Origin of the sequence: Stenotrophomonas hibiscicola ATCC 19867, from assembly GCF_000382065.1 — a bacterium.
GTDB lineage: Bacteria > Pseudomonadota > Gammaproteobacteria > Xanthomonadales > Xanthomonadaceae > Stenotrophomonas > Stenotrophomonas hibiscicola.
This window is the reverse complement of record NZ_KB907501.1, coordinates 341,957-396,801: the sequence shown is the minus strand read 5'-3', so window position 1 is coordinate 396,801 and position 54,845 is coordinate 341,957. Positions and strand designations below refer to the sequence as shown.

The following is a 54,845-nucleotide window of genomic DNA, read 5'->3' as shown; positions in this document are numbered from 1 at the left end:
TGGTGCTGGGCGAACCGCAGATCCTCGGCCAGGTGAAGGACGCCTGGTCGACCGCGCGCGACCATGGCCTGCTCGGCCAGCGCCTGGACCGTCTGTTCCAGCAGACCTTCTCGGTGGCCAAGCGTGCGCGCACCGATACCCAGGTCGGTGCCAACCCGGTATCGGTGGCGTCGGCCGCGGTGCGCCTGGCGCAGAACGCGTTCGCCCGGCTGGACGACTCCACCGTGCTGCTGGTTGGTGCCGGCGAGACCATCGAACTGGCTGCACGGCACCTGAGTGAAGGCAAGGTACGGCGGCTGCTGATCGCCAACCGCACCCTGGCCCACGCGCAGGAACTGGCCAGCCGCCATGGCGGCGTGGCCCTGCCGCTGACCGAACTGGACCGCCACCTGGGCGAGGCCGACGTGGTGTTCTCGGCCACCGCCGCGCGCGAGCCGGTGATCCATCGCGAGATGGTGGCCAAGGCCCTGCGTGCACGCCGGCACAAGCCGATGCTGCTGTTCGACCTGGCCGTGCCGCGCGACATCGAAGCCGAGGTCGGCACGCTCAACGACGCCTTCCTCTACACCGTCGATGACCTGGAACGCGCGGTGGAAGACAACCGTCGTGGCCGCCGCGAGGCCGCTGCCGAGGCCGAGGCGATCATCGACCTGCAGGTATCGCGCTTCATCGAGACCCAGCAGGCCAGCGCCCACCAGGCACCACTGCGGCAGCTGCGCGCGTTCGGCGAAGCCACCCGTGCCGAGCTGCTGGAGCGCGCGCGCCAGCAGCTGGCCAACGGCAAGCCCGCCGACGAAGTGCTGGAACTGCTGGCCCACGGCCTGACCAACCGCCTGCTGCACCCGCCGACCGCCGCACTGCGCGCCGCCGCGCTGAGTGGCGATGCCGACCTGACCCGCGCCGCCGAGCGCCTGTTCCCGGCCACGCCGGGTTACCGCCACCCACCCGTGAGACCCGATGACGCCGACCCTGCGCCGTAAGCTGGAAGCGCTGGCCGAGCGCCGCGAAGAACTGGAACGCCTGCTCGCCGAACCCGATGTGGTCGCCGACAACACCCGTTTCCGCGACCTTTCGCGCGAATTCGCCCAACTTGAACCGGTTGCCACTGCACTGGCCGATGAAGCCCGTGCCAAGGCCGACCTGGCCGCCGCCGAAGGCATGCGCGCCGATCCCGATCTGCGCGAGCTGGCCGACGAGGAGATCGCCGCCGCGCAGGCGCGCCTGCAGGCGCTGGAGCAGGAGCTCGCATTGCTACTGGTGCCACGCGACCCGCGCGACGAAGGCAACCTGTTCCTGGAAGTGCGCGCCGGCACTGGCGGCGACGAAGCCGCGATCTTCGCCGGCGACCTGTTCCGCATGTACGCCCGCTATGCCGAGCGCCAGGGCTGGAAGGTCGAGATCGAATCGGACAGCCCGGGCGAGCACGGCGGCTACAAGGAGGTGGTGGCACGCGTGGTCGGCCGGGGAGCGTTCTCGCGGCTGAAGTTCGAATCGGGCACGCACCGCGTGCAGCGCGTGCCGGCCACCGAATCGCAGGGCCGCATCCACACCTCGGCGGCCACCGTGGCAATCATTCCGGAGGCCGACGAAGTCGATGACATCGTCATCAACCCCGCCGACCTGAAGGTGGATACGTTCCGCTCGTCCGGCGCCGGTGGCCAGCACGTCAACAAGACCGAGTCGGCGATCCGCATCACCCACCTGCCGACCGGCGTAGTGGTGGAATGCCAGACCGAACGCAGCCAGCACGCCAATCGCGACAAGGCGATGAAGCGCCTGAAGGCGCAGCTGCTCGATGCCGAACGCCAGCGCCAGGACGCGGCGCAGGCCGAATCGCGGCGCCTGCAGGTCGGCAGCGGCGACCGCAGCCAGCGCATCCGCACGTACAACTTCCCGCAGGGCCGGATCACCGACCACCGCGTGGAAGGCCTGACCCTGTACGACCTGCCCAACATCCTGGCCGGCGACCTCGACCCGCTGCTGCAGCGACTCAGCCACGAACACCAGGTCGACGCCCTGGCGCAGTTGTCGGCGGACTGATCACGATGACGGCCTGGCAGCAGCGACAGCACCTGCAGCAGGCGATCGCGCGCCAGCCCGGCGACTTCGTGGCCTGGGTGATGCTGGCCGACCTGGAACTGGAAGCCGGCGACATCGCTGCCGGCGAGCAGGCCGCACGACGCGCACTGCAACTGCGCCCCAACCACCCCGAAGCGCTGGCGCGGCTGGGCCGCGTGGCCTGGATGGCCGGCGCACATGGCGATGCAGCGAAGCTGCTGGGCCAGGCTTCGGCACTGGCCCCGCAGCACCCGGGCATCGCGTTGTGGCTGGGCCATGCGCTGGAAGATGCCGATGATGCCGAAGGGGCGGCGACGGCCTATCGCCGCGCGCATGCGCTGATGCCGGGCGAACCCTATATCGCCGCCCAGCGCCTGGCCTGGCAGCGCCGCCTGTGCGACTGGCAGGACGTGGACGCACTGGCCACACAAGTGCGTGGCGCACTGGCCAGCGGCCAAGGTGTGGTCGAACCGTTCGCGTTCCTCAGCGAGGATGCCACCGCAGCCGAACAGCTGGCCTGCGCGCGCGCGCGCGCCGCGGTGATTGCTTCGGGAGTGCGTCCCCTTCCCGCCACGAAGGTGCGCGGGCGCGGCCCCTTGCGGGTCGGCTTCCTGTCCAATGGCTTTGGCGCCCATCCCACCGGGCTGCTGACCGTGGCCCTGTTCGAGCAGTTGCGTCATGACCCGGCAGTGCAACTGCATCTGTTCGCGTTGAATCGTGATGACGGCAGCCGCATCCGCCAGCGGCTGCAGGCAGCGGCACAGCTGCATGATGTGGCTGGCCTGCGACATGCCGATACCGCCGCACGCATCCGCGCACAGGGCATCGACCTGCTGTTCGACCTGCGCGGATGGGGCGGCGGCGGCACGCCGGAGGTACTGGCGATGCGCCCTGCCCCGCTGCAGTTGAACTGGCTGGCTTACCCCGGCACGTCCGGGGCGCCGTGGATGGATGCCGTGATCGGCGACAGCTTCGTTTTGCCAGTTTCACTGGAGCCGCACTACAGCGAACGGGTGCTGCGCCTGCCGCGTGCCTTCCAGCCCTCGGACAACACCCGCATGCTGGAGCCGGCACCGTCCCGCGCCGAGTGCGGGTTGCCCGGAAACGGCGTCGTGTTCTGCTGCTTCAACAACAGCTACAAGCTCAACCCGCGCAGCATGGGCCGCGCCTTCGCAGTGCTGCAGGCGGTGCCCGGCAGCGTGCTGTGGCTGCTGTCCGGCCCCGGCCATGCCGACGCCCGCCTGCGCAGCGCCGCACAGGCCGCTGGCCTGGACCCAACGCGGCTGGTGTTCATGGCCAAACTGCCGCATCCGCAGTATCTGGCCCGCTATCAGCTGGCCGACCTGTTCCTCGACACGCATCCGTACAACGCCCACACCACCGCGTCCGACGCGCTGTGGGCCGGCTGCCCGGTGCTGACCTGCCCCGGCGACACGTTCGCCGCGCGCGTGGCCGGCAGCCTCAACCACCATCTGGGACTGGCGCGGATGAATGTCGCCGACGATGCGGCGTTCATCACCACCGCCAGCGCGCTGGGCAATGACCCGGCGGCGCTGGCCGCGTTGCGCGCTGAACTGGCACAGGCGCGCGAGCGCAGCGGGCTGTTCGACATGGGCGGGTTTGCCCGCGATCTGTCAGCGTTGGTGCAGCAACTGGCACGTGAGAACGGCTGGACGGGCGCAGCAGGGTAAGCGCGACCAGGTAGCGTCGACATCGCCTGGGCAGCCCTTGCGCTACGCTCGTGCTTCCTCCCCGCGGGTGTGACGATGGCCAAGCTCAAGCGCAAGGACTACGACGAACTGCTGCTGCCTTTGCAGCTGGAACTGACCGCCATGGCGCGCTGGGTGCAGCACAGCGGGCAACGCCTGCTGGTGCTGTTTGAAGGGCGCGACACGGCGGGCAAGGGCGGCGCGATCCAGGCCATCAGCCAGCACCTCAACCCGCGCCAGTGCCGCGTGGTGGCACTCCCCAAGCCCACCGACCGCGAAGCCACGCAGTGGTACTTCCAGCGCTACGCCTCGCACTTGCCCGCCGCCGGCGAGATCGTGCTGATGGACCGCAGCTGGTACAACCGCGCAGGCGTCGAACGGGTCATGGGCTACTGCAGCGAGACCGAGTACCAGCAGTTCCTGCGCCAGGCGCCGGTGTTCGAACAGCTGCTGGTGGATGACGGCATCCTGCTGTTCAAGTACTGGCTGTGCGTGGACCAGGAGCAGCAGGAGAAGCGCTTCGCCGAGCGCCACCTCGATCCGCTGAAGGGCTGGAAGCTGTCCCCGGTGGACCTGAAATCGCGCAGCAAGTACAGCGCCTATACCGAAGCCCGCGAGGCGATGCTGCGCGCGACGCATCGCGAGGCGGCGCCGTGGACGCTGGTGGATTTCAACGACCAGCGGCTGGGCCGGCTGACGCTGGTGCGCAACCTGCTGGACCGGTTGCCCGATACGCGGGTGGATGCACCGTTGCCCGAGCTGCCGAAGCTGAAGGGCAAGCTGCATCGCGAGCACTACGATGTGCTGAAGCCGATCGAGGACTTCCCGGTCGAGGAATAGGGTGGGTCGGCAGGGCCTGCGGCCCTGCACCTGCTCAAGCAACGGCAACAGCAACAGCCAGAGCGGGATTTCCGTGGAATGGCGGGGCGGTGTCGGAGTGCGGGGACGCCGCAAGTACGTCCTTGTAGGCTTGGCAGCCGCATCCATGCGGCTGACACCCCGCACTCCGGCACCGCCCCACCTCTGACAGATTCCGGCGATCTGGTAGATCCACGCCATGCGTGGATGAATCTCCATTGAAATCGAATATTTCGACAATTGAACGAAGAGCACCCACGCATGGCGTGGATCTACGTGTCGACCAGGGTCGACATCCACCAAGAGCAGGGCATGCATTCCGACAGCTCGCGGAGAACTGTCGAAGGCGGGGTGGGTCCGGTGGCGGGGGCGTGAGCCGCATGGATGCGGCGACCGAGCTTACATGGACGTACTTGCAGCGCCCCCGGCCACCGGACCCACCCCGCCTACCCACAGGAAACCCCGCTTGGGCTGTTGCTGTTGCTTCGGCTGTTGCTGTTGCTGTTGCTGCCGGCCAGCGGCCAGCACTACCGCGGGTGCAGGGCCGCAGGCCCTGCCGCCCAACCCCATTACCTGGCAGCCGCGATCTGCTTTTCGATGTCGGCGGCGGTCACCGGGCCAAGGAACGTGTGCGCCAGCTTGCCCTGCGGATCCAGCAGGTGCGTCAACGGCAAGCCGCGTGGCGTGGCGAAGTCCGCCGGCGGATCGAACGGGTCCACGATCACGATCGGATAGGTCACCGGATGCTTGGTCAGGAACGACTGCATCTCCGGCACCTCGATGTCTTCATAGGCCAGGCCGACCACTTCGATGTTGCTGCGCATCGCATGCAGCGCCGACAGCTCGGGCATCTCCTTGCGGCACGGGGCACACCAGGTCGCCCAGAAGTTCACCACCACCCACTTGCCGCGATGCGCGGCCAGGTCGTAGTCGCTGCCGTCCACCGCCTTCATCTTCAGCGTCGGGAACTCGGCGGTGGTACGTTCGGCCGGGGTCTCCTCCACCGCTGCGGGGGTGGCCGGGGTCGGTGCCTGTGCCGGTGGCTGGCTGCTGGCGGGGGTGGGCTCCTGGGCCGGCTTGCAGGCCGACAGCGCCAGCAACAGTGCCAGCGGCAGCAGCAACGGGGTCTTGCGGGTCATGGCATGTCTCCGGAATCGGTGTAGATATCGCTGACCTTGCGCTTCAGGCGTTCACGCAGGGGCAGTCGCAGATCGTCCAGCGCCGCCAATGCGGCACGTCCCAGGCTGTCATCACGATACGGCAGGTGCTGCTCGGCCACCGGGATGCGCAGCTGGGTGCATTCGTAAAGATCGGCCAGGCTGACTTGGTCCAGATCGCGCGACAGCAGCCACTCGCCGCGCTCATCGCGACGCAGCAGGTCGATGTCCTGCAGATTGCAGATCAGGTCCTGCAGCAGTGAATCGGTCAGCATCGGCTCCAGCCGCAGGATCTCGTCATCGGCCAGGCCCTTGCCCTTCGCCCGTGCATGCTGGAAGCGGCCGAGCAGGCGAAGCAGTCCATAGAACTCATACCCCTGCGGCAGGCGCAGTTCCACCGGCTGGTAGCGGAAGGCCGCCATCGACGAAGACAATGATGCGCCGAGCAGCACCGCCACCCAGCACAGGTAGATCCACAGCAGCAGGATCGGCACGAAGGCCACCGTGCCATACAGCTTCTGGTAGGACTGGAAGCTGCCCAGATAGGCCCCGATTCCCCACTTCACCAGCTCCAGGATCACCGCCGCCAGAATCGCGCCGGGTATCGCGTGCCGCCACTTCACGGTGTGGTGCGGCACCACCCGGAACATCAGCGTGATGCAGACGAACTCGATCAGGATCGGCGCCAGCCGCAGGGCCAGTTCGGCCAGCCAACGGCCCTCCTGGGTACCGAACAACGGCAACGCGAACACCCGCGCCGACACCGCCAGCGACGCAGCGGCGAGCATCGCGCCCAGGGTCAGCACGGTCCAGTAGACCAGGAAGCGGGTCAGCTTGGGCCGGGTGGAGCCAACCCGCCAGATCTGGTTGAAGGTCTCTTCCACGCTGTTGAGGGTGATCAGCAGCGATACCACCAGCGCGATGAAGCCGGCGGCGGTGAGCTGGCCGGCGCTGGCCGAGAACTGCCGCAGGTAGCCCTCGGCCGCGCGCGCGGCGTTGGGCACGAAGTTGGAGAAGACGTAGTCGCTGAGCTGGTCGCTCCAGCGGTCGAAAACGGGGAAGGCCGAGAGCACGCCGAACACCACGATGGCCAGCGGCACCAGCGCGAACACCGTGGTGTAGGCCAGCGCCGCCGCTGCCTGGAACAGGCGGTCGTCGAGGAAGCGATGCCACAGGAAGCGGCCGAAACTGATGGCCCGTGCGCGATCCCGCGCGCGCTCCATCCACAGGTTGAGCGTATCCAAAGGTTCCATCGGCGAAAGGGTACCCGATGCGGAATGCTGGCAGGATAGCCATACTGGTGGCCACACGACGAGGAGAAGCGGGCACGATGGGCGAGATTCTGGTGCTGTACTACAGCCGGGGCGGTTCGGTGGCACGGCTGGCGCGCCAGATCGCGCGGGGCGTCGGCGAAGTGCCTGGCATGAACGCGCGCCTGCGCACGGTGCCGCCGGTGGCTGCGGTGACCCAGACCGCACAGCCGCCGGTGCCCGACGATGGCGCCCCCTACGTGAGCGTGCAGGACCTGGCCGAATGCCAGGGCCTGCTGCTCGGCAGCCCGACCCGCTTCGGCAACATGGCCGCGCCGGTGAAGCATTTCCTCGACGGGCTCGGCGCCGAATGGGTCAACGGCACCCTGTCGGGCAAGCCGGCCGGGGTGTTCACCTCGACTGCTTCGATGCATGGCGGCCAGGAATCGACCCTGCTGTCGATGCAGGTACCACTGCTGCACCATGGCTGCGTGATCGTCGGCATCCCGTTCACCGAGCCGGCGCTGAGCCACACCACCAGTGGCGGCACGCCGTATGGCGCCAGCCACGTGGCCGGTGCCGCCGACGACCCGCAGCCGACCGACGATGAAGCCGTGCTTGCGCGCGCGCTTGGCCGCCGGGTGGCCGACATCGCGCAGCGTTTGGCCCGATGAGCACCGGGCAGCGCACGGTCCTGCTGCTGGCCCTGATGGGGCTGGCTGCGCTGTTCGCCGGCTGGTTCATCAATGACAAGCACTGGCTGGCCACCCAGCTGGTGTTTACCGCGCCACCGCTCGCGCTGGCCATTGCGCTGCGCCTGGGCTGGCGCAGGACGGGTTTCTGGGCCTCGGTGCTGGCCCTGGGCTGGTTCAGCCACGGCGTGATGAGCGCCTGGAGCCACCCGCAGACGCGCTGGCTGGCGCTGATCGAAATCACACTGGCCCTGCTGGTGATCTTCAGCGCCAGCCTGCCAGGGCTGCGCGCCCGCTTCGGCAAGCGACGCTGACGCTGCGCCCGCCGGGCCGTATCATCTGTGCTCCCGGCCCCGCGCCGCTGCACCTGTCCTGGTTTCGCGCATGCACATGATGGAAGAGCTCCTGGTCGTCACCACCGGTGGCACGATCGACAAGATCTACTTCGACGACAAGTCGGACTACCAGATCGGCGATCCGCAGATCGGCATGATCCTGCGCGAGCTGGGCGTGACGTTCCGCTTCAACGTGATTCCGATCCTGCGCAAGGATTCGCTGCACATCAACGATGAGGACCGCGAGCTGATCCGCGCCACCATCGCCGCGCAGCCGACCCGGCACGTGCTGGTGACCCACGGCACCGACTCGATGGTGCAGACCGGCAAGGTGCTGGCGACGATCCCGGACAAGACCATCGTGATGACCGGTGCACTGAGCCCGGCACGCTTCCGCGGCTCGGATGCGGAGTTCAACATCGGCTGTGCGATCGGTGCGGTGCAGTCGCTGCCGAGCGGCGTGTACATCGCGATGAACGGGCGGATCTTCGACCCGCAGCACGTGCGCAAGAACGTGGCCGCGAACCGCTTCGAATCGGTCTGAGGAACAGCGTGCCGACCAAGGTCGGCACCCACCATGGCGCGGCGGCACGTACCACCGCCGGCCCCATGCAAGAACGCCCCGGCCTGGGCCGGGGCGTGCCCATGGAGAGGGACTTGGGCTCAGTACTGGGCGTTGAGGGTCACGCCCGAGAAAGTGCTGTACGCCTTCACCCGCACATACCAGGTACCGGCGGCCGGACTGTTCACCGTGCAGGTCTCGCTGTTGCCGCTCAGGTACGGACGGCAGGTGTACACCGTGTCGGTCGGCGCGCTGCCCTGGCGGATGTAGAGGTCGGCGTCACCGGTGCCGCCGCTGATCGCCACGCGCAGCTGGCTGCTGCCGGCCGGGACATTGACGGTGTAGCTGAGCGATGAACCACTGCTGGCCGACAGGCCGGTGACCGGCACATTGTTCTGCAGGACGTTGCCGCCCGGATTCGGAGTGCCGCCCCCGTTGATGGCCGCGGACACCGCAGCGTTGGCGTCGATGATGCCGGCACCGCAGCCACCCGAGCATGACCCCGGCAGCGGGCGTGCGGTGCTCTTGATGATGCTCTCGACCTGCGCCGGGCTAAGCGGGCTTGGCGCGACCGATTGCATCAGCGCAACCACGCCGGCCACATGCGGCGCCGCCATCGAGGTGCCGTTGTACGACGCGTAGCTGGCGCTGCCCGGCGTGGTGGTGCCGGTGTTGAGCGTGGACAGGATGCTCTGGCCCGGTGCCGAGATGTCGATGCCGGTGCCGTAGTTGGAGAAGCTGGCACGCGCACCGGCCGAGGTTGTGGCCGCCACGGCAATCACGTTCGGGCAGTTGGCCGGCACCGACGAGGACACGTTGGTGTTGCTGTTGCCGGCGGCGACCACCACGGTGGTGCCACGGCCGACAGCGCCATTGATCGCATTCTGGTAGGTGGTGGAGCAACTGCCGCCACCACCCAGCGAGAGGTTGATGACTTCAGCCGGGTTGGCATTGGCCGGCACGCCACTGACGGTGCCGCCGGAGGCCCATACGATCGCGTCGGCGATGTCGGAGGTGTAACCGCCGCACTTGCCGAGCACGCGCACCGGCACAACCTTGGCGTTGAACGCGGTACCGGCCACGCCGGTGCTGTTGTTGGTCACTGCCGCCACGGTGCCGGCGACGTGGGTACCGTGCCAGCTGGAGTTGGAGGCCGGGATGCCCGAGCCGCACTCGTTGGCGCCGTACCAGTCGCCTTCATCGTTCGGGTTGTTGTCGCGACCGCCACCATCGCGCGCCATCGCGGCGTCGCTGATGAAGTCGTAGCCGGGCAGGATGTTGGCGTTGAGATCGGGGTGGTTGGTGATGCCGGTGTCGATCACCGCCACGACCACGCCGGTGCCGGTCGACTTGTCCCAGGCCGGCTGCACGTTGATCGACGCATTGGAGGTACCGAAGCCCCACTGTTCGCTGAAGCGGGTGTCGTTCGGGGTCAGCGTCGCGCGCATGATCTGGTCGACTTCGACGTACTCCACGTTCGGATCGGCGGCCAGCTTGCGCATCAGCAACTCCGATTCAGCCTGGTCGAGCGGGCGATCGGTCCTGACCAGGGTCGGGCCGACGGCCAGCTTGCGGACCTGCTGCAGGCCCAGTGCGCGGCCCTGGCTGCTGGCCAGGCCGGCGGCGGCATTCTTCAGTGAAGAGGCCAGTGCGGTGGTGTTGGCCACCGGCGCGCTGCCGTCGCGGTACTTCACGATGAAACGCTGGTGGGTCGGCGCGGACTGCAGGCCGCTGAGCTGGACATCGCCGGCCAGCGCAGGCGTGGCCAGCAGCAGCGATGACAGAACGGACGCACCAAGGACCACCCACACTCGACGCACACGCGGTTGCGTTACCTGGGACATCGTATTTCCCTTTCTTGTGGTGTGAATGCCGGAATCGGCAGAAGCACCGGCCCGAACCCTGGGCTGGCTTGCATTGGCGAGGTTCGAAGTCCGGCGAGCCAGCGGATCCCCCTAACGATCCGCCGTGCAGATGACGCTAATGGCCGAAACCGGACACCACAAGATTTTCAGCGTCTTTTCAGCTAGATGAAATGTTCGTTCTGAGACTTTTCGGGTCAAGGGTTTGTGAAGGTGAAGGAACTTTCTCGCGTCCTGCACAGACCTGACTGGGCCATCACATGTCCCGGAATGACTTTGCCGACATCGGCGTCCGCCGATCCGGGGTCAGATGCCTTTTCACGCGGAAAGGGATCTGACCCCTTGGCCTGAAATGCAGAAAGCCCGTCGCGGGGACGGGCTTTCCAGAAGCGCAGCCGGGCGCGGGCCCGGCTCTACGATTCGATGTGGGCGATCAGCCCAGCTTGACCAGCCAGTTGTGGCGGTCCGGCAGGCGGCCGTACTGGATGTCGGTCAGTTCCTTGCGCAGCGACATGGTCACTTCGCCGGCCGGGGCGTTGATGTCGCCCACCGAGAAGCCCTCGCCCTTCAGCTGGCCGATCGGGGTGACCACCGCGGCGGTGCCACAGGCAAACACTTCGCTGATCGCACCGGAGGCGACGCCGTCCTTCCACTCGTCGATGCTGACCTTGCGTTCTTCGACCTTCATGCCGCGGTCGCGGGCCAGCTGCAGGATGCTCTCGCGGGTGATGCCCTCGAGGATGCTGCCCGACAGTTCCGGGGTGACCAGCGTGCCGTCCTTGTAGACCAGGAACACGTTCATGCCGCCCAGTTCTTCCAGGTACTTGCCTTCGACCGGGTCGAGGAACAGCACCTGCGAGCAGCCCTGTGCCTGCGCCTTCTGCTGCGGCAGCAGCGAGGCGGCGTAGTTGCCACCGCACTTGGCAGCACCGGTGCCGCCCTTGGCCGCACGCGCGTATTCGGTGGACAGCCAGATCGACACCGGGGCAACGCCCTTGGCGAAGTACGGGCCGGCCGGGCTGGCGATGACGTAGTAGCCGGCCTTGTGCGCACCGCGCACGCCGAGGAAGGCTTCATCGCCGATCATGAACGGGCGGAAGTACAGGCTCGACTCGTCGGCCGACGGCACCCAGTCGCCGTCGACGGCGATCAGCTGCTTCAGCGATTCGACAAAGATCTCCACCGGTAGTTCCGGCAGCGCCAGGCGCTGCGCCGAACGCTGCAGGCGACGGCCGTTGGCATCCGGGCGGAAGGTCCAGATCGAGCCGTCAGCATGGCGGTAGGCCTTGATGCCTTCGAAGATCTCCTGGCCGTAGTGCAGCACGGCCGCGGCCGGGTCCAGCTGCAGCGGACCGTAGGCACGCACGTTGGCGTTGTGCCAGCCGGTGTCCTTGTCCCAGCGTACTTCCACCATGTGGTCGGTGAAGTGCAGGCCGAAGCCCGGCTTCTCCAGGATCTTGGCGCGCTCTTCAGCGCTGCGCGGGTGGTCCGAACGGGTGACGGCGAAGCTGGGAATGGACTGGGACACCGGAGATTTCCTGTTCTGGTTGCGGGTATTGCCGGGCCCGCGTCACTGCGGGCCGTGGGTCAAAGCATGCCGGTCTCGAGCCGGGCCGCCTCGGACATCATGTGCTGGTTCCACGGCGGGTCGAACACCAGGTCGACGTCGGCCTCGGCCACCGTCGGGATCATTTCGAGTTTGCTGCGCACGTCGTCGACCAGGATCTCGCCCATGCCGCAACCCGGTGCGGTCAGGGTCATCTTCACATCGATCTCGCGCTTGCCTTCGTCCAGGTGCTTGATCTCGACCTCGTAGACCAGGCCCAGTTCGACGATGTTCACCGGAATTTCGGGGTCGAAGCAGGTGCGCAGCTGCTGCCATACCAGCTGTTCCACCTGTTCATCGGTGGCGTCGGCCGGCAGTTCCAGCGGTGCCGGCGCTTCCTTGCCGATGGCGTCGCCGTCCTTGCCGGCGATGCGGAACAGGTTGCCCTCGACGAACACCGAATAACTGCCGCCCAGCGCCTGGGTGATGTACCCATAGCTGCCGGCGGGCAGGGTCACGGTGTCGCCCTGCGGGACCATCACGGCCTCGCAATCGCGTTCGAAGTGGACAGGTTCGCTGCTACGGGAATACATGGGGACCGATATGGGGCCGTGGCCGGGGCCACGCAAGACGGCATTCTAGCCCAGCCGCCCTGCCGCCGCCGGTGCACTGCGGCAAACCACAGTATCCTGTGGGTGATCTTCAGGGAGCTTCGATGTCCTCCAATGCCGCGCGTGCCAGGACCGTGACCTGGCTCTGGCCCATCATGCTGTTGCTGGGCCTGCTTGTTGCTCCCCTCGCCTGGATGGTGCTGGCGCTGATGACCGGCCGGCAGGTCGGCTGGATGGCGGTTGTGACCGCCCTGGAACTGGTGTTCATGCTGCGCATGGGTACGCTGGGCCCGGGCCGGCTGCGCATTGCACTGGTCGTGCTGGGCACCCTGCTGGTGACCGCCGTCGCCAATTGGACCATCGCCAGCGCCTGGATGGGCGGCTCGATCGGGCTGGACCTGTGGGACGCGACCCTGCGGATGGGCCCGCACCTGGCCTGGACCCTGATCGCCCTCGCCAATGGCGCGGTGGAATGGCTGTGGCTGGCGCTGGGCGTGGCCGTGGGCGCCTGGCTGGCGCGCTGACCGCGCAGATCCACGTCACGCGTGGATGAGGGTAGCGCCGGGCCATGCCCGGCGAGCGCAGCGGTCCGCACGAAACGCCGCCGGGCATGGCCCGGCGCTACCGGTACGGCCTCAATGCCCGCCGTCGAGCGCCTTCAACTCGCTGACCAGCGAGGCTGCCGCTTCGGCACCATCGCCGTACAGCATGCGGGCGTTGTCGGCGTAGAACAGCGCATTCTCGATGCCCGCAAAACCAGTGCCCTTGCCGCGCTTGATCACCACCACGTTGCGCGCATTGACCACGTCCAGCACCGGCATGCCGTAGATCGGGCTGGCCGGGTCGGTGCGTGCCACCGGATTGACCACGTCGTTGGCACCAATCACCAGCACCACGTCGGTGTTGGCGAACTCCGGGTTGATGTCGTCCATGTCGGCGATCAGGTCGTAGGGCACACCCGCTTCGGCCAGCAGCACGTTCATGTGCCCGGGCATGCGCCCGGCCACCGGATGGATGGCGAACTTCACCTTCACCCCGCGCTGGCCCAGCCGCTGCGCCAGCTCCCAGATCTTGTGCTGGGCCTGCGCCACGGCCATGCCGTAACCAGGCACGATCACCACGCGTTCTGCGTAGGCCATCATCGCCGCGACATCCGACGCTTCAATCGGCTTCTGCGCACCGCTGATCGCCTGCGCTTCCCCGCCGGCGCCACCACCGAAGTTGGAGAACAACACATTGCGGATCGGCCGGTTCATCGCCTTGGCCATCAGCCGGGTCAGCAGGATGCCGGCGGCGCCGACCATCATGCCCGCGATGATCAATGCCTCGTTGCCCAGCACGTAGCCTTCGAACGACACCGCCAGGCCGGTGAACGCGTTGTACAGCGAGATCACCACCGGCATGTCGGCGCCACCGATAGGCAGCGTCATCAGCACGCCCAGCGCCAGCGCCAGTACGAAGAAGGCGATGATCGCCCAGGTGCTGAGCGTGCTGGCGGCGATGATCGCCAGCACCACCACGGCCAGCGCCACCAGCAGGTTCATCACCTGCTGGCCGGGCCAGGTCACGCGCTTGTCCAGGCGCCCATCCAGCTTGGCCCAGGCAATCACCGAACCGGACAGCGACACGGCACCGATCGCCGCGCCGACCACCGCCAGCAGCAGCACCGTGCCCGACGGCTGGCGCGCGGCCAGGTCGGCCAGCGCCTGCGCGCTCCAGTGGCGGGTATCGCGATGGGCCAGGAAGGCGTAGCGCAGCAGTTCCACCGCACCGATCGCCGCCGCCGAGCCACCGCCCATGCCGTTGTACAGCGCCACCATCTGCGGCATGTCGGTGATGGCGACCTTGCCGGCCGACCACCAGGCCAGGCCGGCGCCGAGCAGCAGCGCCACCAGGATCAGCGGCACGTTGTGCAGTTCGGGGAGCAAGAAGGTCGCCACCGTGGCCAGCAGCATGCCCAGCCCGGCCCAGCGGATGCCGCTGCGCGCGGTCAGCGGCGAGGCCATGCGCTGAAGGCCCAGAAGGAACAGCGTGGCGGCAGCGAGGTAACTGGCCTTGACCAGCCAATCGAGCAGTTCGACGGTGCTGATGTTCAAGCCTGCGGCTCCTTCGGTTCGTCCTGGCCCCCCTTGGGCGCGCTCGGCTTGAACATTTCCAGCATGCGCGCGGTGACCACGTAGCCACCGGCGGCGTTGCCGGCACCGAGCACCACGGCGAGGAAGCCCAGGGCTTTCTCCAGCGGCGTCTGCGCATGCCCCAGCACCACCATCGCGCCGATCAGCACGATGCCGTGGATGAAGTTGGAGCCCGACATCAGCGGGGTATGCAGGATCACCGGCACCCGCGAAATGATCACGTGGCCGGCGATGGCCGCCAGCATGAAGATGTACAGCGCCACGAACCCGTCACTCACTGGCAACGCTCCTGCTCTGTCTTCGTCGTCCCATCATAACCATGGGCTGAACCCCGCGTGCACCCGGCGTCAACCGAAGCGGCGCTCACGCGTTGTCGATGGTGACCCCGAGCGAGGAACCGTACCCTGTGCTGGTGAGCAGCCCCGTCCCCCCGAGCGCCGAGACCGATGCCCCGCCGGCATCGCTGGAGGCGTTCCTGGCCAGCGTCGGCCCGCGTGCGTTCCGCTTCGCCGAGGCCGGCCTGCGCCAGCGCGAAGACGCCATGGATGCGGTGCAGGACGCGCTCATGCGCATGCTGGACTACGCCGACAAGCCGGCGGCCGAATGGGCACCGCTGTTCTGGAGCATCCTGCGCCGGCGCGTGATCGACGTGCAGCGCCGGCGCCGCTTCCGCCTGCCGTTCTGGCGCGACAACCAAGACGCGGAAGGCGGCGGGATCGACTGGGCCGATCCCGGCCCCGACCCGGCACAGGCGCATGAACAGCGCCAGCAGTACCAGCAGCTGGTGGACGCGTTGCGCCGCCTGCCCGCCCGCCAGCGCGAGGCCTTCACCCTGCGCGTGCTGCAGGACCTGGACGGGGCCACCACTGCCCGCGCCATGGGCTGCAGCGAAGGCGCGGTAAAAACCCATCTGGCACGCGCCCGGCAGGCGCTGCAGGATTATCTGGAGATCCACCCGTGAAACGCTCCCTGCCTTCCGACGACACCCTGCGCAGCCTGCATGCGCAGTCGCTGCAGGCGCTGTCGCCTGCAACGTTGGCCCGGCTGCGCCACGCTCGCCACGGCGCCACGGCCGCCCACCGGGGGCGCTGGCGCTGGTGGCTGGCCAGTGCGTGCTCGCTGGTGGTGGCGCTGGGAATAGGCCTGCAGTTCACCGGCCATGGCACGCTGACGGGCCCTGCGCCGGCACCTGTGCTTGCCGCGGTGGAAGACAACAGCGCGCTCTACGACGAAAATCCCGATCTGTACCTGTGGCTGGGCGATACCGACCTGGCGATGGAGTGAATCATGCCCCGACTGCACACCCTGCCCCTGCTGATGACCCTGTTGCTGCTGCCGGCCGTCCCGGCGGTGGCGCAGAGCGCCGCGCCCGCCCCTGCCGCACGCCCTGCGCCGGCCGCACCGCTGCCGGCCTGGGAACAGTTGAGTGAAGCGCAGCGGGAGTCCCTGCTGGCGCCGCTACGCGACCGCTGGAACAGCGCCGATGCCGGCCAGCGCCAGCGCATGCTCTCGCACGGCCAGCGCTGGCAATCGATGAGTCCGGAAGAGCGCGACAAGGCCCGCCGCGGCCTGCGCCGCTTCGAGCACATGAGCCCGGAACAGCGCGAGCAGGCCCGCGCCCTGTTCGGCCAGATGCGGGGGCTGCCCCCCGCGCAGCGCGATGCCCTGCGCGAGCGCTGGTCACAGATGACGCCGGAACAGCGCAAGGACTGGGTGCGCGACAACCCGCCGCCGGCGAAGCCCCGGTAAGGCCAGATTCAATCCTCTGTAGCGCCGAGCCCACGCCCGGCTGCTTCATCGCGTCTGCGCAAGCCGAGCATGGGCTCGGCTCTACAGCATGCAGGTCAGGTCACGCCTGCCAGCGCGTCTTGGCCAGCAACTCGTCTTCCCAGTCGAAACCGAGCTGCCCTTCGCGCACGAACAGCGCGACGAAGTTGAGCAGGTTGCGCGCATACATCTCGCTGGCCTGGGTCGCGCCGCGGCTGGCCAGGCCCAGTGGGCCATCAATGGTCACGCCCTGGTGTTCGATGCACTGCCCCGGCTGGGTCAGAGCGCAGTTGCCACCGCTCTCGGCAGCCAGATCCACGATCACGCTGCCAGCAGCCATGCCCTCCACCATTGCCGCAGTCACGATCGTCGGCGCCGGTCGCCCCGGCACCGCTGCGGTGCAGATCACCACATCCACGCTGCGCAGGTGGTCGGCCAGCCGGCGCTGCTGCTCGGCGCGCTCCTCATCACTCAGTGCGCGCGCATAACCGCCCTCGCCGGCCGCACTCACGCCAAGATCGAGGAAGCGTGCACCCAGTGACTGGATCTGCTCGCGGGTTTCCGGGCGCACGTCGAAGCCTTCCACCTGTGCACCGAGGCGGCGCGCGGTGGCAATGGCCTGCAGGCCCGCCACGCCGGCACCGATCACCAGCACCTTGGCCGGGCGCACAGTGCCGGCGGCGGTGGTCAGCATCGGGAAGAAACGCGGTGCACGTTCTGCAGCGATCAGCGCCGCCTTGTAGCCGGCCATGCCGGCCTGCGAACTGAGTACATCCATCGCCTGCGCACGGGTGGTGCGCGGCAGCTGCTGCAGCGGGAACAGCTGCAGGCGACCATCGGTCGCCAGCGCGGCCAGCGCCGGATCGCTGGCCGGGGCCAGCAGGCCGACCACGCTGGCGCCGGGCTTGAGCTGTTCCAGCACCGCCGCAGGGGGGGCCTGCACGCACAGCAGGATGTCGATCTCGGCCCAGCGGCCCGCGTCGAAGACGCGTGCACCGGCATCGTCATAGGCGGCGTCGGTGAAACCAGCGGCCAAACCCGCGCCCGCCTCATACCAGACGGCAATGCCCATGGCCCCGAGCTTGCGCGCGGTTTCCGGCGTCAGCGCCACGCGCCGTTCGCCCGGCGCGGTCTCCTTGATCCCCAGCAACGCCACGGCCATGCAGGTCCCCGCTGATCGGTGAGTTTTCCCGATCCTAGCAGGCGGCCACGGCTCAGTGCAGCGTTGCGCTGCCCGGGTCCAGCCGATCGATCACACCCTGCATCGCGCTGTCGAAGGCGCCATCGTCAACGTGGGCACGCAGGCGGCCCAGCCGCACCATCACCGCCAGTTCTTCCGGCGAGGCCACGCAGAAGCGCACGCCCCGACGGTTGACGAACAACAGACGCGAGGAAATCGGGCTGACCCAGGACAGCTTGCCGGCCTGGACCTTGCCGTCCTTGTCGACGAAATCCAGCCAGTTGCCGATTTCCATGCGGCGGAAGCGGTCGGCATCGGCGTTGTCGAAATCGTCGGCGTCGATCTGCCCGCCGAGCTCGACCGCTGGCGATTCAGCCACCGGCGGTACCGGCAACGCAACCTGCGGCAGCTCCGGCAGCGCGCGCTGCAGCTCCGGCCGCGATTCGGCAATGCCCTGCAAGGTGTCATGCAGGGCATCAATGGCGCCGGTGGCGGCATCACCGTGCACGCCAACGCTGCCGAACACCTTGGCCAGCGCCGGCTGCCAGGCCTGCAGCCATGGCTTGCCGACGATCTGGCGGCGCGCCTCGGCCACTTCCTCCAGCAGGCCGTCGGCCAGGCTCAGTGCCTCGGCCACCGACGCGCCCTCCTCGCCCTCGCGCAGCAGGGCCAGGGTCAGGTGGTGCTGCCACGGCTGGCGCAGGAACTCGGCGATGGCCGGCGGCAGGGAGGCATCGCCGATGCGACGGTCCAGTTCGGCACCTGCCCGGCTGCGGGCCATTTCCAGCTTTTCCTGGCCACGCTGCGTTTCGGCGGCGCGCCGCTCGGCGATTTCCACGCGGCGGCGGTGCTGCACGAGGAACTCGCGGAATTCCTCTTCCAGGGTCAGGAAGATCGCCAGGTTCTCGTTGAACTCGGCCACCAGCCGTTCGATGATCTCCTCGACCTTGGCCATCAGCATGCGCTCGGCCTGGCTCTCGCCGGTGTTGCCCTCGCAGGCCTCCGCCAGCGAGTTGAGCAGCTTGCGCGCCGGATGGGTCTTCTGCACGAACATCCGGCGGTCGAGCATCGCCACCTTGACGAAGGGCACCACCAGGCGGCCGATCAGCTCGCGCGAGCGGCCTTCCAGTTCGCGCTCGTCCAGCATCACGTCGAACAGCATGCCCACCAGGTCGATCGCATCCTCGTCCTGCGGGTCCAGCCGGGTCTGGCCCGGATCGACGCCCAGCCGGGTCGCGCTGGACAGTACTTCACTCTTCAACCGCTGCGCCAGGGATTCGCCGTCCTCGCCGATGGCCGCGCGCAGGGTGGCGCTGGGCGTGGCCTGCAGCAGTGACAGCACCGACATCATCTCGCGCTGGCTCAACGGGCGATGCTGGCCGACCGCGACCTGCGCGGCCGAGGTGGCATCCTCGCGAACGTGACGGGTCTGCTGCAGCAGCTCATGCAGGGCCTCCAGCAGCATGCCCTGCTGGCCGGCATACGCCTCGCCGTTGCCGGCATCGTCGCCCCCGAGATGCTGCTGCATGTGGCCACGGCGCTCGGACCAGCGCGCGGCAAAGCGCTGCGCCCAGGCCGGCGCGGCCTGCTCATCATCGCTGAACTCGGATTCCAAGCCCGCCGCGTGGCGCGGCTCGACCAGATCATCCGCCCCCGCCGCCATGCGCGGGTCGGGCGCGGCCGACAATGGACGCCGCGGGGCCCCCACCTGCGACATCACGCCAGCGGCGGCCAGCTGCTCGTCCAGCTTCTCGTAGATGCGGCCCACCGGCGCGCGCAGGTCGCGCTCGCACAGCTTGATCAGCACCAGGTGCACTTCCGGCGCCAGCTCGCAGCCGGCAAAGGCCTCGTGGATGGCCACGCCCAGGTGTTCGGGGCTGACCGGGTTGTGGTCGGCATCCAGCTCGGCGCCGCCGATCAGGCGGCCCAGGCGCTGGTCCAGCCGCGCCAGCACCGGCTTGAAGTCGCGCAGCAGCACGGTGGCGAAATTGCGCACCGCCAGCCGCGATTCCAGTACATGTTCGGCCAGCAGGCTCAGGCCATCTTCGGCAGGACCGGACAGGGTCGCCTCGGCCGACAGCGGCTCGCCGCTGGCGAGCGCGTCCCAAGCCCGCTGCAGATGGCCGGCGAAGGCACCGGCGATGTCCTCGCGGCGGCGGCGCAGTTCACGCATCGCATCCAGGAACAGCAGCTGCGACGAACCGGCATTGCCGGCGCGGTCGAACAGTGCGTCGTCGAAACGCGCCAGTGCGGCCCCGAAAACCTGGCACAGCGCGGGCAGGACCATGTCCCGGGCACGCTGCAACTGGACCGGGTCACGACCCGGCGATCCCATCGGTGTGGGCGCGCTCATCATTCGGGAAGGCTCCCCACCTTCTCTGGTACGACAGTCAGCATGGACATCGCGGCGGCCGGCACACCCCATGTACCGGTACGTCGATGGTAGGCCGGCCAGCCCGTCACGGACAGTGAAACAGTCCTCACTTCAAACCTCATGACCGGCGGCCCGGCAAGATGGATATCGTAAGCCGTGCAAGGCCCACGAGGCGAGAGCAGGCGGCCGTCCCTTTCCCGCCAGTGGCATGATGTTCATCACAGTTTGGTATTCAGGGGCTGGACGCGACCCAGACGGCGTCTTCGACCACCCCGACTATAATCAAATGCCCGTGATGACCGGTTCAGACTCCATGCCCGACCCCACTGCCCTGCTTGCCCTGGATGCCCGCCGCTCGGTGCCCTCGCGGCAATTGGGCGAGCCCGGCCCGGACCCGGCAACCCTGCAGCGCATGCTGGCCTCGGCCGTACGCGTGCCCGACCACGGCAAGCGGGTACCGTTCCGCTTCCTGAAGATCGCCGGCGATGCACGTCACACTCTGGGCAACTTCCTGGCCGAGCGCAGCCGCCAGCGCGACCCGCATGCCGGCGAGGCGGTATTCGAGAAGGACCGCCAGCGTTTCAGTCATGCCCCGCTGGTGATCGTGGTGGTGGCCAGCCCGCGACCGGACCCGAAGGTCCCCGAACAGGAGCAGCTGATGACCGCCGGCTGCGTCTGCTTCGCCCTGCTGCAGGCCGCACAGGCGCTGGGCTTCGGCGCGCAGTGGCTGACCGCCTGGATGGCCTTCGACCCCGCCGTGCACGCCTACCTGGGCCTGGCCGAGGGCGAGAGCGTCGCCGGTTTCATCCATATCGGTACGCCGAAGGCCGCCGTGCCCGAGCGCGAGCGTCCGGACCCGGCCGCGCTGCTGCGCGACTGGACGCCGCCGGCATGAGCCTGCCGGCACCGCCGCCTTCGCTGTACCTTGTCGATGCCAGCATCTACGTGTTCCGCGCCTGGCACTCGCTGCCGGACCAGTTCCAGGACGCGCAGGGCTGGCCGACCAATGCCGTGCACGGTTTCGCCCGCTTCCTGCTGGACCTGCTCGAGCGCGAGCGCCCGCAGCACATCGCCATCGCCTTCGATGAAGCGCTGGACAGCGGCTTCCGCCACCGCCTGTACCCGGCCTACAAGGCCAACCGTGATCCGGCACCGGAAGCACTCAAGCGGCAGTTCGTGCACTGCAAGGCGTTATGCGCGGCGTTGGGCCTGGCGGTGCTGGCGCACCACGAATACGAGGCCGACGACCTGATCGGCAGCGCCCTGCACGTTCACCGCAGCAGCCATCGCGGCGTGATCATCTCCGCCGACAAGGACCTGTCGCAGCTGCTGGCCGACCATGACGAGCAGTGGGACTATGCGCGCAACCAGCGCTGGAACGTGGCCGGGGTGAAAGCGCGGCACGGCGTGCACGCGCACCAGATTGCCGACTACCTGGCGCTGTGCGGCGATGCGGTGGACAACATTCCCGGTATCAGTGGCGTGGGCAGCAAGTCCGCCGCCGTGCTGCTGGCCCATTTCGGCAGCATGGATGCACTGTACGAACGCCTGGACGAAGTGCCGTTCCTGCGCCTGCGCGGCGCGGCCCAGATGGCGGTGCGCCTGCGCGAGCAGCGCGAGCATGCCCGGCTCTGGCGCCAGCTGACCACCATCGCGCTGGACGCGCCGCTGGAAGGCAGCCAACCCGGCTTGCTGCGCCAGGCGGCCGACCCGGAACTGCTCGGCGGCCTGTGCCAGACCCTTCGATTCGGCCCGATGACCCGCCGCCGGCTGTTCGATGCCGCTGGCGTGGCCGACCCTCTTCCCACCCACAGCGAGCCCGCATGAGCCAGCGCAATACCGAAGCCCCGCGTGTCGTCTATGAAGGCAAGTACCAGCGCATGGTCGTGCGCGGTACCTGGGAATACAGCGAACGCACCCACGCCGGCGGCCTGGCGGCGATCATCATCGCCGTCACCCCGGAGGACAAGGTGCTGTTCGTCGAACAGTTCCGTGTACCGCTGCAGGCCCCCACCATCGAGATGCCGGCCGGCCTGGTCGGCGACATCCACGCCGGCGAATCGATTGAAGTCTCGGCCGTGCGCGAGCTCGAGGAAGAAACCGGCTGGACCGCCGATCACGCCGAAGTGCTGCTGATCGGCCCGACCTCTTCCGGCGCCAGCAGCGAGAAGATCGCCTTCGTGCGCGCCACCGGCCTGCGCCGGATCGGCGAAGGGGGTGGCGACGACAGCGAGGACATCATCGTCCACGAGATTCCGCGCAGTGAGGCAGCGGCCTGGCTGGTGCAGAAGATGGGCGAAGGCTACGAGCTGGACGCCAAGCTCTGGGCCGGGCTGTGGATGATCGAGCATCACCTGGACGGACGCCCGCGTGGCTGACGCCGACCTGCATGCGCTGCCGGCGCTGCTCGGCGCCGACGACCCGGCGATCTACACCCTCCACCGGCCGCAGGGCGCGTCGCCGTACCTGCTGCTGGCCGACCACGCCGGCCAGCAGGTGCCGCGTGCCCTCGCAGGCCTGGGCTTGCCGCAGGCCGAACTGGACCGCCATATCGGCTGGGACATCGGCATTGCCGGCACCACTCGTGCACTGGCCGAACGGCTGGATGCCTGGGCGATCGAACAGACCTATTCGCGGCTGCTGATCGACTGCAACCGCCCACTGGCCTCGCCCACGCTGATTCCGGAGGTGAGCGACCACACCGTGGTGCCCGGCAATGCCGCGCTGTCGGCGGCGCAGCGGCAGCAGCGCATCAATGCGATCCACGCACCGTACCACGCCCGCATCGATGCGGAACTGGACGCGCGCCGCGCTGCCGGCCGCCCCACCCTGCTGGTGATGATGCACAGCTTCACCCCTGTGATGAACGGCGCGCAGCGACCGTGGCACGCCGGCGTGCTGTACCACCAGGACACGCGCTTTGCGCATGCCCTGCTGCAGGCACTGCGCGATGAAGGCGACCTGGTGGTCGGTGACAACGAACCGTATTCGGTCAGCAGTACCAGCGACTACGCGGTACCGGTGCATGGCGAAGGGCGCGGCCTGGTGCACGTGGAACTGGAGATCCGCCAGGACCTGATCGCCGATGCCGCCGGGCAGCAGGCGTGGGCAGAGCGGCTGGCGCGGATCTTCAGCGCGTTGCAGCCGCAGTTGCTGGCGCTGGGTTGAATGCGCGTGGATCCATTCCGGATCGGTAGTGCCGGCCGCTGGCCGGAAACCTCAGGGTAGTTGGATCAATGTGTTTGCCGGCCAGCGGCCGGCACTGCCCAGGCGCGGCACATCCACCCACGGCAGCGCCTTCAATCATGCCTCGTTGGCCGGGCAGACGGTGGCGGCCGATTCGGCCGGCGCCGGGCGCAGGCCCAGCGCGATCACCACGCCGAACAGTGAAAACAAGGCGGCACCGTATTCGGCGCGCACCAGCCCGGCCAGTGCACTCGGCGAACCGGCTGCACCCGCATGGGCATTGGCCACCATCACCAGCACCGCCAGGCCCAGCGCACCACCGATCTGCTGCGCGGTCGCCGCCATGCCAGATGCAACACCCTGCTGTGCGGACGGCACGCCCTGCCCGGCCACGATCCACATCGAGGTCCAGGTCATGCCCTGGCCGATGCTCAGCACTACCACGCCGGGCAGCAGCGGCCAGAAGTTCGAGGCGTGCGGGAGTGTTGCTGCGGCCCAGGCGATGCCAACGGCACCGGCCAGCTGGCCGAGCACCAGCACCTTGCGTGCACTCCAGCGCTTCAGCGCCCACTCCGCCAGCTGGATGCCGACCGTGCACACCGCCGTCGCCGGCAGGAAAGCCAGGCCGGCCTGCAGCGGGCTCCAGCCGTAGCCGTCCTGGAAGTACAGCGCCATGAAGTAGTACTGCACTCCATAGCTGCTCATGAAGGCGAAGGTCAGGCCCAGTGCCGCGCGCAGTCCGGGCAGCCGCAGCAACGCGAACTGCATCAGCGGATCGCGGCTGCGCTGTTCGATCTGCACGAACGCCACCAGCAGCAGCACCGACAGCAGCAGGCAGCCCAGCGTGGCCGGCGCAGTCCAGCCCCACTCCGGCCCTTGCACGAGGGTAGTGACCAGCAGACTGCCGCCGGCAGTGACGGTGAGGCAACCGGCCAGATCGAAGGAACGGCCCTGCAGACGCGGGCCATCGGCCGGCAACCACGCGCCCGCAGCGACCGCGCAGGTGGTGGCCAGTGGCACGATCACTGCCAGCACCGCCGGCCAGCCGAACGCTTGGGTCAGCACGCCACCGAGCAGCGTGCCCAGCGCCAGACCCACCGCGCTGGCCATGCTCCAGATCGCAAGTGCGCGGTTGCGCACCGGACCTTCCGCATACAACGTGTTGATCAGCGCCAGCGTGGCCGGGAACAGCAGTGCCGCGCCGATGCCCTGCGCCGCACGCGCGATGATCAGCAGGGTGGCGTTCGGCGCCAGCGCGCCGAGCAGCGACGCCAGTGCGAACAGCAGCATGCCCAGCCGGTAGAAGCGGCGACGGCCGATCAGGTCGGCGGCACGGCCACCCAGCAGCAGGCTGCCGCCGAAGGCCACGGTGTAGGCACTGACGACCCATTGCAGCTGCTGTGCGTTGATCTGCAGCGCGCGCCCCATGTCGTGCAGGGCGACGAAGATGATGGTGGCATCCAGGGCGATGATCAGCTGGGCGGTGGCCAGCAGGGCCAGCGCCCAGCGCGGGTACTTGAGGGGAGGCATCGACGGTCCGGTGCTGTGGGGGAGCGCAGTCTCATTGATGCAGAGCTATCAATAAACCCCTTTCCAGCCATATCTGTCATGATTTTCAGCATGAATGGAACCTCGATGGACCTCAATGCCGTGCGCATGCTGGTGCAGGTGGCCGAAGCACGCAGTTTCACCGTCGCCGCCGGGCAGCTGGGCCTGAGCCAGTCAGGCCTGTCGCGCGCGATCAGTCGGCTGGAGGCCACGCTGGGGGTGAAGCTGCTGCAGCGAAACACCCGCAACGTGGCACTGACCCCGGATGGTCGTCAGTTCGTCGATCAGGTCGCTCCGCTGCTGTGCGGTCTCGAGGACGCCGAACGCCAGTTGGCCGACCGTCCGTGCACACCCTCGGGCACTCTGAAGATCAGTGCGCCCTCGATGTTCGGGCGCAAGGTGCTGGTACCGCTGCTGGGGTCGATGCTGCAGCAGCACCCGCATCTGCAGGTGGAAGCCGTGCTCAACGACCGCCTGGTCGATCTGGTCGAGGAAGGCTTCGATGCCGCGCTGCGCACCGGGGTCATCGCCGACCAGCGCATCGTCGCGCGCCCGCTGCGTCCGCTGCGCTGGGTGACGGTGGCCAGCCCCGCGTATCTGGCCCGCTGTGGCGCACCGGACGATGTGGCGGCGTTGCAGGGCCACGCGTGCCTGGCGGTGCGCAACCTGCGCAGTGGCCGGCTGGTGGACTGGCAGTTCCTGCAGGACGGGCAACTGCGTGAGGTCACACCGCCGACGCGGATGGTGTTCGACAGCGGCGATCCGCTGGTGGAAGCGGCCATCGCCGGTATCGGCATCGTGCAGGTGATGGATTTCGCCGTGGCCGACGCGCTGGCCGACCGCCGGTTGCAACGCGTGCTGCAGCCGTTCGAGGGCCGCAGCCGTGCGCTGTCGCTGATCTACCCGCCGTCGCGCCAGCACTCGCCGAAGCTGCAGGTGCTGGCCGACGCGTTGCTGGCCGGGGACTGGTAAATCCACGCCATGCGTGGATGGGGGTTGGCAGCGTCGGGCCATGCCCGGCGCTACCGGTGAGGCGTTGCCGGCCAGCGACCGGCACTACCGATCAGGCGAAGCTATCGGTGGCGCGCACCAGTGCGTCCACGTTCTCGGCCTCGAACGCCGAATGGCCCGAAGCCGGGGTGATTTCCAGCTTCGCCTTCGGCCACACCTTGGTCAGGTCCCAGGCGTTGGCCAGCGGGCAGACCACGTCGTAGCGGCCGTGCACGATCACGCCCGGAATGTCGGCGATGCGGTGTGCGTCGCGCAGCAGCTGGTCTTCCACCTCGAAGAAGCCGCCGTTGACGAAGTAGTGGTTCTCGATGCGGGCAAACGCCAGCGCGAAATGCGGGTCTTCGTGGCTGTTGATGAAGTCATCATCGACGTGCAGGAAGCTGGTCGCGCCTTCCCACACCGCCCACGCCTTGGCCGCTTCCAGGCGGGTGGTCTCGTCTTCGCTGGTCAGGCGGCGGTGGAAGGCCGAGATAAGGTCATGACGCTCCACCAGCGGAATCGGCTTGAGGTAGTGCTCCCACGCATCCGGGAACAGGCGGTTGGCGCCTTCCTGGTAGAACCATTCCAGCTCCCAGCGACGCAGCATGAAGATGCCGCGCAGGACCAGTTCGGTCACGCGCTGCGGATGGGTCTCGGCATAGGCCAGCGCCAGGGTCGAGCCCCAGCTGCCACCGAACACCTGCCAGCGATCGACCTTCAGGTGCTCGCGCAGCTTCTCGATATCGGCGACGAGGTCCCAGGTGGTGTTGTCCACCAGGTCCGCGTGCGGGGTGGAACGGCCGGCACCGCGCTGGTCGAACAGGATGATGCGGTACTTGGACGGATCGTGGAACTGGCGCATCTTGTCGCTGCAGCCGCCACCCGGGCCACCATGCAGCATCACCACCGGCTTGCCTTCCGGGTTGCCGCACTGTTCGAAGTACAGCGTGTGGCGGTCGTCGACCTTCAGGGTGCCGACGTCGTAGGGGGTGATGGCGGGGTACAGCGTACGCATGCTTGCAGCTCCAGGGTGATGCCCTGCCGGGGCAGGAGAACCTCCATTCTAGGCCGGACGCCGGCCCAGGGTGATGCGGTCGCGCTGCTCCAGGTCCTGCACGGTCTGCACCTCGGTAAAACCCGCCGCGTCGAACAGCGCGCGGATCGCCTCGCCCTGGTCCCAACCGTGCTCGATCAGCAGCCAACCATCAGGCAGCAGGTGGGCCTGGCCACCGTCGACGATGCGGCGGATGTCATCCAGGCCATCCGGACCCGAGGCCAGCGCGGTGGCCGGTTCGAAGCGCAGGTCACCCTGTTCCAGGTGCGGGTCGTCGCTGGCGATGTACGGTGGGTTGCTGGCAATCAGGTCGAAACGCGCGCCCTGCAGCGGCGCATACCAGTCGTGCCCGCCCTCGGCGAAGCGCACGTTGCGCAGTTCATGGCGCGCGGCGTTGCGCCTGGCCACGGCGAGCGCGCCCGGGCTGGCATCGGTGGCCAGCACCTGCGCCTGCGGCCGCTCGCTGGCCAGCGCCAAGGCGATCGCACCGCTGCCGGTGCCGAGGTCGGCCACCTGCAGGTCGCGATTGGCCGGCAGGCGCTCGAGCGCCAGTTCCACCAGCAGCTCGGTTTCCGGGCGCGGAATCAGCGTGGCCGGGTCGACCTCCAGGTCCAGCGTCCAGAAACCGCGGCGGCCGGTCAGGTAGGCCACCGGCTCACCGGCCACGCGGCGGGCCAGCAACGCCTCGAAGGCGGCCTGGTCATTGGCGGCCAGCGGATCGGTGGCATGGGCGAACAGCCAGCTGCGTGGGCGCTCCAGTACATGCAGCAGCAGCAGTTCGGCTTCGTGGCGGGCGTCGACACCGCCCAAGCGGGCACTGGCGTCAGCTACGACCTGACGCAGGGTGGGTTGGGCTTGAAAGGACATGCTGCAATTGTAGAGCCGAGCCTGTGCTCGGCTGCTTCTGGAGCAGCCGAGCACAGGCTCGGCTCTACAAAACCGGAATCCGTTCAGGTTCCGCCGGATGGGATAAGGAGGGGCTATCAGCCCTCTTCACACGTCCCGGTCGATTTTCCTTGTCACACAAGCAGTTGCAGGATGGGAGCGGCAGGGTTCAGTGCCTGCTCATGGCCATTTGATAGACTCCATCTATCAAATAGATGCAATCAATGGATTGTTCTTATCGCGAGCGAATGGGTAACCTAGCTCCTGTCGATTCACCCACTCCCCTTCACCAAGAGGAAAAATGATGTCCCTCATCAATACCCAGATCCAGCCGTTCGAAGCCAACGCCTACCACAACGGCGAGTTCATCAAGGTTTCCGACGCCAGCCTGAAGGGCCAGTGGTCCGTCCTGATCTTCATGCCGGCCGCCTTCACCTTCAACTGCCCGACCGAGATCGAAGACGCCGCTGACCATTACGCCGAGTTCAAGAAGGCCGGCGCCGAGGTCTACATCGTCACCACCGACACCCACTTCTCGCACAAGGTGTGGCACGAGACCTCGCCGGCCGTCGGCAAGGCCCAGTTCCCGCTGGTCGGCGACCCGACCCACCAGCTGACCCGCGCCTTCGGCGTGCACATTGAAGAAGAAGGCCTGGCCCTGCGCGGCACCTTCATCATCAACCCGGAAGGCGTGATCAAGACCCTGGAGATCCACTCCAACGAGATCGCCCGTGACGTGTCCGAGACCCTGCGCAAGCTGAAGGCTGCCCAGTTCACCGCCGCCAACCCGAACCAGGTCTGCCCGGCCAAGTGGAAGGAAGGCGAGAAGACCCTGACCCCGTCGCTGGACCTGGTCGGCAAGATCTAAAGCAGTACCGGCCTGCCGTGGCCCCACGCCACGGCGCGCCCTTCATCCCCGTGCCGGTCCCCCCGCCGGCGTGGGGGTGAACCCAAGACAGCCAACGCGCGCCCGCCTTGGCCAGCCAGCCCCTTCCACGGTCGCTGTCTTGGGTTCACCCCTACCCCCTGCTGGTCCGCTACCTTCTACAGCGGTGCCACGCCCCCTGTTTGCCTGAAGCCAGGAGATGACCCGATGTTGGACGCCAACCTGCAGTCGCAGCTGAAGACCTATCTGGAGCGCGTGACCCGCCCGATCCAGATCACCGCGCACGCCGACGACGGCGCCAAGTCGCAGGAAATGCTGGACCTGCTGCAGACCCTGGAGAGCCTGTCGGACAAGATCTCGCTGCAGGTGCTGCGCGATGGGCAGGGCCGCGTGCCGTCCTTCGACCTGGGCACCCCGGGCCAGGACATCCACCTGACCTTCGCCGGCCTGCCGATGGGCCACGAGTTCACCTCGCTGGTGCTGGCGCTGCTCCAGGTGGGCGGTCATCCGTCCAAGGCCACCGCCGAGCTGATCGAGCAGGTGCAGAACCTGGAAGGCGACTACCGGTTCGAAACCTACTTCTCGCTGTCCTGCCAGAACTGCCCGGACGTGGTCCAGGCGCTGAACCTGGCCGCAGTGCTCAACCCGCGCATCCAGCACGTGGCCATCGATGGCGCCCTGTTCCAGGACGAAGTCGAGAAGCGTGAGATCATGTCGGTGCCGACCGTGTATCTCAACGGTGAAGTGTTCGACCAGGGCCGCATGACCCTGGAGCAGATCGTGGCCAAGCTGGACACCAATGCCGGCAAGCGCGATGCCGAGAAGATCGCCGCCAAGGACGCCTTCGACGTGCTGGTGGTGGGCGGTGGCCCGGCCGGTGCGGCAGCGGCGATCTACGCCGCGCGCAAGGGCATCCGCACCGGCATCGCCGCCGAGCGCTTCGGTGGCCAGGTGCTGGACACCATGGCCATCGAGAACTTCATTTCGGTGAAGGAGACCGAGGGCCCGAAGCTGGCCACGGCGCTGGAACAGCACGTGCGCGAGTACGACGTGGACATCATGAACCTGCAGCGTGCCAGCGCGCTGGTGCCGGCCGGCGAAGACGGCCTGGTGCAGGTGCAGCTGGAGAACGGTGCGGTGCTCAAGTCCCGTTCGGTGATCCTGTCCACCGGCGCACGCTGGCGGCAGATGAACGTGCCGGGCGAAGACCAGTACCGCAACAAGGGCGTGGCCTACTGCCCGCACTGCGATGGCCCACTGTTCAAGGGCAAGCGCGTGGCGGTGATCGGCGGCGGCAATTCCGGCGTGGAAGCGGCCATCGATCTGGCCGGCATCGTGTCGCATGTAACCCTTCTGGAGTTCGATTCCAGCCTGCGTGCCGACGAAGTGCTGCAGAAGAAGCTGCGCAGCCTGGCCAACGTGACGGTGCTGACCAGCGCACAGACCACCGAAGTGCTGGGCGACGGCAGCAAGGTCACCGGCCTGGTGTACAAGGACCGCATCGGCGGCGATGCCCACCGCGTCGAGCTGGAAGGCATCTTCGTGCAGATCGGCCTGCTGCCCAACACCGAGTGGCTGAAGGATGTGGTGGCGCTTTCGCCGCGCGGCGAGATCGTCATCGATGAGCGCGGCCAGACCAACCTGCCGGGCGTGTTCGCCGCTGGCGATTGCACGACGGTGCCCTACAAGCAGATCATCATCGCCATGGGCGCCGGCTCGACCGCCGCACTGAGTGCGTTCGACCACCTGATCCGCTCGTCGGTGAGCAACAGCAGCGGTGCCGTTGCTGAAGCAGCCTGATCCACCGTTCCCAGATCACCGGGAACATTGTCTGCCTGTCGGGTAACCACGCCGTCAGCCGGTCCGTTACCCCTGGGGTGTAAGGATGAACCTACGTGATCTGAAGTACCTGGTAGCCCTGGCCGACCACAAGCATTTCGGCCGGGCTGCCGCCGCCTGCTTCGTCAGCCAGCCCACGCTGTCGACGCAGATCCGCAAGCTGGAAGAAGAGCTGGGCCTGCCGCTGGTGGAACGCGCACCGCGCAAGGTGATGCTGACCCCGGCCGGTCAGGAAGCGGCGGCACGGGCGCGGGTGATCGTGTCCGAAGTGGAACAGCTGAAGGAAGCGGCGCGACGCAGCCGCGATCCGGAAGCCGGCACGGTGCGCCTGGGCATCTTCCCGACCCTCGGCCCGTACCTGCTGCCGCATGTGATCCCGCGCATCCGCGAGCGCTTCCCGGAGCTGGAACTGCTGCTGGTCGAGGAGAAGAGCGACGTGCTGCTGGACCGCCTGCGCGAAGGCAAGCTCGACGCCGCACTGCTGGCCCTGCCGGTGATCGACGACCAGCTGCATGCCGAATTCCTGTTCGAGGAGCCGTTCCTGCTGGCTGTCTCCGGGCGCCACCCGTTGGCCCGTCGCGAACATCTGGACGTGCAGGAACTGGCGACGCAGAAGCTGCTGCTGCTGGAAGACGGGCATTGCCTGCGCGACCAGGCGCTGGAAGTCTGCCGCCTGTTCGGCGCCAATGAGAAGTCCGAATTCCGCGCCACCAGCCTGGAAACGCTGCGGCAGATGGTCGCCGCCGACGTCGGCATCACCCTGCTGCCAAGTCTGTCCGTGCAGCCGCCGGTGCCGCGCTCGAACAACATCCGCCTGCTCGATTTCACCGGCGAGGGCCGTCCCAGCCGCCGCATCGCCATGATCTGGCGTCGCAGCTCGGCCATGAACGACTTCCTGATGGAGCTGGCCGACCAGTTCAAGCGCCTGCCGCAGGCGCTGTTCACCTTGGATGCGCTGAACGCCACGTCCGATGCGGCATCCCTGCCCGGCCCGGCGCTGAACGGCTGAACCCCTGCAGCATCGGCCCGGAATCGGCAGGAGTCGATTCCGGCCGCATTTGTCCCCACAATACAGACAGGCGGCGCCAGCAGGTGCCGCCTTTTGCATGGCTTTCAACCAAGGAGCTTCACCATGAGTACCGCCAGCGGCCTGCCGCCGTCGATCACCGTTTCTACTTTCGACATGGACCGCCTGGACGCCATGCTCGAATCCCCCGCGCTGAGCCAGACGCCTGCCGCGCTCGCGCTTGCTGAAGAACTCAACCGGGCCACCGTGATGGCACCGGACCAGATTCCCGAAGGCATCGTCATGATGCATTCGCGCGTGGAATGCGAAGATGAAGTGTCGGGCGAAAAGCACGTCCTGACCCTGGTCTTCCCCCGCGAAGCCAACGTTGATGAAGGCAAGGTCTCCGTGCTGGCCCCGGTCGGCAGTGCCCTGCTCGGCCTTTCGATCGGCCAGAGCATCGACTGGAACGCGCCCGGTGGCCGGAAGCTGCGCCTGCGCGTGACCGCGGTCCATAACGACCGCCCCTGATTACCGCTGCGCACCGCGCGCGATTCGATTCCCTTGCACCAGGAGCCGCAATGAGTACCCCGTCCAAACTGTCCCAGCTGCGTGAACTGTCCGTGGTCGTCGCCGATACCGGTGACTACGAGGCGATCAAGCGCCTGCAGCCGGTGGACTGCACCACCAACCCGACCCTGGTGAAGAAGGCGCTGGACCTGCCGGTCTACGCCGAGCTGATCGAACGCGAACTGGCCTGGGGCCGCCAGCAGGGTGGCGACCGCGAAGCCGTGGTGCACGCGGTGGCCGACCGCCTGACCATCGGCGTCGGCGCGCTGCTGAGCACGCTGGTGCCGGGCCGGGTATCCACCGAGGTGGATGCCGACCTGGCTCACGACACCGCGGCCACCGTGGCCAAGGCCCGCCAGTTCATCCAGATGTACGCCGACGCCGGCGTGCCGCGCGAGAAGATCCTGATCAAGATCGCCGCGACCTGGGAAGGCGTGGAAGCCGCGCGCATCCTGCAGGCCGAAGGCATCGACTGCAACCTGACGCTGATCTTCAACCCGACCCAGGCGCTGGCCTGCAGCGAAGCCGGCGCGTTCCTGATCTCGCCGTTCGTCGGCCGCATCCTCGACTGGTACGTGGCCAACGGCCAGACCCCGGCCACCATCGACGAAGACCCGGGCGTGAAGTTCGTGCGCGGCGTGTACGCCGAATTCAAGCGTCGCGGTTCGCCGACGGTGGTGATGGGCGCCTCGTTCCGTTCGACCGCGCAGATCGAAGCACTGGCCGGCTGCGACCGCCTGACGATCTCGCCGGACCTGCTGGAGAAGCTGGACGCCGACCACGGCGAGCTGCCGCGCAAGCTGGTGGCCGGTGCAGCCGATGGCACGGCGGTGACGCCGATCGATGCGGCGAAGTTCGCGGCGGATCTGGCGGCCGATCCGATGGCCACCGAGAAGCTGGCAACCGGTATCGAGGCGTTTGCCAAGGATCTGGAAGCACTGCGCGAGCGGATCCGCGCGGCACTGTGATTCCGGCCAACGGCTGAGCCCCTCGTGGCGGGGGGCTTGGTCGCGAAGAGCGGGTCATGTGGTTGGCAGGGTGGGTAGGCCGTGCAGGGGGCGCTGCAAGTACGTCCCTGTAAGCTCGGTCGCCGCATCCATGCGGCTCACGCCCCTGCACGGCCTACCCACCCTGCCTTCGACAGTTTCCTGCGGCCGCCCGCCACGGAAGAAAGAAAGAAGAGCAACAGCGGGTCGCGCGCTTCGCTTGCTCGGAGCCGAGCATGGCTCGGCTCTACAAGGGCAATGCAGAACCAAACAAAAAGGACGCGGCAAACGCCGCGTCCTTTTTGTTTTTCTTCAGTTCGTCAGTAACCCATGCTCTTGCCCACCGTCACCGGGAAACTGTCGAAGGGGGGCCGGGGGCGGCTGGCAGGACCGTTGGCGCCATGGGCCCGAGGCATGCCTCGGGCGGGTTGGGCAGGACGCCCAACCCCGGTCTTGCCGTGTGCGCAGGACAGCGCACACGAGCAAGGCGCCATCGAGCCCCCAGGGACGGGTTCACGGCGTGTCCTGCCAACCCACACCGCCCCACCCAACAAGCAGCAACCCAGAGCCGCTTTGGCTTTGGCTTTGGCTTTCAGCCGTTGACGTTGCCCGCCGCAGGCGGACCACCGCGCGTCAGCGCGGCGCCTCCACATCCAACCCGATCGGGCAGCTCACGCCAGTGCCGCCGATGCCGCAATAGCCGTTCGGATTCTTCGCCAGGTACTGCTGGTGGTAGTCCTCGGCGTAGTAGTACGCCGGTGCCGGGTACACGATCTCGGTGGTGATCGGGCCGTAGCCGGCCGCATCCAGCTGCGCCTGGTAGGCCTCGCGACTGGCCAGCGCGGCCTTGTACTGGCCCTCGTCGGTGGCATGGATCGCCGAACGGTACTGGGTGCCGGTGTCGTTTCCCTGGCGCATGCCCTGCGTCGGGTCATGGCTTTCCCAGAACAGCTGCAGCAGCCGTTCCAGGCTCACCACCGCCGGGTCGAACACCACCTGCACCACTTCGGTGTGGCCGGTCAGGCCCGAGCAGACCTCTTCATAGGTCGGGTTCGGGGTGATGCCGCCGGCATAGCCGACCGAGGTGCTGTACACGCCCGGTTCGGTCCAGAACTTGCGCTCGGCGCCCCAGAAACAGCCCAGCGCGAAGCGGATCTGCTGCAGGCCGGCGAAGCGGTCCTTCAGCGGATGGCTGTTCACGAAGTGCTGGTTGCTGTGCAGCGGCAACGGCTGCTCGCGTCCCGGCAGCGCCTCTTCCGCGCGCGGCAGGCGCTGCTTGAAGGCCCCGATGCCGAGGATGCCCTGGCCAATTCCCAACATGATGCGCTCCTACGCCGGAAGGCCGGCTATGTCGTCTGCATCTGAAATGGGGGCGTCCGGCGCGTGGCCCAAGTCCAGCGCGGCCACGATGTCCTCGGCCTGCGGGCGTGCCGCATCGGGTATACCGACCCGCAGCACACCAAACAGCGGCAGCTCGCCCATGCCGCCCAGCAATGACTCGCCAAATACAAAAGCGGGAATGCCGGCGTCTTCCAGCGCGTGCTTGACCAGGTGGGCGTCGAACAGGTTGTCGGCCTTGTACACGATGTGCATGCGGCGGCTCCATGGGACAAGGTTCCAGCATACGCCCGCCCCGTCCCGGTAGCGCCGGGCAATGCCCGGCGGGTTGCCGCCGCGCTCGCCGGGCGTGGCCCGGCGCTACCGATCCGGACCGGGCAACCCCGCCCGGTACGCGCTAGACTGTTGGTCTTTCTGCCCTTTTTCGCCCCAGACTCATGTCCGAGCACACCCCCGCCAGCCCCGAGACCCCCGCCGACAGCCACGAAAAGCGCGATTTCATCCGCCAGATCGTGCGCGAGGACCTGGCCAGCGGAAAGCACCAGGCGATCAAGACCCGCTTCCCGCCGGAACCGAACGGCTACCTGCACATCGGCCATGCCAAGTCGATCTGCCTGAACTTCGGCATCGCCGGCGAATTCAGCGGCGTCTGCAACCTGCGCTTCGACGACACCAACCCGGCCAAGGAAGATCCGGAGTACGTGGCCGCGATCCAGGACGACGTGCGCTGGCTGGGCTTCGAGTGGAACGAGCTGCGCCATGCTTCGGACTACTTCCAGGCCTATTACCTGGCCGCCGAGAAGCTGATCGAACAGGGCAAGGCCTATGTCTGCGACCTGTCGGCCGAGGAAGTGCGCGCCTACCGCGGCACTCTCACCGAGCCGGGCCGCCCGTCGCCGTGGCGCGACCGCAGCGTCGAAGAGAACCTCGACCTGTTCCGCCGCATGCGCGCCGGTGAATTCCCGGATGGCGCGCGCACCCTGCGCGCGAAGATCGACATGGCCAGCGGCAACATCAACCTGCGCGATCCGGCGCTGTACCGCATCAAGCACGTCGAGCACCAGAACACCGGCAGCGCGTGGCCGATCTACCCGATGTACGACTTCGCCCACGCGCTGGGTGATTCGATCGAGGGCATCACCCACTCGCTGTGCACGCTGGAGTTCGAAGACCACCGCCCGCTGTACGACTGGTGCGTGGACAACGTCGATTTCGCCCATGACGATGCGCTGACCCAGCCGCTGGTCGATGCCGGCCTGCCGCGCGAAGCTGCCAAGCCGCGCCAGATCGAGTTCTCGCGCCTGAACATCAACTACACGGTGATGAGCAAGCGCAAGCTGATGGCGCTGGTCACCGAACAGCTGGTGGACGGCTGGGACGACCCGCGCATGCCGACCTTGCAGGGCCTGCGCCGCCGTGGTTATACCCCGTCTGCGATGCGCCTGTTTGCCGAGCGCGTGGGCATCAGCAAGCAGAATTCGCTGATCGACTTCAGCGTGCTGGAAGGCGCGTTGCGCGAAGACCTGGACAGCGCAGCACCGCGCCGCATGGCGGTGGTCGATCCGGTCAAGCTGGTGCTGACCAACCTGCCGGAAGGCCACGAAGAGCTGCTGACCTTCAGCAACCATCCCAAGGACGAGAGCTTCGGCAGCCGCGAAGTGCCGTTCGCACGCGAGGTGTGGATCGACCGCGAGGACTTCGCCGAAGTGCCGCCGAAGGGCTGGAAGCGCCTGGTGCCGGGTGGCGAAGTGCGCCTGCGCGGCGCCGGCATCATCCGCTGCGACGAAGTGATCAAGGATGCCGATGGCACCATCACCGAGCTGCGCGGCTGGCTGGATCCGGAATCGCGTCCGGGCATGGAAGGCGCCAACCGTAAGGTCAAGGGCACCATCCACTGGGTCAGCGCCGTGCGTGGCGTGCCGGCCGAGATCCGCCTGTACGACCGCCTGTTCTCGGTGCCGAACCCGGATGATGACTCGGAAGGCAAGACCTACCGCGATTACCTCAATCCGGAATCGCGCCGCACCGTCACCGGCTATGTCGAGCCGGCCGCGGCCAGCGCCGCACCGGAGCAGTCGTTCCAGTTCGAACGTACCGGCTACTTCGTCGCCGACCGCCGCGACCACACCGAAGCCAAGCCGGTGTTCAACCGCAGCGTGACCCTGCGCGATACCTGGTCGGCCTGAGGACCTGCGCGGGCGCCAGCATGGCGCCCGCACGCCATCGACAATGATCACCGCCCTCTCCGTCCTGTTCTGGTTCATCTCGCAGCATCCGCTGCTGACGTTCTTTGCAGCGATGGTGCTGGCCGGACTGGTCTCGTGGTGGCGGCGCTTTCCGGGCTACGCCATCGTGGTGTTCCCGCTGGCGATGCTCAACATGTTCCTCGGCCACTTCCTCAACGCCACCTTCCTCAACGTGGTGGGCGAGCGTGGTGAAGCGGTGATCGTCAAGGCCGAGCGAACCAGTTCCACGCTCAACGAACAGTACATCTGGCGCTACGAAGGGGTGCTGCATACCGCCGAGGGCCGCGACGTGGACGTGGTGTTCTACACCAACACCGCTTCGCTGTGGCCGCTGGAAAACGCCATCCGCATCCCGGCGCGCGACCAGCCGTTCGTGGTCAAGTACACGCCGGGCTTCCCACGCAACTTCGTCATCCTCACCAACGAATCCCCGCATGGCATCGCCCAGGCCCGTGCCAGTGCGCGCGAGCGCGTGGAGGTAGCGGCGCGCAAGCTGCACTTCAGCCCGGGCAATGCCGAGTTCCGCGCGGACTATCGCCGCGAACTGGAAAGCTGGCTGCGCGACCACGGCAACGACCCGCAGCAGCAGCCCGACGCGCAGCGATATCGCGCCGAGCTCGACGCGCTCGACCATTAGATTTTCCAGGCCCTGCCTGGATGTTCCACCCCATCCACCGACAGGCCTGACATGACCACGACCTCCGCTGCCCTCCTCCCGCTGCTGCAGCAGGTCCTTCAGGACGCCGGCACCGCCAGCCGCGTCGACGGCAACGCGCTGCTGCTGGACAGCGGCCTGCGCCTGACCCCGCATGCAATGGCCGCACACGCGCGCGACAACGGTGGTTGGCAGACCTCCACCGTCATTGAAAGCCAGCATCCGCAGTTGTTCGCCGATGGCCTGTTCGAGTACCAGCACGCAAATGGTGCCGATGAGCAGGCATCGCTGTTGTCCGGCTTCCAGGCCTGGGCCCGGGTGGACCTGGTGACCCTGCAGACCGCGATCGGCGCCCAAGACGCGCAGGGCCTGCCGATGATGGGCCTGACCTATCCGGCCGGCGCTGACGGCCAGGAACTCGAACGCACCGTGGTGCTCGGTCCACTGGCGCATTACCGCGAGCATGAGATGGACACCGGCCCCCGCAGCGAAGACGATCATGGCTCCTGCCCCTGCTGCCTGTTCACGCGCAGCATCGATGCATTCGATGCGCTGCTGAAGACGCGTTCTTTCCTGGCCATCCGCCTGTTCGCCTCGCGCGATGACGATGGCCTGTGCGAGGCCGATTGCCGGGTCAACGGCCACGACTTCGCCGCCGCCCTGCCCCTGCTGCGCGCCTACGCGGCCAGCTGGCCGCAGGCAGGGCTGGAATTCCGCAAGCAGTACGTGGTGGTCCGCACCGGCTCGCCAGGCTGACCCACGCCCACACCCGATACAGGCCGGTGCGGCTACACTGCGCGCCGGTTCCCCAAGCAACCGCACTTTTTTCCATCCCACACGAGGCACCCCCGCGATGCTGTACGCGCAAGTCCACCTGACCCTTCCCGCCTGGATCCACGACCAGATCGACCTGGATCGTCGATATCCGGGCGACGAGGCCAAGGTCGCGCTGGCGATCGAGCTGTCGCGGCTGAACGTCGAGCACGCCAGTGGCGGCCCGTTCGGTGCGGTGGTGTTCGGCCCGGACGACAAGGTCATCGCCGCTGGCGTGAACCGGGTGATGCCGCACGCGACTTCGCTGGCGCACGCCGAGAACATGGCCTACATGCTGGCCCAGCAGCGCCTGCAGACCCCGCGCCTGAACGCGGTGCTGTCGCCGGTCACCCTGGCCACCAGTTCGCAGCCATGCTGCCAGTGCTATGGCGCTACCGTGTGGGCCGGCATCGACCGCCTGCTGATCGGTGCCAGTGCGGCCGACGTCGAGGAACTGACCCCGTTCGATGAAGGCCCGCTGCCGGCCGACTGGGTCGGCGAGCTCAACAAGCGTGGCATCGAAGTGGTGCAGGGCTTGGACCGCGACGCCGCGCGCAGCGTGCTGCGAACCTATGGGGAAAGCGATGGCGCCCGTTACTGAGACCGGCATCGGCCTGCTGTGCCTGTGCCGGCAGGGCTTTGAACCCGAGCTGGCCGGCGAGCTGCAGTTCCGCGCCGGTGAAGCCGGTTTCGCTGGCTATGCGCGCACCCAGCGCAATGACGGCTATGTGCTTTTCATGTGCGACGACGCTGCAGCACTGGCGCCACGCCTGCGCTGGCGAGAACTGATCTTCGCGCGGCAGAAGCTGGTCGTGCTGGCCGAGCTGCCGCAGCTGGACCCGAGCGATCGCATCACCCCGATGCTGGAGGTGCTGGCCGATGCGCCGCGCTTCGGCGACCTGTGGGTGGAGCACCCCGATTCGGACGCTGGCAAGCCGCTGTCCGGGCTGGCGCGAGCCTTCGGCAATGCACTGCGCCCGGCGCTGCGCAAGGCCGGCAAGCTCACTGATAAGCCAAACAACCGCCTGCCGCGCCTGCACGTGGTGTTCGTCGACGGCACCCATGCCTTCGTCTGCGTGGCCGACCCGGCCGACAGCGCGCCGTGGGCACTGGGCATCCCGCGCCTGAAGCTGCTGCCCGAGGCGCCTTCGCGTTCGGCACTGAAGCTGGACGAAGCACTGCTGACCCTGCTGACGCCGGAAGAACGCGAAGCACTGGCCAAGCCCGGCATGCGTGCGGCCGACCTGGGCGCCGCCCCCGGCGGCTGGACCTGGGTACTGACCCGCCAGCACATGCACGTGCTGAGCATCGACAACGGCCCGCTGCGCCAGCACGTGCTGGACACCGGTCTGGTCGAGCACCTGCGCGCCGATGGTTTCCACTGGCACCCCGAACAGCCGCTGGACTGGATGGTCTGCGACATGGTCGAGCAGCCGCGCCGCGTGGCCGAACGCATGGCCACCTGGTTCCGCGAAGGCTGGTGCAGGCACGCCATCTTCAATCTGAAGCTGCCGATGAAGAAGCGCTGGGACGAAACCCGCCTATGCCTGGACCTGTTCCAGGACCAGGCCGGCAAGCCGCTGGTGGTACGCGCCAAGCAGCTCTATCACGACCGTGAGGAGATCACGGTATTGGCCTCGCCGCTGCGCTGAGGAACATGCCCGCCGGGCATGGGCCCGGCGCTACCGAGGAAGGGAACCATGCGATACCACTCGCTCGCCATGTTGATCACCCTGCTGGCCGCCGCACCAGCGGTGGCCCAGCAATTGCCGCACACCCCTGCGCAGAGCCAGCCGCTGGGCCCCACCGGCGGCGCGATCCGCCAGCAACCGCTGGATGCGGGCCGGGTCAGCGGCAGCGTCGAGATTCCGCAGCAGGCCGGCGAGGCACAGGTGACCGTGCGCTCGCTGGAACCAAGCAGCGTGGTCGGCCAGTACCGCATCCACTTCGCTGCGCTGGATGTGAACGACGATGGCTTCATCAGCCGCGAGGAAGCACAGGCCAACCCGGCGCTGGCCGACGAATTCAATTCGCTGGACCGCAGGCACCGCGGCAAGCTGGACCGCACCGACCTGGCCGGCTGGCTGGTGGATTGAAAAAGGGGACGGAGGGGATTAAGTCGTATGTGCACAAACGACTTAATCCCCTCCGTCCCCTTTTTGCTTCAGACCCCGGCGGCGCGCTTCCAGAATGCCTGCACCAGCGGCGGCCATTTGCCGACGCAGCCCAGCGCGCGGCCGCGGGCCAGGGTCAGGTGCATTTCGTCGTTGGAAAACAGGCGGTTGATCGCATCGAAGCTGTAGGCGGCGATGTGGTTGTCGCTGCGCCGTTCGCGTGCCCAGCGCTGCAGGCGCTGCGGCGACAGCCGCGGCTGGCCGCGGCGCTCGGCCGACGGCGCCAGCCACTGCTGCAGGGCAGCGACATCGCGCAACCCCAGGTTCACGCCCTGCCCGGCCAGCGGGTGCACCACATGCGCGGCATCGCCCAGCGCCAGCACGCGGCCGGCCACATAGTGACGGGCCAGCTGGCGGCGCAGCGGGAACGCCGCACGCGGCGAGGCCAGACGCAGTTCGCCCAGGCGCGCCGCGAAGGCGCGGGTCAGTTCGCGGTTGAAGCTGTCCTCGTCCAACGCCAGCACGCGAGCCGCTTCATCCTCGGGCAGGGTCCAGACGATGGAGCTGCGGCGCTCGGCCACCGGCAGCAGCGCCAGCGGCCCGCCCGGCAGGAAACGCTGCCAGGCCGTGGCCTGGTTGGGAAGATCGCTGTCCACGTAGGCCACCACGCCACGCTGGTGGTAGTCATGCTTTTCAACCTCGATCCCGGCCATCTGGCGCTGGGTCGACTCGGCACCGTCGGCGGCCACCGCCAGCGCCGCTTCCAGGCGACGCCCGTCATCCAGGCGCAGGCGCACGCCGTCCTCGTCCTGCTCCAGCGCGTCCACCCGTGCCGGGCAATGCAGCTGCACGCCCGCCGCAGGCAACGCCGCCCACAGGCGGTCCTGCAGCAGGCCGTTCTCGACGATGTAGCCCAGTTCACGACGGCCGAAGCGATCGGCATCGAACAGCAGATCTTCGCCACCGGCCGCATCCCACACCTGCATGCGCCGGTAGGGCCAGGCACGGGCCTGGGCGATCGCCGGCCACACGCCGAGGCGGTTCAACAGCTGCACGTTGTCGGCGGCAAAGGCGAACACGCGCAGGTCCGGCTGCGCAACCTGCCACGGCGCGGGCTCACGACCTTCCACCAACGCCACCGACAGGCCGGCATCGGCCAGCGCCAGCGCGCACGCGGCACCGACCACGCCACCGCCGACGATGGCCACATCCAGGCGCGCGCGGCGGCTCATGCGGTTTCTCCACGGCACAGCCTCGGTACTTCGCCACGGAAGCCCATCGCACCACCGACCAGCATCGACTGCACCGAGGCGCGTTGTGCGGCCACCAGACCGAGGCTGCGCAGCGGCCGCATCAGTGGCGCCGGGTTGCTGGTCAGCCGTGCCAGGCCGCCGGAGAACGCCACCGTCTGCCGGCGGTCTTCCTCGCGGCGTGCAACATAGGCCTGCAGCAATGCATCACTGCCGGCATCCTCATGCGCATTCTCCAGCAGTTCGGCCAGGGTCAGCGCATCGCGCAGGCCCAGGTTGAAGCCCTGCGCACCCAGCGGATGGATGGTCTGCGCGGCATTGCCCAGCAGCACCGTGCGTTCACCGGCCAATGCGCGCGCCAGCACCTGGATGAGCGGATAAGCGCTGCGTGGACCGGATTCGAGCAGGCGGCCGGCACGCCAGCCGATCGCGTCCTGCAGGCGCTGCAGCCAGGCCGCATCGTCCAGCGCCATCACCGCATCGGCCTGATCGCGGGCCACGCCATGCACGGTGCCGAAGTGGCGGTCACCGCGCGGCAGCAGGGCGGTCGGGCCGGTATCGGTGAAGCGCTCCCAGGCCGTGCCATCCGGCGCACGCTGGCTGCGCACGCGGGCGACGAACAGGGTCTGCTGGAAATCATGGCGGTCGACCTCGATGCCCAGCGCGCCACGCACGCCGCTGGTGGTGCCATCGGCCCCCACCACCAGACGTGCCAGCAGCACGCGTTCACCCGCCTCGTCAGCCACCCGCACCTGGCGGTAGCCGTCCACCACCTCGCCCAGTCCCAGGAACCGCATCGGCCGATAACGGCGCAGGCGCGGCAGCTCCTGAAGCCGCGCTTCCAGCGCCTGGCCGAAATCGCGCGCGACCACCACCTGGCCGAACCACGGCCGGTCGTAATCGGCCGCTTCGAGCTGCACACGGCCGAAATCGCCGGCACGACTGACATGGATGCGCCGGATCGGGCCCGGTGCCATCGCCAGCTTCTGCATCACCCCCAGCGCGGTCAGCGCATTGACGGTGGCAGCGGCGAAACTGAGATTGCGCTGGTCGAACACCGCAGGCAGCTCGCCGGCCGGGCTGGCCTCGAGCAGGCCCACGTCGCGGCCCAGCCGGTCCAGGGCGATGGCCAGGCTGGCACCCACCAGGCCACCACCGACAATCAGCACGTCATGTCGTTCACTCATGTGTTCATGATACGCGCTCGCCCCGACTGTACGCCGAACAAGCGGCGCCTGCGCCAACCGGCGCGGCGGGCTAGAATGAAACCTGAATCCGCTCCGGGCCCGCTGCCATGTCCGCCACCGCCAACCGCGCCTTCGTCCTGTCCGTCCTCGTGCTGTTGCTGGCGGCGACCCGGGTCAACCACTTCGCGGCGATCCCCGATGCCTCCTGGGCGGTGTTCTTCATCGGTGGCTTCTATTTGGCCACGTGGACACGCTGGGCGTTTCCGCTGCTGATGGTGTTCGCCGTGCTGGTGGACTGGATCGTGATCCGCAGCAGCGGCCTGGATTTCTGGCAGCACTACTGCGTGTCGCCGGGTTACTGGCTGCTGCTGCCGGCGTACTTCTCGCTGTGGGCCGGCGGCATGCTGCTGGGCCGCAACTACCAGGGCGCGCGCTGGCCGGTGCTGGCCAAGGGTGCGCTGCTGCTGGTCGCGTCGGTGGCGATCTGCCACCTGCTGGCGCAGGGCGGCTTCTACTGGACCAGCCGTAACGTGGCCGAGCCGACGCTGGCCGGCTGGGCACAGAACTACGCGCAGTGGTTCGGGCCCTACCTGCGCACTACGGCGATCTATGTGGCGCTGGCCGCTGCCCTGCAGCTGGCCGTGGAGCAGGTGTTGAAGCTCCAGCAGGCCCGCCGCGACATCCGCCACTGAGCCGCGCGCCATGGGTCATCGCCTCTCGCGCATTTACACCCGCACCGGCGACGACGGCAGTACCGGCCTTGGCGACGGCCAACGCGTGGCCAAGGATGACGCCCGCGTGGCGTCCTTCGGTACCGTCGACGAGGCCAACGCCGCGCTCGGCCTGCTGCTGGCCGCGCCCCTGCCCGAGGATGTACGCGCGCTGGTGGTGCATCTGCAGCACCAGCTGTTCGATCTGGGCGCCGAGCTGTGCATTCCCGGCCACGCCGCGATCCATGCCGCCGACGTCTCGGCCCTGGAGCAGCAGCTGGACCATTACAACGCCAACCTCCCGATGCTGAAGGAATTCATCCTGCCGGCCGGCGGCGAAGCTGCCGCGCGCTGCCATCTGGCCCGCACCATCGTCCGCCGCGCCGAGCGCGAGACGGTCACCCTGGCCCGCCACGAGGCCGTCCGCAGCGAGGCGCTGCAATACCTCAACCGGCTGTCGGACCTGCTGTTCGTGCTGGCCCGGGTGCTGGCCCGCGCCGACGGCCATGGCGAAGCGCTGTGGCAGCCACAGCAGCGCCAGCGCTGAGTCGGCACGATGCTGGTCTATTCCCACCCGTCCTGCCTGCTGCATGACCCCGGTCCCGGCCATCCCGAATGCCCGCAACGGCTGCAGCAGGTGCTGGACGCGCTGCACACCGCCTTCCCCGGCCAGCTGGACTGGCGCGAGGCGCCGCCGGCGAAGTTCGGCGAACTGACCCGGGTCCACGACAGCGCCCTGCTCGACTTCGTGCTGCAGCCGCAGACCGCACCGCTGCGCCAGCTGGACATGGACACCTGGACCTCGCCGGGCTCGGCCAGCGCCGCCGTGCACGCCGCCGGTGCCGGTGTGGCCGCAGTCGATGCGGTGATGCTGGGCGAGGACCCGCTGGCCTTCTGCGCGGTACGCCCACCGGGCCACCACGCCACCAGCAGCACCGCCATGGGCTTCTGCCTGCTGAACAACATCGCCATCGCCGCCGCCCATGCCCGCGACCGCCATGGCCTGGAACGGATCGCGGTGGTCGATTTCGACGTGCACCACGGCAATGGCACCCAGGACATCTTCCAGCATGACGCCCGGGTTTCGTACTACAGCACCCACCAGGCCGGGCTGTTCCCCAATTCCGGCCTGCGCCGCGACCGCGGTGCCGGCAACCTGATGAACATCCTGCTGCCGCCGGGAAGCGGCGGCTTCCGCTTCCGCAACGTCTGGGCCGACGAAATGCTGCCAGCCATCGACGACTTCCGCCCGCAGCTGCTGCTGATCTCGGCCGGCTTCGATGCCCACCTGCGTGATCCACAGGCGGATCTGATGCTGGAGACCGACGATTTCGCCTGGATCACCGGTGAGCTGCACGCGCTGGCACGCCGCCACGCGGCTGGCCGGGTGGTGTCGATGCTGGAGGGCGGCTATGACCTGCAGGCCCTGGCCGAGTGCAGCGTGGCCCATGTCCAGGCCCTGCTTACGCCATCCGCCGGCACCTCCGCCGGATGAACCCGAACCGGCAGGCTCCGGCGTCCTTCATTGCCCCTATGCAAGGGATGGGGCAAGCTACCGTCCGTTTTCGCCCGAATCCGAACCGCGTGCGCCGAGCCCTCCGCCTGCTTCCCCTGCCTCTGAGCATCGCCATCAGCCTTCCGGCGATGGCTGATGATAAGCCGCTCAACTGGGGCCTGTGCCCGGCCACCGACGTCATTCCCGCGTTCACCGACGCCCCCACGCCGGTCCCGGGCCAGGACAAGGCTGCCGCTGCGGCCGCCCGCGAGAACCAGCCGACCGACATCGAAGGCGACCAACTGCTGGGTACCACCACCGTGCCGCAGTACGAGGGCAACGTGGCGCTGCGCCGGGGCGACCAGTTCGTCGGTACCGACAAGCTCAGTTTCGACACCGAGACCGGCAACTACATCGCCGACGGCAATGTCCGCTACCAGGACGGGTCGATCCGGATGGTCGCCAAGCGCGCCGAAGGCAACCAGGAAAGCGACACCCACAAGATCACCGACATCAAGTACCAGCTGGTGTCGCGCCGCGGCAACGGCGATGCCGAGTCGGTCGACCTGCAGGGCGCGGTCGGCCAGATGCACCGCTCCACCTACACCACCTGCGACCCGTCACAGCCGGTGTGGAAGCTGTCGGCGCCGCAGATCGAAGTGGACAACGACGAGGGCTTCGGCACCGCCCGCAACGCCGTGCTGCGGATCGGCAAGGTGCCGGTGCTGTGGGCGCCGTACTTCAAGTTCCCGATCGATGACCGCCGCAAGACCGGCCTGCTGTTCCCGCAGCTGGGCATGTCCGGGCGCAACGGATTCGACTACGCACAGCCGATCTACTTCAACCTGGCGCCGAACTACGACGACACGTTGACCCCGCGCTACATGAGCCGGCGCGGCCTGCTGCTCGACAACGAGTTCCGCTACCTCTACAACGGCGGCCGTGGCGAGGTGCTGACCAGCTACATGCCCAACGACAGGCTGCGCGACCGCGACCGCGGCCGGGTGATGTTCGACGGCTACCACAACGTGAACAGCCACTGGCAGGCCCGCGCCAACCTGGCCTGGGTCAGCGACGAGCGCTATGTCGAGGACTTCGCCAACCGCCTGGTGGGGGTGACCGCCTCCAACCTGCAGAGCACCATCGGCCTGTACGGTACGGGCACGAACTGGACGGCTGGCATCATGGCCGACCGCTGGCAGCTGACCGACTACACGCTTGACGAGAATGCCCTGCCCTACAACCGCCAGCCGCGGGTGTATTTCAACTGGAACAAGCCGATGCGGCCATGGCTGGAAACCGGCCTGTACGCCGAAGCGGTGAGGTTCACCCACGACGACGTGAACCTCAAGTACGGTGCCGATGCGGGCCCGGACCTGCAATACACCCGCACCGGCCAGACCGTGCGCGCCTATGGCGGCTCCCGCCTTGACGTCAAGCCGTACGTTTCCTTCCCCATCAGCGGCGCGGCCTGGTACATCACGCCCACTCTGGCGTACCGCTACACGGCCTACCAGCTGGACCGCGGCCTGGCCGACAGGATACGCAGCACCGTTCTGGCCTCGGAGGGCGTGGACGTGACCACCGCCACGCCGGAACAGCTGCGCGGCAACACCTCGCCCAGCCGCAGCCTGCCGATCGGCAGCATCGACGCCGGCCTGTTCTTCGACCGCGAGACCAGCATCCGCGGCAAGTCCTTCCTGCAGACGCTGGAGCCGCGCCTGTTCTACCTGCGCACGCCGTACCGCAACCAGGACGAACTGCCGATCTTCGACACCCGTGACTTCACCTTCAGCTGGGGCCAGCTGTTCCGCGATTCGCGCTACACCGGCGCCGACCGCCAGAACGATGCCAACCAGCTGACCCTGGCACTGAGTACCCGTTTCATCGACCAGACCACCGGCAAAGAGCGGTTCTCGGCCTCGATCGGCCAGATCCAGTACTTCGACGAGTCGCGGGTGACCGTCACGCCGGGCGGCGCGCCGGTGGAGAAGGGCAAGTCGGCGTGGATCGCCGACGGCAACTACATGATCAACGACCGCTGGACCCTGGGCGCCACCTACCAGTGGGACCCGAAGTACAAGCGCGAGGATCTGGCCAGCGTCCGCGCCCGCTACCTGATGCCCAACGATGGCGTGATCAACCTGAGCTACCGCTACCGCATCAACGCCGGCGCCCCGGCGACGGCCAACAAGCATGACCGCACCCTGCTGGAGCAGGCTGACCTGTCGTTCCTGTACCCGCTGAATGCGCGCTGGAGCCTGGTCGGTCGCTATTACTACTCGCTGCAGGACAAGGAGCCGCTGGAAATCATCGGCGGCGTGCAGTGGGACAGCTGCTGCCTGGCCGTGCGCGTGGTCGGCCGCCGCTACGTCCGCAATCGCGAGGGCGAGATGAACAATTCCATCCAGGTGGAGTTCGTCCTGAAGGGCCTGAGCTCCATCGGCCAGGACACGGACCGCACCCTGCGCCGTGCTATCCTCGGCTACAACCGCGACGACCTCTATCTCGTGCCGCCCAGCAACACCGGGGTGACCCGCGATGACTACGATCCGAATCAGATCCCATGACCAAGCGCTTCCCCGTTCTTCTCGCCTCCCTGCTGGCGGTGTCCAGCGTGTCCGCCCCTCTGCAGGTGCTCGCGCAGGAGGCGCAGCCGTTGGACCGCATCGCCGCCGTCGTCGACGAGGACGTGATCCTGCAGAGCGAGCTCCAGCGTGCGATCGCCAACATCAAGGCGCAGTACGCCGGCCGTGAAAACCAGCTGCCGCCGGAAGATGTGCTCAGCCGCCAGGTGCTCGAGCGACTGGTGCTGGTCAAGCTGCAGGTCGCCCGCGCCCAGGGCAGCGGCATCCGCGTCAGCGACCAGGAGCTGAACCAGGCGATGAATGCCATCGCCCAGCAGAACGGTTCGGACCTGGATGCACTGCGCCAGCGCCTGGCCCACGACGGCATCGATTTCAACGATTTCCGTGCTTCGGTGCGCGATGAAATCACTGTGCAGCGCCTGCGCCAGAGCTTCGCGCAGAGCCGCATCAGCGTCAGCGAGGGTGAAGTGGACGCCGCGCTGAAGCAGCAGGCCACGGTGGGCAACCAGTACCACCTGGCACACATCCTGATCGCCCTGCCCGACGGCTCCAACGCCGACCAGATCGCCACCGGCCAGAAGAAGGCCGAGGGCGTGAAGGCCCTGCTGGACAAGGGTGAGCTGGACTTCAACGCTGCCGCCGTGCGTTATTCGGACAGCCCGAACGCGCTGGAAGGCGGCGATCTGGGCTGGCGCAGCCTGGATGAAATCCCGCAGGCCTTTGCCCAGCTGATGGAAAAGATGAAGCCCGGCGAAGTGGTCGGCCCGATCCGCGGCCCCAGCGGCTTCCAGTTGCTGAAGCTGGTGGAAGTGCGTGATGCCAGCGCCGCCAGCGGTGGCGCGCACACGGTCACCGAATACCACGGCCGCCACATCCTGGTGCGCGTGGACGATCACCAGACCGACGCTGCCGCCAAGGCCAAGATCGATACCCTGCGCGCCCGCATCGCCGGCGGCGCGGATTTCGAAACCGTGGCCAAGGAATCCTCCGAGGACAACAACAGCAAGGGTCAGGGCGGCGATCTGGGCTGGTTCCCGGTCGACGCGTTCGGTCCGGCGTTCGGCCAGCAGGTGGCCGGCATCCAGGACGGCGGCGTCAGCCAGCCGTTCCGCACCGATGCCGGTTGGCACATCGTGCAGCGCGTGGCCACCCGCCAGACCGACGTGACCAACGACAACCAGCGCGCCCAGATCCGCGAGACCATCGGCCGCCGCAAGCTGGAAGACGAGTACAACCGCTTCCTGCAGGAACTGCGTGGCGAAGCCTATGTCAGCTTCCGCAGCGGGGACCGCGCGGAAAATACCGCCACGCCGCCGCAGTCCTGACCGATGCGCCCCGAGCTCGCTCTGGTACCGGGCGAGCCCGCCGGGATCGGCCCGGAGCTGTGTGTCCGCCTCGTCCAGCAGCCGCGTGAAGATTGCCGGCTGCTGGCCTTCGCCGACCCGGATACCCTGCGCGCAGCCGCCGTCGCGCTGAACCTGCCCCTGCAGCTGCTGCCCGAGGACGCCGAAGCCCGCGCCCCGGGCGACCTGCGTGTGCGCGCGGTGGCCAATGCCATGCCCAGCCACTTCGGCCAGGCCGACCCGGCCAATGCCGGGGCCGTCATCGGCGCCCTGCTCGCTGCCGGTCAGGCCTGCCTGTCCGGCGAACTGCACGGCGTGGTCACCGGCCCGGTGCACAAGGCGGTCATCAACGAAGGCGGCATCGCCTACAGTGGCACCACCGAACTGCTGGCCGACCAGGCCGGGGTGAAGGTGGTGATGATGCTGGCCAACCCCATCGTGCGCGTGGCCCTGGCCACCACCCACCTGCCGCTGCGCGAGGTGGCCGATGCGATCACCGCGCCCAGCCTGGAACACACCCTTCGCACCGTGCACGCCGCGCTGTGCCGCGAGTTCGGCCTGCCCGCGCCACGCATCGCCGTGCTCGGCCTGAACCCGCACGCCGGCGAAGACGGCCATCTGGGCCGCGAGGAACTGGACCTGGTCATCCCGCTGCTGCAGCGCCTGCGCGCGGAGGGCATGGACCTGGTCGGGCCGCTGCCGGCCGATACCGCGTTCCTGCCGGCCAAGCTGGCCGGTTTCGACACCGTGCTGGCGATGTACCACGACCAGGGGCTGCCGGTGCTGAAGTACTCCGGTTTCGAGCAGGCGGTGAACCTGACCCTGGGCCTGCCCTACCCGCGCGTGGCGGTAGACCATGGCACCGCGCTGGACCTGGCCGGCCGCGGCATTGCCGATCCTTCCAGCCTGCAGGCGGCAACGACGCTGTGTGCGCAGCTTGCGCGGCAACGTACACTGAGCGCATGAATTCCCCGCATTCCCCCTCCGGCCCGGTGTTCACCGCACCGGCCAAGAAGCAGCTTGGCCAGCATTTCCTGGCCGATCGCCACTACATCGACAAGATCGTGATGGCGGTCAACCCGAAAGAAGGCGATCGCCTGGTCGAGATCGGTCCCGGCCAGGGCGCGATCACCCTGCCGCTGCTGCGCGTGCATCCGAAACTGACGGTGATCGAGTTCGACCGCGACCTGATCGCGCCGCTGACCGCCGCCGCCGAGCCGCTGGGCGAGCTGACCATCGTCCACCGCGACGTGCTGCGCGTGGACTTCACCGAGCTGGCTGCCGGCCTGCCGATCCGCCTGGTCGGCAACCTGCCCTACAACATCTCCTCGCCGATCCTGTTCCATGCACTGGAACATGCCGCGGTGATCCGCGACATGCACTTCATGCTGCAGAAGGAAGTGGTCGACCGCATGGCCGCCGGCCCCGGCAGCAAGGTGTACGGCCGCCTCAGCGTGATGCTGCAGGCCTATTGCCAGGTGACCTCGCTGTTCGTGGTGCCGCCGGGCGCGTTCCGGCCGCCGCCGAAGGTCGATTCGGCCGTGGTACGGCTGGTGCCGCGTGACCCGGCCTCGATCAACATCAACGACCACGCCCGTTTCGCCGAGGTGGTCAAGGCCGCCTTCGGGCAGCGCCGCAAGACCCTGCGCAATGCGCTCAACAACGTCGTGACGGCCGAGCAGTTCGTCGCCGCCGGCGTGCGCCCCGATGCCCGCGCCGAACAGCTGGATGTGGCTGAATTCATCGCTTTGGCCAATGCCTCCTGATTACACTGCCGGTATGGAAGACGCTGACGTTTACGCCATTTCCGTCGAAGTCGCACCGCGCTTCCTCGACGACCAATCCGCGCCGGAAGACGGGCGCTATGCGTTCGCCTACACGATCCGCATCCACAACCAGGGCCGTGTTGCCGCGCGCCTGGTTGCACGCCACTGGCGCATCACCGATGCCAATGGCCGCGTCGAGCATGTCGATGGCGACGGGGTGATCGGCGAGCAGCCGCGCCTGCGTCCCGGTGAAGACTTCCATTACACGTCCGGTGTCATGCTGGGGACCGATCACGGGACCATGCAGGGCCACTACGACATGGTCGCCGACGACGGCACCGAATTCGCCGCGCCGGTCGCACCTTTCGTGCTGGCCATCCCGCGTACCCTGCACTGACACGGAGGCCGGACGATGAGTGTGTGGGCGATCGGCGACCTGCAGGGCTGCTATGACGTCACCCAGCGGCTGCTGGAGAAGATCCGCTTCGACCCGGCGCAGGACACCCTGTGGTTCTGCGGCGACCTGGTCAACCGCGGTGGCCAGTCGCTGGAAACGCTGCGGCTGGTGCATTCGCTGCGCGGGCACAGCGTGGTGGTGCTGGGCAACCATGACCTTTCGCTGCTGGCCGTCGGTGCACGCACCGAAGAGGAACAGCGCAAGGTCAACCCGGACCTGCTGCGCATCGTGCAGGCCGAGGACCGCGACGAACTGCTGGACTGGCTGCGCCTGCAGAAGCTGGTGCACGTGGACCGCGAGCTGGGCTGGATGATGGTGCACGCCGGCCTGGCGCCGAAGTGGACCACGCAGATGGCCGAAAAGCATGCCGCCGAGGTCGAGGCGCAACTGCACGGTGCCGGCTACCGCAAGCTGTTCCGCAACATGTACGGCGACAAGCCGAGCTGGGCGCCGAACCTGTCCGGCTACGACCGTTCACGGGCGATCATCAATGTGCTCACCCGTATGCGCTACTGCACCCCGCGCGGGCGCATCGGCATCGAGGACAAGGGCACGCCGGGCACGCAGGAACAGGGACTGTACCCCTGGTTCGAAGTGCCAGGCCGGGTCGAGCGCGACCTGAAGATCGTCTGCGGCCACTGGTCGGCGCTGGGCCTGACCATCACCCAGGGCGTGCATGCCATCGACACCGGCGCAGTCTGGGGCGGCAAGCTGACCGCGCTTCAGCTCGATACGGATGAACTGCGCGTGGTGCAGGTGCCGGGCCGCGATGTACCCGCCCCCGTGCCCAACGCCCGCCCGCCCGCGCGCCCGGCGCACGAGCGCCCGGCTGCGTCGGCGCAGGGCAAGGAACAGGGCGGCGGTAACGCTCCGGCCGCCACCCCGGGCAATCGCGGCCCGCGCCGTCGTCGTCGCCGTGGTGGCGGTGGTGGTGGCGCCGCGGGCCCCGGCAACAGCAGTCCCCCGCCGCAGGCATGACGCGGCGCGGCTGGGCACCATGGATGGTGCTGCTGACGCTGGCCCTGGCCAGCGGCTGCCAGCCCACTTCGGCCCCGGCCCCCACCGGCGGCGGAAACGCCGGCCGCACGCCATCGCAACCGCAGGCGCCTTCGCCGCCACTGGTGGCTGCAGCGCGCGCGCAGATCGGCGTCACCACCCGCTACGACCCTGCCTACCAGGTGCTGGCCTATCCCGGTGGAGACGTCCCGGTTGATCGCGGCGTGTGCACCGACGTGGTGGTGCGCGCGCTGCGCAGCCTGGACGTGGACCTGCAGGCCCGCGTGCATGAGGACATGCGCGGCAACTTCAGTGCCTATCCGGCGATCTGGGGCCTGTCACGACCGGATCGCAACATCGATCATCGCCGCGTACCGAACCTGATGCGCTGGTTCGAACGGCAGGGCTGGCAGCAGCCGATCACGGCCCTCGCCGCCGACTACGCGGCCGGCGACATCGTCGCCTGGAAGCTCAACGGCAACGGCCTGCTGCACGTGGGCATCGTCTCCGACCGCAGGCTGGCCAACGGCACGCCGCTGGTGCTGCACAACATCGCGCGCGGCACGCGCGAAGAGAATCTGCTGTTCCAGCACGCCATCATCGGGCATTACCGGATGCCGTAGGCAATCCTGTAGAGCCGAGCCATGCTCGGCTACGGGATGTGTCCGGCAACAGCAGCCGAGCATGGCTCGGCTCTACAGGAAACCATCTTCAGCGGCGCACGTAGTGCACGAAGCGGAACGCGTAGGCATGGCGTTCGTCGGCCGGGTGCGGCTCGCTGCTCACTTCCCGCCAGTCCTGCACGTCCACTTCGGGGAAGTGGGTGTCGGCGGGGACTTCGGCATCCACCCAGGTCAGGTACAGGTCACTGGCCTGGTCCAGCAGCTGGTGGAAGATCTCGCCGCCGCCGATGATGCACAGCTCGCTGGCGCCCTCGCGTTCGGCAATCGTCTTCGCCTCATCCAGCGACGCCACCGCGCGCATGCCCTCGAACGGCACCTGCCCGCTGCGGGTCAGCACCAGGTTGGTCCGCCCCGGCAGCACGCGGCCGATCGACTCGGCCGTCTTGCGCCCCATCAGGATCGGCTTGCCCAGGGTGAGCGCCTTGAAGTGCTTGAAATCATCCGGCAGGTGCCAGGGCATTGCATTGCCCTGGCCAATGCCACGGTTGCGGTCCAACGCCACGATCATCGACAGCTTCATTGCTACCACCTCCTCAGCTGGCGTCGATCTGCAGGCGTTCGCAGGCAGCGTTGGCGGCACTGGCGGCCTGCAGCGCCGCTGCCAGCTCGGGGCTGGATGTGGACTGCTCATCCAGGCCATCGAGGATCTTCTGCTTCTGCGCCTCTTCGATATCCTTCAGGCCCGGTCCTGACAGGATGTCTGCCGACAACGCGGCAGTGTCGGTGCTGGCACGACGTGCCAGAAATGCCTGCAACTGGTCACTGGAATAGACGGTGGCAAGCTGCTGCTCGAGCATGCGCTGATAGGCCGGATCCTCGACACCCGCCTTCAGGTGCTCGGTCATCGCCGTGTACATGCCGGTTACCGCCTCACGCATCTGCGCCCGGCAGCCTTCCGGCACATCCTGGGGCATCATCGTGCTGCCGTTGAACGCCCCGGCGAACGCCTGCACTTCCTCGCGCATGTGCTTGTGCACGATCTGCTCATTGACCTGCCGGGCCAACGACAGCGCATCGGCCGGTCCGGCCTGCACCATGGCCAGCGGCAACATGCCGCCCAGCGCCAGCAGGCCCCCGGAAATCAATCGGGGACTCATACCGCCACCGGCGCCTTGATCGCCGGGTGCGGATCGTAGCCGTCGATGCGGATGTCGTCGAACTGGAAGCCGAACAGGTCGGTCACCTCCGGGTTCAACCACAGCTTCGGCAGCGCGCGCGGTTCACGCGACAGCTGCTCGCGCGCCTGCTCGAAGTGGTTCGAATACAGGTGCGCATCGCCCAGCGTATGCACGAAATCACCCACGCCCAGGCCGGTGGCCTGCGCCACCATGTGGGTCAGCAGCGCGTAGCTGGCGATGTTGAACGGCACGCCGAGGAAGATGTCGCCGCTGCGCTGGTAGAGCTGGCAGCTGAGCTTGCCGTCCACCACGTAGAACTGGAACAGGTTGTGGCACGGCATCAGCGCCATCTGCGAAAGCTCGCCCACGTTCCAGGCGCTGACCACCAGCCGGCGCGAATCGGGGTTGCGCTTGATCTCGTCCACCAGCCACTGCATCTGGTCGATCTCGCGGCCATCGGCGGTGGCCCAGCTGCGCCACTGCTTGCCATAGACCGGGCCGAGGTCGCCGTTCTCGTCGGCCCACTCGTCCCAGATCCGCACCTGGTTGTCCTTCAGGTAGCCGATGTTGGTGTCGCCCTTCAGGAACCACAGCAGCTCATGGATGATCGAGCGCAGGTGCAGTTTCTTGGTGGTGACCAGCGGGAAGCCGTCGGCCAGGTTGAAACGCATCTGCCAGCCGAACACGCTGCGGGTACCGGTGCCGGTGCGGTCGCTCTTCTCGGCGCCGTGCTCGAGCACGTGCGAGAGCAGGTCCAGGTAAGCCTTCATGCCTTGCCCTCGGCAGCCACCGGCAGCTGCGGCTGCAGTACCGGCGCGCGGCGCGACATCACCAGCAGCACCAGGCCGAAGGCGATCAGCGGCAGGCTGAGGATCTGGCCGCGGGTCAGCCAGTCGAAGGCCACGTAGACGCCGTTGTCGGGCATGCGTACGAATTCGACGGCGAAGCGGAACAGGCCGTACATCAGCGCGAACAGGCCGCCGACCAGGTAGCGGTGGCGCGGCCTGGCCGAGACCGTCCACAGCACCACGAACATCACC

57 protein-coding genes (2 of these 57 running past the window's edge) are annotated in these 54,845 nt (G+C 67.9%); 37 read left to right on the top strand and 20 right to left on the bottom strand.

All coding sequences use genetic code 11. The features are described from left to right. From hemA to ppk2, 4 genes are all read left to right on the top strand, one after another. On the top strand, positions 1-980 hold the 3' portion of the coding sequence (gene hemA / locus G370_RS0113980) for a glutamyl-tRNA reductase (protein ID WP_019661163.1). 304 nt of this gene lie to the left of the window's left edge; 980 of the gene's 1,284 nt are visible here — the last part of the coding sequence; its start codon lies beyond the left edge, outside the window; it ends in the stop codon at positions 978-980. Next, on the top strand, positions 958-2,040 hold the full coding sequence (gene prfA, locus G370_RS0113975; RefSeq protein WP_019661162.1) for a peptide chain release factor 1: 1,083 nt from the start codon (positions 958-960) through the stop codon (positions 2,038-2,040). Before hemA ends, prfA begins: the two co-directional genes overlap by 23 nt. A 5-nt stretch (positions 2,041-2,045) precedes the next feature. Further along, complete coding sequence (locus G370_RS0113970; protein ID WP_019661161.1) at positions 2,046-3,749, top strand: O-linked N-acetylglucosamine transferase, SPINDLY family protein; 1,704 nt, start codon at positions 2,046-2,048, stop codon at positions 3,747-3,749. Between the two features lie 75 nt (positions 3,750-3,824). After that, a complete protein-coding gene (gene ppk2 / locus G370_RS0113965; RefSeq protein WP_019661160.1) occupies positions 3,825-4,607 on the top strand; it encodes a polyphosphate kinase 2 in 783 nt (260 codons plus the stop codon). A gap of 587 nt (positions 4,608-5,194) precedes the next feature. Here ppk2 and G370_RS0113955 read toward each other — a convergent pair. Next, positions 5,195-5,764, bottom strand: coding sequence for a TlpA family protein disulfide reductase (locus tag G370_RS0113955; RefSeq protein ID WP_019661158.1), 570 nt, complete (start codon positions 5,762-5,764; stop codon positions 5,195-5,197). After that, positions 5,761-7,035 carry a YihY family inner membrane protein gene (locus tag G370_RS0113950; protein ID WP_019661157.1) on the bottom strand — a complete coding sequence of 425 codons (1,275 nt, stop codon included), beginning with the start codon at positions 7,033-7,035 and terminating at the stop codon, positions 5,761-5,763. The genes G370_RS0113955 and G370_RS0113950 overlap by 4 nt, the downstream gene beginning before the upstream one ends. Before the next feature lie 77 nt (positions 7,036-7,112). On the opposite strand from G370_RS0113950, the gene wrbA reads away from it, so the two are divergent. The 3 genes from wrbA (at position 7,113) to G370_RS0113935 (ending at position 8,603) form a co-directional block, all read left to right on the top strand. Then, complete coding sequence (gene wrbA / locus G370_RS0113945; RefSeq protein ID WP_019661156.1) at positions 7,113-7,706, top strand: NAD(P)H:quinone oxidoreductase; 594 nt, start codon at positions 7,113-7,115, stop codon at positions 7,704-7,706. Then, positions 7,703-8,038: a DUF2069 domain-containing protein gene (locus tag G370_RS0113940; protein ID WP_019661155.1), complete on the top strand. Its 336-nt coding sequence runs from the start codon at positions 7,703-7,705 to the stop codon at positions 8,036-8,038. Before wrbA ends, G370_RS0113940 begins: the two co-directional genes overlap by 4 nt. A 79-nt stretch (positions 8,039-8,117) precedes the next feature. Continuing rightward, entirely contained in the window at positions 8,118-8,603 is a 486-nt protein-coding gene (locus tag G370_RS0113935; RefSeq protein ID WP_010481766.1) for an asparaginase domain-containing protein, read from the top strand. A gap of 119 nt (positions 8,604-8,722) precedes the next feature. Here the strand turns inward: G370_RS0113935 and G370_RS0113930 are convergent, their stop codons facing one another. The 3 genes from G370_RS0113930 to sufT form a co-directional block, all read right to left on the bottom strand. After that, positions 8,723-10,465, bottom strand: a complete 1,743-nt coding sequence (locus G370_RS0113930; RefSeq protein ID WP_019661154.1) for a S8 family peptidase — start codon at positions 10,463-10,465, stop codon at positions 8,723-8,725. A 451-nt stretch (positions 10,466-10,916) separates the two neighbouring features. Beyond that, positions 10,917-12,011 (bottom strand): branched-chain amino acid aminotransferase, encoded by a 1,095-nt coding sequence (locus G370_RS0113925; protein ID WP_019661153.1) that lies wholly within the window; start codon positions 12,009-12,011, stop codon positions 10,917-10,919. A 59-nt stretch (positions 12,012-12,070) separates the two neighbouring features. Beyond that, entirely contained in the window at positions 12,071-12,622 is a 552-nt protein-coding gene (gene sufT / locus G370_RS0113920; protein ID WP_005415385.1) for a putative Fe-S cluster assembly protein SufT, read from the bottom strand. 122 nt (positions 12,623-12,744) lie between these two features. Between sufT and G370_RS0113915 the strand changes: the two genes are divergently transcribed. Next, complete coding sequence (locus G370_RS0113915; RefSeq protein WP_019661152.1) at positions 12,745-13,164, top strand: hypothetical protein; 420 nt, start codon at positions 12,745-12,747, stop codon at positions 13,162-13,164. A 111-nt stretch (positions 13,165-13,275) separates the two neighbouring features. Here G370_RS0113915 and G370_RS0113910 read toward each other — a convergent pair whose 3' ends face one another. Next, a complete protein-coding gene (locus tag G370_RS0113910) occupies positions 13,276-14,736 on the bottom strand; it encodes an NAD(P)(+) transhydrogenase (Re/Si-specific) subunit beta (RefSeq protein ID WP_019661151.1) in 1,461 nt (486 codons plus the stop codon). Continuing rightward, on the bottom strand, positions 14,733-15,053 hold the full coding sequence (locus tag G370_RS0113905; protein ID WP_019661150.1) for an NAD(P) transhydrogenase subunit alpha part 2: 321 nt from the start codon (positions 15,051-15,053) through the stop codon (positions 14,733-14,735). Before G370_RS0113905 ends, G370_RS0113910 begins: the two co-directional genes overlap by 4 nt. 98 nt (positions 15,054-15,151) lie before the next feature. Here G370_RS0113905 and G370_RS0113900 point away from each other — a divergent pair, with 98 nt between their 5' ends. The 3 genes from G370_RS0113900 to G370_RS0113890 are packed head-to-tail and all read left to right on the top strand — an operon-like array spanning position 15,152 to position 16,524. Then, positions 15,152-15,736 (top strand): RNA polymerase sigma factor, encoded by a 585-nt coding sequence (locus G370_RS0113900; protein ID WP_019661149.1) that lies wholly within the window; start codon positions 15,152-15,154, stop codon positions 15,734-15,736. After that, the gene (locus G370_RS0113895) at positions 15,733-16,059 is read left to right on the top strand and encodes a hypothetical protein (protein WP_019661148.1); all 327 of its coding nucleotides are present in this window, start codon (positions 15,733-15,735) and stop codon (positions 16,057-16,059) included. Before G370_RS0113900 ends, G370_RS0113895 begins: the two co-directional genes overlap by 4 nt. 3 nt (positions 16,060-16,062) lie before the next feature. Further along, positions 16,063-16,524 (top strand): DUF3106 domain-containing protein, encoded by a 462-nt coding sequence (locus tag G370_RS0113890; protein ID WP_019661147.1) that lies wholly within the window; start codon positions 16,063-16,065, stop codon positions 16,522-16,524. A gap of 100 nt (positions 16,525-16,624) precedes the next feature. Here G370_RS0113890 and G370_RS0113885 read toward each other — a convergent pair whose 3' ends face one another. Then, positions 16,625-17,704 carry an NAD(P) transhydrogenase subunit alpha gene (locus tag G370_RS0113885; protein WP_019661146.1) on the bottom strand — a complete coding sequence of 360 codons (1,080 nt, stop codon included), beginning with the start codon at positions 17,702-17,704 and terminating at the stop codon, positions 16,625-16,627. A 52-nt stretch (positions 17,705-17,756) separates the two neighbouring features. Continuing rightward, positions 17,757-20,078, bottom strand: coding sequence for a DUF1631 domain-containing protein (locus G370_RS0113880; protein WP_019661145.1), 2,322 nt, complete (start codon positions 20,076-20,078; stop codon positions 17,757-17,759). A gap of 331 nt (positions 20,079-20,409) precedes the next feature. Between G370_RS0113880 and G370_RS0113875 the strand changes: the two genes are divergently transcribed. The 4 genes from G370_RS0113875 to G370_RS0113860 are packed head-to-tail and all read left to right on the top strand — an operon-like array spanning position 20,410 to position 23,264. Further along, positions 20,410-20,991, top strand: a complete 582-nt coding sequence (locus G370_RS0113875) for a nitroreductase family protein (protein ID WP_026347148.1) — start codon at positions 20,410-20,412, stop codon at positions 20,989-20,991. Further along, a complete protein-coding gene (locus G370_RS0113870) occupies positions 20,988-21,923 on the top strand; it encodes a 5'-3' exonuclease (RefSeq protein ID WP_019661143.1) in 936 nt (311 codons plus the stop codon). Before G370_RS0113875 ends, G370_RS0113870 begins: the two co-directional genes overlap by 4 nt. Next, a complete protein-coding gene (locus tag G370_RS0113865) occupies positions 21,920-22,474 on the top strand; it encodes an NUDIX hydrolase (RefSeq protein WP_019661142.1) in 555 nt (184 codons plus the stop codon). The genes G370_RS0113870 and G370_RS0113865 overlap by 4 nt, the downstream gene beginning before the upstream one ends. After that, positions 22,467-23,264 (top strand): N-formylglutamate amidohydrolase, encoded by a 798-nt coding sequence (locus tag G370_RS0113860; RefSeq protein ID WP_019661141.1) that lies wholly within the window; start codon positions 22,467-22,469, stop codon positions 23,262-23,264. The genes G370_RS0113865 and G370_RS0113860 overlap by 8 nt, the downstream gene beginning before the upstream one ends. A gap of 135 nt (positions 23,265-23,399) precedes the next feature. Here G370_RS0113860 and G370_RS0113855 read toward each other — a convergent pair whose 3' ends face one another. Continuing rightward, positions 23,400-24,812: an MFS transporter gene (locus G370_RS0113855; protein WP_019661140.1), complete on the bottom strand. Its 1,413-nt coding sequence runs from the start codon at positions 24,810-24,812 to the stop codon at positions 23,400-23,402. Positions 24,813-24,917: 105 nt separating this feature from the next. Between G370_RS0113855 and G370_RS0113850 the strand changes: the two genes are divergently transcribed. After that, a complete protein-coding gene (locus tag G370_RS0113850) occupies positions 24,918-25,802 on the top strand; it encodes a LysR family transcriptional regulator (RefSeq protein WP_019661139.1) in 885 nt (294 codons plus the stop codon). 91 nt (positions 25,803-25,893) lie between these two features. Here G370_RS0113850 and pip read toward each other — a convergent pair whose 3' ends face one another. Both pip and prmC read right to left on the bottom strand, forming a co-directional pair. After that, positions 25,894-26,835: a prolyl aminopeptidase gene (pip, locus tag G370_RS0113845; RefSeq protein WP_019661138.1), complete on the bottom strand. Its 942-nt coding sequence runs from the start codon at positions 26,833-26,835 to the stop codon at positions 25,894-25,896. Between the two features lie 48 nt (positions 26,836-26,883). Beyond that, the gene (prmC, locus tag G370_RS0113840) at positions 26,884-27,741 is read right to left on the bottom strand and encodes a peptide chain release factor N(5)-glutamine methyltransferase (protein WP_019661137.1); all 858 of its coding nucleotides are present in this window, start codon (positions 27,739-27,741) and stop codon (positions 26,884-26,886) included. 322 nt (positions 27,742-28,063) lie between these two features. Here prmC and ahpC point away from each other — a divergent pair, with 322 nt between their 5' ends. From ahpC to G370_RS0113815, 5 genes are all read left to right on the top strand, one after another. After that, positions 28,064-28,627 (top strand): alkyl hydroperoxide reductase subunit C, encoded by a 564-nt coding sequence (gene ahpC, locus G370_RS0113835; protein WP_005415368.1) that lies wholly within the window; start codon positions 28,064-28,066, stop codon positions 28,625-28,627. A 225-nt stretch (positions 28,628-28,852) separates the two neighbouring features. Next, positions 28,853-30,445 (top strand): alkyl hydroperoxide reductase subunit F, encoded by a 1,593-nt coding sequence (gene ahpF, locus G370_RS0113830; RefSeq protein ID WP_019661136.1) that lies wholly within the window; start codon positions 28,853-28,855, stop codon positions 30,443-30,445. Between the two features lie 85 nt (positions 30,446-30,530). Beyond that, positions 30,531-31,493, top strand: coding sequence for a LysR substrate-binding domain-containing protein (locus tag G370_RS0113825; RefSeq protein WP_019661135.1), 963 nt, complete (start codon positions 30,531-30,533; stop codon positions 31,491-31,493). A gap of 123 nt (positions 31,494-31,616) precedes the next feature. Continuing rightward, positions 31,617-32,021, top strand: a complete 405-nt coding sequence (gene rnk / locus G370_RS0113820) for a nucleoside diphosphate kinase regulator (protein WP_019661134.1) — start codon at positions 31,617-31,619, stop codon at positions 32,019-32,021. A 50-nt stretch (positions 32,022-32,071) separates the two neighbouring features. After that, positions 32,072-33,028: a transaldolase gene (locus tag G370_RS0113815; RefSeq protein WP_019661133.1), complete on the top strand. Its 957-nt coding sequence runs from the start codon at positions 32,072-32,074 to the stop codon at positions 33,026-33,028. 651 nt (positions 33,029-33,679) lie between these two features. Here G370_RS0113815 and msrA read toward each other — a convergent pair. Next, positions 33,680-34,345: a peptide-methionine (S)-S-oxide reductase MsrA gene (gene msrA, locus G370_RS0113810; RefSeq protein ID WP_026347146.1), complete on the bottom strand. Its 666-nt coding sequence runs from the start codon at positions 34,343-34,345 to the stop codon at positions 33,680-33,682. Between the two features lie 30 nt (positions 34,346-34,375). Beyond that, entirely contained in the window at positions 34,376-34,639 is a 264-nt protein-coding gene (locus G370_RS0113805; RefSeq protein ID WP_010481810.1) for a putative signal transducing protein, read from the bottom strand. 182 nt (positions 34,640-34,821) lie between these two features. Between G370_RS0113805 and G370_RS0113800 the strand changes: the two genes are divergently transcribed. The 6 genes from G370_RS0113800 (at position 34,822) to G370_RS0113775 (ending at position 40,194) form a co-directional block, all read left to right on the top strand. Then, positions 34,822-36,570 (top strand): glutamine--tRNA ligase/YqeY domain fusion protein, encoded by a 1,749-nt coding sequence (locus G370_RS0113800; protein ID WP_019661132.1) that lies wholly within the window; start codon positions 34,822-34,824, stop codon positions 36,568-36,570. Positions 36,571-36,613: 43 nt separating this feature from the next. Then, positions 36,614-37,267, top strand: a complete 654-nt coding sequence (locus G370_RS0113795) for a membrane protein (protein WP_019661131.1) — start codon at positions 36,614-36,616, stop codon at positions 37,265-37,267. Positions 37,268-37,318: 51 nt separating this feature from the next. Further along, positions 37,319-38,041 carry a DUF6348 family protein gene (locus tag G370_RS0113790; protein ID WP_019661130.1) on the top strand — a complete coding sequence of 241 codons (723 nt, stop codon included), beginning with the start codon at positions 37,319-37,321 and terminating at the stop codon, positions 38,039-38,041. A 97-nt stretch (positions 38,042-38,138) separates the two neighbouring features. Further along, positions 38,139-38,699 carry a nucleoside deaminase gene (locus tag G370_RS0113785; protein WP_019661129.1) on the top strand — a complete coding sequence of 187 codons (561 nt, stop codon included), beginning with the start codon at positions 38,139-38,141 and terminating at the stop codon, positions 38,697-38,699. Beyond that, entirely contained in the window at positions 38,683-39,750 is a 1,068-nt protein-coding gene (rlmM, locus tag G370_RS0113780; RefSeq protein ID WP_019661128.1) for a 23S rRNA (cytidine(2498)-2'-O)-methyltransferase RlmM, read from the top strand. The genes G370_RS0113785 and rlmM overlap by 17 nt, the downstream gene beginning before the upstream one ends. Before the next feature lie 48 nt (positions 39,751-39,798). Next, positions 39,799-40,194 (top strand): EF-hand domain-containing protein, encoded by a 396-nt coding sequence (locus G370_RS0113775; protein ID WP_026347145.1) that lies wholly within the window; start codon positions 39,799-39,801, stop codon positions 40,192-40,194. A gap of 68 nt (positions 40,195-40,262) precedes the next feature. Here G370_RS0113775 and G370_RS0113770 read toward each other — a convergent pair whose 3' ends face one another. Beyond that, positions 40,263-41,444, bottom strand: coding sequence for a UbiH/UbiF family hydroxylase (locus G370_RS0113770; protein WP_019661126.1), 1,182 nt, complete (start codon positions 41,442-41,444; stop codon positions 40,263-40,265). Further along, positions 41,441-42,649, bottom strand: coding sequence for a 2-octaprenyl-6-methoxyphenyl hydroxylase (ubiH, locus tag G370_RS0113765; protein WP_019661125.1), 1,209 nt, complete (start codon positions 42,647-42,649; stop codon positions 41,441-41,443). The genes G370_RS0113770 and ubiH overlap by 4 nt, the downstream gene beginning before the upstream one ends. Positions 42,650-42,756: 107 nt before the next feature. Here ubiH and G370_RS0113760 point away from each other — a divergent pair, with 107 nt between their 5' ends. From G370_RS0113760 to G370_RS0113715, 10 genes are all read left to right on the top strand, one after another. Next, complete coding sequence (locus G370_RS0113760; RefSeq protein WP_019661124.1) at positions 42,757-43,341, top strand: hypothetical protein; 585 nt, start codon at positions 42,757-42,759, stop codon at positions 43,339-43,341. Positions 43,342-43,351: 10 nt separating this feature from the next. Beyond that, entirely contained in the window at positions 43,352-43,906 is a 555-nt protein-coding gene (locus tag G370_RS0113755) for a cob(I)yrinic acid a,c-diamide adenosyltransferase (protein ID WP_019661123.1), read from the top strand. A gap of 9 nt (positions 43,907-43,915) precedes the next feature. After that, a complete protein-coding gene (locus G370_RS0113750; protein WP_019661122.1) occupies positions 43,916-44,854 on the top strand; it encodes a histone deacetylase family protein in 939 nt (312 codons plus the stop codon). A gap of 89 nt (positions 44,855-44,943) precedes the next feature. Beyond that, the gene (gene lptD, locus G370_RS0113745) at positions 44,944-47,424 is read left to right on the top strand and encodes an LPS-assembly protein LptD (RefSeq protein ID WP_080112535.1); all 2,481 of its coding nucleotides are present in this window, start codon (positions 44,944-44,946) and stop codon (positions 47,422-47,424) included. After that, positions 47,421-48,767 carry a peptidylprolyl isomerase gene (locus G370_RS0113740; RefSeq protein ID WP_019338102.1) on the top strand — a complete coding sequence of 449 codons (1,347 nt, stop codon included), beginning with the start codon at positions 47,421-47,423 and terminating at the stop codon, positions 48,765-48,767. The genes lptD and G370_RS0113740 overlap by 4 nt, the downstream gene beginning before the upstream one ends. A gap of 3 nt (positions 48,768-48,770) precedes the next feature. Next, positions 48,771-49,751, top strand: a complete 981-nt coding sequence (gene pdxA / locus G370_RS0113735) for a 4-hydroxythreonine-4-phosphate dehydrogenase PdxA (RefSeq protein ID WP_019661120.1) — start codon at positions 48,771-48,773, stop codon at positions 49,749-49,751. Continuing rightward, a complete protein-coding gene (rsmA, locus tag G370_RS0113730; RefSeq protein WP_019661119.1) occupies positions 49,748-50,551 on the top strand; it encodes a 16S rRNA (adenine(1518)-N(6)/adenine(1519)-N(6))-dimethyltransferase RsmA in 804 nt (267 codons plus the stop codon). The genes pdxA and rsmA overlap by 4 nt, the downstream gene beginning before the upstream one ends. A 13-nt stretch (positions 50,552-50,564) precedes the next feature. Further along, positions 50,565-50,948: a Co2+/Mg2+ efflux protein ApaG gene (gene apaG / locus G370_RS0113725; protein WP_005412297.1), complete on the top strand. Its 384-nt coding sequence runs from the start codon at positions 50,565-50,567 to the stop codon at positions 50,946-50,948. Positions 50,949-50,963: 15 nt separating this feature from the next. Continuing rightward, positions 50,964-51,986 carry a symmetrical bis(5'-nucleosyl)-tetraphosphatase gene (locus tag G370_RS0113720; RefSeq protein ID WP_019661118.1) on the top strand — a complete coding sequence of 341 codons (1,023 nt, stop codon included), beginning with the start codon at positions 50,964-50,966 and terminating at the stop codon, positions 51,984-51,986. Then, positions 51,983-52,627, top strand: a complete 645-nt coding sequence (locus G370_RS0113715) for a DUF1287 domain-containing protein (RefSeq protein ID WP_019661117.1) — start codon at positions 51,983-51,985, stop codon at positions 52,625-52,627. The genes G370_RS0113720 and G370_RS0113715 overlap by 4 nt, the downstream gene beginning before the upstream one ends. Before the next feature lie 88 nt (positions 52,628-52,715). On the opposite strand, the gene G370_RS0113710 is transcribed toward G370_RS0113715, so the two are convergent. The 4 genes in view from G370_RS0113710 to lgt are tightly spaced (at most 13 nt apart) and all read right to left on the bottom strand, a layout consistent with a single transcriptional unit that may run on beyond the window. Next, positions 52,716-53,207: a dihydrofolate reductase gene (locus G370_RS0113710; RefSeq protein ID WP_019661116.1), complete on the bottom strand. Its 492-nt coding sequence runs from the start codon at positions 53,205-53,207 to the stop codon at positions 52,716-52,718. Positions 53,208-53,220: 13 nt separating this feature from the next. Next, positions 53,221-53,784 (bottom strand): hypothetical protein, encoded by a 564-nt coding sequence (locus tag G370_RS0113705; RefSeq protein ID WP_245541222.1) that lies wholly within the window; start codon positions 53,782-53,784, stop codon positions 53,221-53,223. Next, positions 53,781-54,575 carry a thymidylate synthase gene (locus G370_RS0113700; protein ID WP_012479193.1) on the bottom strand — a complete coding sequence of 265 codons (795 nt, stop codon included), beginning with the start codon at positions 54,573-54,575 and terminating at the stop codon, positions 53,781-53,783. The genes G370_RS0113705 and G370_RS0113700 overlap by 4 nt, the downstream gene beginning before the upstream one ends. Further along, positions 54,572-54,845, bottom strand: the 3' portion of a protein-coding gene (gene lgt / locus G370_RS0113695) for a prolipoprotein diacylglyceryl transferase (protein ID WP_019661114.1). Its footprint extends 614 nt past the window's final position; 274 of the gene's 888 nt are visible here — the last part of the coding sequence; the start codon falls outside the window, past its right edge — the gene reads right to left on this strand; the stop codon is at positions 54,572-54,574. The genes G370_RS0113700 and lgt overlap by 4 nt, the downstream gene beginning before the upstream one ends.

What these genes read in the sequence shown, in the direction of transcription:
- prfA (WP_019661162.1), top strand. Translation starts at nt 958, where the DNA reads ATGACGCCGACCCTGCGCCGTAAGCTGGAAGCGCTGGCCGAGCGCCGC.
- G370_RS0113970 (WP_019661161.1), top strand. Translation starts at nt 2,046, where the DNA reads ATGACGGCCTGGCAGCAGCGACAGCACCTGCAGCAGGCGATCGCGCGC.
- ppk2 (WP_019661160.1), top strand. Translation starts at nt 3,825, where the DNA reads ATGGCCAAGCTCAAGCGCAAGGACTACGACGAACTGCTGCTGCCTTTG.
- G370_RS0113955 (WP_019661158.1), bottom strand. Translation starts at nt 5,764, where the DNA reads ATGACCCGCAAGACCCCGTTGCTGCTGCCGCTGGCACTGTTGCTGGCG.
- G370_RS0113950 (WP_019661157.1), bottom strand. Translation starts at nt 7,035, where the DNA reads ATGGAACCTTTGGATACGCTCAACCTGTGGATGGAGCGCGCGCGGGAT.
- wrbA (WP_019661156.1), top strand. Translation starts at nt 7,113, where the DNA reads ATGGGCGAGATTCTGGTGCTGTACTACAGCCGGGGCGGTTCGGTGGCA.
- G370_RS0113940 (WP_019661155.1), top strand. Translation starts at nt 7,703, where the DNA reads ATGAGCACCGGGCAGCGCACGGTCCTGCTGCTGGCCCTGATGGGGCTG.
- G370_RS0113935 (WP_010481766.1), top strand. Translation starts at nt 8,118, where the DNA reads ATGGAAGAGCTCCTGGTCGTCACCACCGGTGGCACGATCGACAAGATC.
- G370_RS0113930 (WP_019661154.1), bottom strand. Translation starts at nt 10,465, where the DNA reads ATGTCCCAGGTAACGCAACCGCGTGTGCGTCGAGTGTGGGTGGTCCTT.
- sufT (WP_005415385.1), bottom strand. Translation starts at nt 12,622, where the DNA reads ATGTATTCCCGTAGCAGCGAACCTGTCCACTTCGAACGCGATTGCGAG.
- G370_RS0113915 (WP_019661152.1), top strand. Translation starts at nt 12,745, where the DNA reads ATGTCCTCCAATGCCGCGCGTGCCAGGACCGTGACCTGGCTCTGGCCC.
- G370_RS0113900 (WP_019661149.1), top strand. Translation starts at nt 15,152, where the DNA reads ATGGTGACCCCGAGCGAGGAACCGTACCCTGTGCTGGTGAGCAGCCCC.
- G370_RS0113890 (WP_019661147.1), top strand. Translation starts at nt 16,063, where the DNA reads ATGCCCCGACTGCACACCCTGCCCCTGCTGATGACCCTGTTGCTGCTG.
- G370_RS0113885 (WP_019661146.1), bottom strand. Translation starts at nt 17,704, where the DNA reads ATGGCCGTGGCGTTGCTGGGGATCAAGGAGACCGCGCCGGGCGAACGG.
- G370_RS0113880 (WP_019661145.1), bottom strand. Translation starts at nt 20,078, where the DNA reads ATGATGAGCGCGCCCACACCGATGGGATCGCCGGGTCGTGACCCGGTC.
- G370_RS0113875 (WP_026347148.1), top strand. Translation starts at nt 20,410, where the DNA reads ATGCCCGACCCCACTGCCCTGCTTGCCCTGGATGCCCGCCGCTCGGTG.
- G370_RS0113870 (WP_019661143.1), top strand. Translation starts at nt 20,988, where the DNA reads ATGAGCCTGCCGGCACCGCCGCCTTCGCTGTACCTTGTCGATGCCAGC.
- G370_RS0113865 (WP_019661142.1), top strand. Translation starts at nt 21,920, where the DNA reads ATGAGCCAGCGCAATACCGAAGCCCCGCGTGTCGTCTATGAAGGCAAG.
- G370_RS0113855 (WP_019661140.1), bottom strand. Translation starts at nt 24,812, where the DNA reads ATGCCTCCCCTCAAGTACCCGCGCTGGGCGCTGGCCCTGCTGGCCACC.
- G370_RS0113850 (WP_019661139.1), top strand. Translation starts at nt 24,918, where the DNA reads ATGGACCTCAATGCCGTGCGCATGCTGGTGCAGGTGGCCGAAGCACGC.
- pip (WP_019661138.1), bottom strand. Translation starts at nt 26,835, where the DNA reads ATGCGTACGCTGTACCCCGCCATCACCCCCTACGACGTCGGCACCCTG.
- prmC (WP_019661137.1), bottom strand. Translation starts at nt 27,741, where the DNA reads ATGTCCTTTCAAGCCCAACCCACCCTGCGTCAGGTCGTAGCTGACGCC.
- ahpC (WP_005415368.1), top strand. Translation starts at nt 28,064, where the DNA reads ATGTCCCTCATCAATACCCAGATCCAGCCGTTCGAAGCCAACGCCTAC.
- ahpF (WP_019661136.1), top strand. Translation starts at nt 28,853, where the DNA reads ATGTTGGACGCCAACCTGCAGTCGCAGCTGAAGACCTATCTGGAGCGC.
- G370_RS0113825 (WP_019661135.1), top strand. Translation starts at nt 30,531, where the DNA reads ATGAACCTACGTGATCTGAAGTACCTGGTAGCCCTGGCCGACCACAAG.
- rnk (WP_019661134.1), top strand. Translation starts at nt 31,617, where the DNA reads ATGAGTACCGCCAGCGGCCTGCCGCCGTCGATCACCGTTTCTACTTTC.
- G370_RS0113815 (WP_019661133.1), top strand. Translation starts at nt 32,072, where the DNA reads ATGAGTACCCCGTCCAAACTGTCCCAGCTGCGTGAACTGTCCGTGGTC.
- G370_RS0113805 (WP_010481810.1), bottom strand. Translation starts at nt 34,639, where the DNA reads ATGCACATCGTGTACAAGGCCGACAACCTGTTCGACGCCCACCTGGTC.
- G370_RS0113800 (WP_019661132.1), top strand. Translation starts at nt 34,822, where the DNA reads ATGTCCGAGCACACCCCCGCCAGCCCCGAGACCCCCGCCGACAGCCAC.
- G370_RS0113795 (WP_019661131.1), top strand. Translation starts at nt 36,614, where the DNA reads ATGATCACCGCCCTCTCCGTCCTGTTCTGGTTCATCTCGCAGCATCCG.
- G370_RS0113790 (WP_019661130.1), top strand. Translation starts at nt 37,319, where the DNA reads ATGACCACGACCTCCGCTGCCCTCCTCCCGCTGCTGCAGCAGGTCCTT.
- G370_RS0113785 (WP_019661129.1), top strand. Translation starts at nt 38,139, where the DNA reads ATGCTGTACGCGCAAGTCCACCTGACCCTTCCCGCCTGGATCCACGAC.
- rlmM (WP_019661128.1), top strand. Translation starts at nt 38,683, where the DNA reads ATGGCGCCCGTTACTGAGACCGGCATCGGCCTGCTGTGCCTGTGCCGG.
- G370_RS0113775 (WP_026347145.1), top strand. Translation starts at nt 39,799, where the DNA reads ATGCGATACCACTCGCTCGCCATGTTGATCACCCTGCTGGCCGCCGCA.
- G370_RS0113770 (WP_019661126.1), bottom strand. Translation starts at nt 41,444, where the DNA reads ATGAGCCGCCGCGCGCGCCTGGATGTGGCCATCGTCGGCGGTGGCGTG.
- ubiH (WP_019661125.1), bottom strand. Translation starts at nt 42,649, where the DNA reads ATGAGTGAACGACATGACGTGCTGATTGTCGGTGGTGGCCTGGTGGGT.
- G370_RS0113760 (WP_019661124.1), top strand. Translation starts at nt 42,757, where the DNA reads ATGTCCGCCACCGCCAACCGCGCCTTCGTCCTGTCCGTCCTCGTGCTG.
- G370_RS0113755 (WP_019661123.1), top strand. Translation starts at nt 43,352, where the DNA reads ATGGGTCATCGCCTCTCGCGCATTTACACCCGCACCGGCGACGACGGC.
- G370_RS0113750 (WP_019661122.1), top strand. Translation starts at nt 43,916, where the DNA reads ATGCTGGTCTATTCCCACCCGTCCTGCCTGCTGCATGACCCCGGTCCC.
- G370_RS0113740 (WP_019338102.1), top strand. Translation starts at nt 47,421, where the DNA reads ATGACCAAGCGCTTCCCCGTTCTTCTCGCCTCCCTGCTGGCGGTGTCC.
- pdxA (WP_019661120.1), top strand. Translation starts at nt 48,771, where the DNA reads ATGCGCCCCGAGCTCGCTCTGGTACCGGGCGAGCCCGCCGGGATCGGC.
- rsmA (WP_019661119.1), top strand. Translation starts at nt 49,748, where the DNA reads ATGAATTCCCCGCATTCCCCCTCCGGCCCGGTGTTCACCGCACCGGCC.
- apaG (WP_005412297.1), top strand. Translation starts at nt 50,565, where the DNA reads ATGGAAGACGCTGACGTTTACGCCATTTCCGTCGAAGTCGCACCGCGC.
- G370_RS0113720 (WP_019661118.1), top strand. Translation starts at nt 50,964, where the DNA reads ATGAGTGTGTGGGCGATCGGCGACCTGCAGGGCTGCTATGACGTCACC.
- G370_RS0113715 (WP_019661117.1), top strand. Translation starts at nt 51,983, where the DNA reads ATGACGCGGCGCGGCTGGGCACCATGGATGGTGCTGCTGACGCTGGCC.
- G370_RS0113710 (WP_019661116.1), bottom strand. Translation starts at nt 53,207, where the DNA reads ATGAAGCTGTCGATGATCGTGGCGTTGGACCGCAACCGTGGCATTGGC.
- G370_RS0113705 (WP_245541222.1), bottom strand. Translation starts at nt 53,784, where the DNA reads ATGAGTCCCCGATTGATTTCCGGGGGCCTGCTGGCGCTGGGCGGCATG.
- G370_RS0113700 (WP_012479193.1), bottom strand. Translation starts at nt 54,575, where the DNA reads ATGAAGGCTTACCTGGACCTGCTCTCGCACGTGCTCGAGCACGGCGCC.